At 45.0% G+C, this 49,590-nt stretch carries 37 protein-coding genes; 20 read left to right on the forward strand and 17 right to left on the reverse strand.

The genetic code is table 11. The features are described 5' to 3' along the window. Positions 1 to 286 precede the first annotated feature (286 nt). The 9 genes from QUA74_RS21875 to QUA74_RS21915 all read left to right on the forward strand — a co-directional run bounded on the left by QUA74_RS21875 (position 287) and on the right by QUA74_RS21915 (position 10,307). Entirely contained in the window at positions 287 to 763 is a 477-nt protein-coding gene (locus QUA74_RS21875; RefSeq protein WP_333333429.1) for a Card1-like endonuclease domain-containing protein, read from the forward strand. Next, positions 760 to 2,439: a Cas10/Cmr2 second palm domain-containing protein gene (locus tag QUA74_RS21880; RefSeq protein ID WP_333333431.1), complete on the forward strand. Its 1,680-nt coding sequence runs from the start codon at positions 760 to 762 to the stop codon at positions 2,437 to 2,439. The genes QUA74_RS21875 and QUA74_RS21880 overlap by 4 nt, the downstream gene beginning before the upstream one ends. Further along, positions 2,402 to 3,070 (forward strand): RAMP superfamily CRISPR-associated protein, encoded by a 669-nt coding sequence (locus QUA74_RS21885; protein WP_333333433.1) that lies wholly within the window; start codon positions 2,402 to 2,404, stop codon positions 3,068 to 3,070. Before QUA74_RS21880 ends, QUA74_RS21885 begins: the two co-directional genes overlap by 38 nt. Then, the gene (locus tag QUA74_RS21890) at positions 3,067 to 3,684 is read left to right on the forward strand and encodes a hypothetical protein (protein ID WP_333333435.1); all 618 of its coding nucleotides are present in this window, start codon (positions 3,067 to 3,069) and stop codon (positions 3,682 to 3,684) included. The genes QUA74_RS21885 and QUA74_RS21890 overlap by 4 nt, the downstream gene beginning before the upstream one ends. A gap of 258 nt (positions 3,685 to 3,942) precedes the next feature. Beyond that, positions 3,943 to 4,635, forward strand: coding sequence for a hypothetical protein (locus QUA74_RS21895; protein ID WP_333333437.1), 693 nt, complete (start codon positions 3,943 to 3,945; stop codon positions 4,633 to 4,635). Next, positions 4,635 to 6,122 (forward strand): RAMP superfamily CRISPR-associated protein, encoded by a 1,488-nt coding sequence (locus tag QUA74_RS21900; RefSeq protein WP_333333439.1) that lies wholly within the window; start codon positions 4,635 to 4,637, stop codon positions 6,120 to 6,122. The genes QUA74_RS21895 and QUA74_RS21900 overlap by 1 nt, the downstream gene beginning before the upstream one ends. Continuing rightward, a complete protein-coding gene (gene csx19, locus QUA74_RS21905) occupies positions 6,119 to 6,685 on the forward strand; it encodes a type III-D CRISPR-associated protein Csx19 (RefSeq protein ID WP_333333441.1) in 567 nt (188 codons plus the stop codon). Before QUA74_RS21900 ends, csx19 begins: the two co-directional genes overlap by 4 nt. Positions 6,686 to 6,703: 18 nt before the next feature. Next, positions 6,704 to 8,995 (forward strand): TIGR03986 family type III CRISPR-associated RAMP protein, encoded by a 2,292-nt coding sequence (locus QUA74_RS21910; protein ID WP_333333442.1) that lies wholly within the window; start codon positions 6,704 to 6,706, stop codon positions 8,993 to 8,995. A gap of 112 nt (positions 8,996 to 9,107) precedes the next feature. Further along, the gene (locus QUA74_RS21915) at positions 9,108 to 10,307 is read left to right on the forward strand and encodes a glycosyltransferase (protein WP_333333444.1); all 1,200 of its coding nucleotides are present in this window, start codon (positions 9,108 to 9,110) and stop codon (positions 10,305 to 10,307) included. 293 nt (positions 10,308 to 10,600) lie between these two features. Here QUA74_RS21915 and QUA74_RS21920 read toward each other — a convergent pair whose 3' ends face one another. The 4 genes from QUA74_RS21920 to QUA74_RS21935 all read right to left on the reverse strand — a co-directional run bounded on the left by QUA74_RS21920 (position 10,601) and on the right by QUA74_RS21935 (position 14,851). Further along, the gene (locus tag QUA74_RS21920) at positions 10,601 to 11,509 is read right to left on the reverse strand and encodes a MoxR family ATPase (protein WP_333333446.1); all 909 of its coding nucleotides are present in this window, start codon (positions 11,507 to 11,509) and stop codon (positions 10,601 to 10,603) included. 170 nt (positions 11,510 to 11,679) lie between these two features. After that, a complete protein-coding gene (locus tag QUA74_RS21925; RefSeq protein WP_333333448.1) occupies positions 11,680 to 12,891 on the reverse strand; it encodes a bifunctional riboflavin kinase/FAD synthetase in 1,212 nt (403 codons plus the stop codon). Positions 12,892 to 13,131: 240 nt separating this feature from the next. Next, a complete protein-coding gene (locus QUA74_RS21930) occupies positions 13,132 to 14,034 on the reverse strand; it encodes an MBL fold metallo-hydrolase (protein ID WP_333333450.1) in 903 nt (300 codons plus the stop codon). Positions 14,035 to 14,635: 601 nt separating this feature from the next. Next, positions 14,636 to 14,851, reverse strand: coding sequence for a hypothetical protein (locus tag QUA74_RS21935; RefSeq protein WP_333333452.1), 216 nt, complete (start codon positions 14,849 to 14,851; stop codon positions 14,636 to 14,638). A gap of 301 nt (positions 14,852 to 15,152) precedes the next feature. On the opposite strand from QUA74_RS21935, the gene QUA74_RS21940 reads away from it, so the two are divergent. Then, a complete protein-coding gene (locus QUA74_RS21940) occupies positions 15,153 to 16,106 on the forward strand; it encodes a hypothetical protein (RefSeq protein ID WP_333333454.1) in 954 nt (317 codons plus the stop codon). Here QUA74_RS21940 and QUA74_RS21945 read toward each other — a convergent pair. Continuing rightward, on the reverse strand, positions 16,074 to 16,688 hold the full coding sequence (locus QUA74_RS21945; protein WP_333333456.1) for a hypothetical protein: 615 nt from the start codon (positions 16,686 to 16,688) through the stop codon (positions 16,074 to 16,076). The two genes, QUA74_RS21940 and QUA74_RS21945, sit on opposite strands and share 33 nt — an antisense overlap. 529 nt (positions 16,689 to 17,217) lie before the next feature. Here QUA74_RS21945 and QUA74_RS21950 point away from each other — a divergent pair. After that, positions 17,218 to 18,123 carry an alpha/beta hydrolase gene (locus QUA74_RS21950; protein WP_333333458.1) on the forward strand — a complete coding sequence of 302 codons (906 nt, stop codon included), beginning with the start codon at positions 17,218 to 17,220 and terminating at the stop codon, positions 18,121 to 18,123. Between the two features lie 343 nt (positions 18,124 to 18,466). On the opposite strand, the gene QUA74_RS21955 is transcribed toward QUA74_RS21950, so the two are convergent. Continuing rightward, positions 18,467 to 18,991 (reverse strand): DUF4330 domain-containing protein, encoded by a 525-nt coding sequence (locus tag QUA74_RS21955; protein ID WP_333042459.1) that lies wholly within the window; start codon positions 18,989 to 18,991, stop codon positions 18,467 to 18,469. A 378-nt stretch (positions 18,992 to 19,369) separates the two neighbouring features. Here QUA74_RS21955 and QUA74_RS21960 point away from each other — a divergent pair, with 378 nt between their 5' ends. Next, on the forward strand, positions 19,370 to 20,221 hold the full coding sequence (locus QUA74_RS21960) for a M48 family metallopeptidase (protein ID WP_333333460.1): 852 nt from the start codon (positions 19,370 to 19,372) through the stop codon (positions 20,219 to 20,221). A 201-nt stretch (positions 20,222 to 20,422) separates the two neighbouring features. On the opposite strand, the gene QUA74_RS21965 is transcribed toward QUA74_RS21960, so the two are convergent. From QUA74_RS21965 to rfbF, 5 genes are all read right to left on the reverse strand, one after another. Further along, on the reverse strand, positions 20,423 to 21,193 hold the full coding sequence (locus QUA74_RS21965) for a metallophosphoesterase family protein (RefSeq protein ID WP_333333462.1): 771 nt from the start codon (positions 21,191 to 21,193) through the stop codon (positions 20,423 to 20,425). 331 nt (positions 21,194 to 21,524) lie between these two features. Further along, complete coding sequence (locus QUA74_RS21970) at positions 21,525 to 22,271, reverse strand: DUF1995 family protein (RefSeq protein ID WP_333333464.1); 747 nt, start codon at positions 22,269 to 22,271, stop codon at positions 21,525 to 21,527. A 47-nt stretch (positions 22,272 to 22,318) separates the two neighbouring features. Then, positions 22,319 to 23,050, reverse strand: a complete 732-nt coding sequence (locus QUA74_RS21975; RefSeq protein ID WP_333333465.1) for a cyclase family protein — start codon at positions 23,048 to 23,050, stop codon at positions 22,319 to 22,321. A 170-nt stretch (positions 23,051 to 23,220) separates the two neighbouring features. Further along, positions 23,221 to 24,285 (reverse strand): acyl-CoA dehydrogenase family protein, encoded by a 1,065-nt coding sequence (locus QUA74_RS21980; RefSeq protein WP_333333467.1) that lies wholly within the window; start codon positions 24,283 to 24,285, stop codon positions 23,221 to 23,223. Between the two features lie 181 nt (positions 24,286 to 24,466). After that, positions 24,467 to 25,240, reverse strand: a complete 774-nt coding sequence (gene rfbF / locus QUA74_RS21985) for a glucose-1-phosphate cytidylyltransferase (protein ID WP_333333469.1) — start codon at positions 25,238 to 25,240, stop codon at positions 24,467 to 24,469. A gap of 318 nt (positions 25,241 to 25,558) precedes the next feature. On the opposite strand from rfbF, the gene QUA74_RS21990 reads away from it, so the two are divergent. Both QUA74_RS21990 and QUA74_RS21995 read left to right on the forward strand, forming a co-directional pair. After that, positions 25,559 to 26,098, forward strand: a complete 540-nt coding sequence (locus tag QUA74_RS21990) for an RNase A-like domain-containing protein (RefSeq protein WP_333333471.1) — start codon at positions 25,559 to 25,561, stop codon at positions 26,096 to 26,098. Then, on the forward strand, positions 26,095 to 26,394 hold the full coding sequence (locus tag QUA74_RS21995) for a contact-dependent growth inhibition system immunity protein (protein WP_333333473.1): 300 nt from the start codon (positions 26,095 to 26,097) through the stop codon (positions 26,392 to 26,394). The genes QUA74_RS21990 and QUA74_RS21995 overlap by 4 nt, the downstream gene beginning before the upstream one ends. A gap of 95 nt (positions 26,395 to 26,489) precedes the next feature. On the opposite strand, the gene QUA74_RS22000 is transcribed toward QUA74_RS21995, so the two are convergent. The 3 genes from QUA74_RS22000 to QUA74_RS22010 all read right to left on the reverse strand — a co-directional run bounded on the left by QUA74_RS22000 (position 26,490) and on the right by QUA74_RS22010 (position 34,071). After that, complete coding sequence (locus QUA74_RS22000) at positions 26,490 to 27,818, reverse strand: GH39 family glycosyl hydrolase (protein ID WP_333333475.1); 1,329 nt, start codon at positions 27,816 to 27,818, stop codon at positions 26,490 to 26,492. Between the two features lie 72 nt (positions 27,819 to 27,890). Further along, on the reverse strand, positions 27,891 to 31,397 hold the full coding sequence (locus QUA74_RS22005; RefSeq protein ID WP_333333477.1) for a glycosyltransferase: 3,507 nt from the start codon (positions 31,395 to 31,397) through the stop codon (positions 27,891 to 27,893). A 127-nt stretch (positions 31,398 to 31,524) separates the two neighbouring features. Then, a complete protein-coding gene (locus QUA74_RS22010; RefSeq protein ID WP_333333479.1) occupies positions 31,525 to 34,071 on the reverse strand; it encodes a glycosyltransferase in 2,547 nt (848 codons plus the stop codon). 165 nt (positions 34,072 to 34,236) lie between these two features. On the opposite strand from QUA74_RS22010, the gene QUA74_RS22015 reads away from it, so the two are divergent. The 3 genes from QUA74_RS22015 (at position 34,237) to QUA74_RS22025 (ending at position 43,630) form a co-directional block, all read left to right on the forward strand. Further along, positions 34,237 to 36,555: a tetratricopeptide repeat protein gene (locus QUA74_RS22015; protein ID WP_333333481.1), complete on the forward strand. Its 2,319-nt coding sequence runs from the start codon at positions 34,237 to 34,239 to the stop codon at positions 36,553 to 36,555. Positions 36,556 to 36,745: 190 nt separating this feature from the next. Beyond that, complete coding sequence (locus QUA74_RS22020) at positions 36,746 to 38,038, forward strand: ATP-binding protein (RefSeq protein ID WP_333333483.1); 1,293 nt, start codon at positions 36,746 to 36,748, stop codon at positions 38,036 to 38,038. 396 nt (positions 38,039 to 38,434) lie between these two features. Beyond that, complete coding sequence (locus QUA74_RS22025; RefSeq protein ID WP_333333486.1) at positions 38,435 to 43,630, forward strand: PAS domain S-box protein; 5,196 nt, start codon at positions 38,435 to 38,437, stop codon at positions 43,628 to 43,630. A 140-nt stretch (positions 43,631 to 43,770) separates the two neighbouring features. Here the strand turns inward: QUA74_RS22025 and QUA74_RS22030 are convergent, their stop codons facing one another. Next, complete coding sequence (locus QUA74_RS22030; RefSeq protein WP_333333488.1) at positions 43,771 to 44,334, reverse strand: Uma2 family endonuclease; 564 nt, start codon at positions 44,332 to 44,334, stop codon at positions 43,771 to 43,773. A gap of 164 nt (positions 44,335 to 44,498) precedes the next feature. On the opposite strand from QUA74_RS22030, the gene QUA74_RS22035 reads away from it, so the two are divergent. Then, positions 44,499 to 45,902 (forward strand): lipid-A-disaccharide synthase-related protein, encoded by a 1,404-nt coding sequence (locus QUA74_RS22035; RefSeq protein WP_333333495.1) that lies wholly within the window; start codon positions 44,499 to 44,501, stop codon positions 45,900 to 45,902. Between the two features lie 117 nt (positions 45,903 to 46,019). Here QUA74_RS22035 and QUA74_RS22040 read toward each other — a convergent pair whose 3' ends face one another. Beyond that, entirely contained in the window at positions 46,020 to 46,811 is a 792-nt protein-coding gene (locus tag QUA74_RS22040; RefSeq protein ID WP_333333489.1) for a 2-phosphosulfolactate phosphatase family protein, read from the reverse strand. Positions 46,812 to 46,900: 89 nt separating this feature from the next. Between QUA74_RS22040 and QUA74_RS22045 the strand changes: the two genes are divergently transcribed. Continuing rightward, a complete protein-coding gene (locus tag QUA74_RS22045; RefSeq protein ID WP_333333491.1) occupies positions 46,901 to 47,794 on the forward strand; it encodes an EI24 domain-containing protein in 894 nt (297 codons plus the stop codon). Positions 47,795 to 47,797: 3 nt separating this feature from the next. On the opposite strand, the gene QUA74_RS22050 is transcribed toward QUA74_RS22045, so the two are convergent. After that, positions 47,798 to 48,052: a hypothetical protein gene (locus QUA74_RS22050; RefSeq protein WP_190657915.1), complete on the reverse strand. Its 255-nt coding sequence runs from the start codon at positions 48,050 to 48,052 to the stop codon at positions 47,798 to 47,800. Positions 48,053 to 48,526: 474 nt separating this feature from the next. On the opposite strand from QUA74_RS22050, the gene QUA74_RS22055 reads away from it, so the two are divergent. Then, the gene (locus QUA74_RS22055) at positions 48,527 to 49,258 is read left to right on the forward strand and encodes a DUF7873 family protein (RefSeq protein WP_333333493.1); all 732 of its coding nucleotides are present in this window, start codon (positions 48,527 to 48,529) and stop codon (positions 49,256 to 49,258) included. Positions 49,259 to 49,590: the final 332 nt, after the last annotated feature.

The following is a 49,590-nucleotide window of genomic DNA, read 5'->3' on the forward strand; positions in this document are numbered from 1 at the left end:
TCGCTTCTGTGATTTATTGCGTAAGCGTTGCTTGCCGTAGGCGTCGCATCCCTCTTTAAAAACTGTCCGGAGTATTGTTAAGGATGAAGATCAAAAAAAGCAGTGGGATGATTGGTACGGTATTTTTCGTGAACAAGCGCGTGAAAAAAAGAAAAATGGTGATGGAGATAAGTGGAAAAGCAAAACAGAATTAGCTAAATTATCAATATCTGTCGAAAAATTACCGCCAGAAATTGAGACTGAGTTTAAACGAGAAAACTTGATTGGCTCAGATGGAAAACTATCGTTGCAAGCAGTTAAAGAAAAAGGAGCTTTTACGGAAATAGAACATTTTTGTAAATATCTTGACGGTTTGTGGTTAGAACATTATGTTTTGCAGCAAGTCAAAAATATTGCCGATCGAAACTCTATCAAAGACTACGGACTTAATTTTCAAGTCCCTCTCCTAGGAACTCAACAGGGATTTGAATTTGATGTTGCGTTTACAAGGGGCTATCAACTGTTCGCCATGTCTGTCTCAACAACTAGCAAAAGAGATTTATGTAAAAACAAGCTGTTTGAAGCCTACTTACGAGCGCGACAAATGGGCGGTGATGAAGCAAGAGTTGCTTTAATTTGCTGTACTAACGAACCAGATACTCTCAAAGCAGAGGTAGCAGTGCTAGATGACAAAAAAATTGCTGTGTTTGGACGTGATGACCTAACGGATCTAGCGAGCAAAATTGAAGACTGGATTAAACAAAATGATAAGGATGCAAAATGAGAAAATTTACTGTCACGGTACTAGACACAACAGGAATTCAACCTTACATTTTCGGTAGTAACCGCTTGCGAGAAAACATTGGTGCATCCTATCTCGTATCTCAAGCAACTGACAACTGGGCTAGAGAAGCTTTAAATAAGCTGAAAAAAAATATTAACCGAGAAGTTTACGCCTTCGATCCTGAAAAACCTCAATCGGAGGCAAAACCACGTATCGAAGATGATGGACTAGCTGCTGAATTAGTTTATGCAGGTGGTGGCAATACAGTATTGCTGTTTTCTGAAAAACAATATGCCGTGGAATTCACTAAAATTTTGAGTAAACGAATCTTAGAAGAAGCACCTGGAATCAATCTTGTCGCTGTCCATCAAGAGTTTGATTGGGATAGTCAATCTCTGTATAAAGTAGTCCAAGACTTGATGAAAAATGACCTGGATGTTAAAAAGCGAAGCAGGATACCTTCTGCACCGTTGCTAGGGTTAGGTGTGACAGCAACTTGTCGCTCGACTCAGTTAGTTGCTGTAGATATGAGCGTGCCATTTAAGGATGAAGATGATGAACCTTATCTAATTTCTAGAGAAATTCTGAACAAACGGAAGGCGGTTGAGTTAGCTAATAACCAACTCAAACATAAATTAATCACCTCTACTTCCGAAATTTACGAATTTCCCCTAAGAACTGATTATATGGGGCGTTCTGAAGGAGATTCCAGCTATGTCGGTGTAATTCATGCTGATGGCAATGGTATGGGTAAACGCTTTCAAGAGTTTGGCAAAGATAAGTCTAATCGAGATTACATTATCGCTATGCGCGAACTATCCCGCAGCGTTAATGATGCTGGTATTAATGCGCTCAGAAAAGTGATAGAGATGCTCGCTGCATCAATTATTGATGTAGAGGAGGACGGTAAAATAGTCAAAAAAGTTATGGGTAAGTTTGCTATTGAAGGGAATAACTTGCCCTTTCGTCCTCTAGTCTATGGAGGTGATGATGTCACCTTTGTTTGTGATGGGCGCTTAGGACTTGAACTGGCTGCAATTTATCTTGAAGCACTTGAAGAACAAAAAATTGCAGATGGTAAGCCGATTAAAGCTTGTGCCGGAATTTGTGTTGTCAAAACTCACTATCCCTTTGCTCGCGCTTATCAACTGAGCGAAGATTTGTGTCGAAAAGCTAAAAAGTTTGTTAAAGATGAAAACAAAGGAGACTTTTCAGCTTTGGATTGGCATTTGGCAGCGAGTGGCTTAAGTGGGTCAATTTCTGAAATTCGCGATCGCGAATATAAAGTGCTTGCTGGTAGCTTATCAATGCGACCTGTAAGCTTGAGAAAAGAACAACATAGTGATTGGCGTACTTGGGAAGGCTTCACAAAAGTAGTCAAACACTTCAATGAAGATGAGGAATGGAAAGGTCGTCATAATAAGGTGATTGCTTTAAGAGATGTACTGCGACAAGGGATTGACGCAACTCAGAAGTTTCTCAAAAATTACAGAATCAAGGATGAGCAACTGCCGAGTTTCCCAGAATGTAGCGGTCTGAGTGTAACATTAGCTAAACAGGGTTGGGTACATGAAACTTGTGGTTATTTTGATGCGATTGAAGCGATGGAATTTTATATCTCATTGAGGGAAGAATGCAATGCCGATTTACCAACTGAAAATAGAACTGCGGAGTGATACTACGTTTGGACGGGGAGATGGAGTCGCAGGTTTAATCGACCAAGAAGTCGAACACGATCCCTATGGTTTTCCTTACTTGCGGGGACGTACTCTTAAAGGATTGCTGAGCGAAGAATGCGATAACTTAATCGCTGTTTTATCTAATCATCAACAGGATTGGGAAAAAGTTGCTTGTAAACTATTCGGGACGCTTGGTAGCACTCTGGGAACAATAGGTGCAGTTCACGTAGGTGATGCTTGTTTGCCCGATGACTTACGTCAAGCTGTTGCTTTCCAGATTGAGGACGAAACTTTAACAAAAACAGAGGTACTTGATTCGCTGACAGCTATTCGTCGTCAGACTGCAATAGACGCACAATCCGGTACACCAGATGAAGGTAGTTTGCGTTCATTGCGTGTAGTTTTGCGCGAGCTTTATTTTACGGCTGATTTGATTTTCGAGAAGATGCCAAGTAATGAAATGTTGTCGCTTTTAGCCGTTAGTTCTTTGGCACTCCGACGCTTGGGTAGCGGGCGCAATCGAGGTCGCGGTCGCGTTAGATGTACGCTACACGATTCAGAAGGTAGTGATATTACCCATCAATCTGCGAAGATTTTTGGAACAGAAATTAAGGAGAAAGTTGCATGAAAGCTATTACTTTATCATTGGAAACCCAGCAACCAGTTCTCGCTACTTCATTTCAAGGCGATCCGAACAGCGATGTTTCGTATTCTTACATTCCTGGTAGCATGATTCGCGGTGCAATTATTGGGCGTTATATGAGGCAGCATAATTTATCAGAACTGGATTTAACCAGTCAGGAAATTAAGCGACTTTTCTTTGATGCCCATAGTACCCGTTACTTAAATGCTTATCTTTTGAGTCAAGAAAAGCAACCGCAACGTACTCTTCCTCTGCCTTTATGTTGGTTCAAGGATAAGGATGCAGAACTTAAAGAGAATTCCCCTATAGCTGTCTATGATTTTAGTATTGATAGAGGAGACGATCCAGAAACTCCAAAGGCTGTGGGTGAATACTTCTGGTCAGAAAAAGGGGGAATGATAAATTTATACAAAGAAAAGCGGCGGATTAATATTCATAATTTTCGCGATCGCCAAAAAGGACGTTCTACAGACAATCAAGGTGAAATCTTCCGCTACGATGCCCTAGATGCGGGACAAACCTTTCAATCAGTCATCCTCTGCGAAGATGGAGACGCGATCGCACTTCAGATGTTATTAGTCACCGAACCAAACCTCTAGTTAGGCGGTTCTCAAAGCGCCGGCTACGGACATACCAAAATTATAGACTTAAAAATTCTCGATCGTTGGGATGAAGTAGGAATTCCAGCAGAAGACCGTGAAAATGATGAAATTTTCAGCATTACACTTTTCAGCGACACGCTTTTAAGAAATGAATCTGGTCAGCCTGTAGCCGATCCAATATTAATTAAACACGCTGTCGAGGAAGTATTAAATATCTCATTACCTGAACCTAGCAATATTTTTGCTAGTAGCACTTTGATTGGTGGATTTAACCGTAAATGGGGATTGCCTTTACCTCAAGTACCAGCATTAGCGGCGGGAACTGCGATCGTTTTTGAAGGTTTTGAGATTGATGAAGCACAAATTCAACAACTAGAATATCGGGGAATTGGAGAGAGAAGAGAAGACGGTTTTGGACGAGTTGCTGTCAACTGGTTAAAAAAAGAAAAGTTTTTAGTCAGTTTACCTAAGTCATCTAGTAGCTCTAGCTTACCTTGCTTAAAAAAAGAAGGTTCGCATCTTTTAGCTGAACAGATGGCACAAAGATTGTTAGAACAAAAGCTTGAACAATATCTTCAAACAAGGGTGGGACGTTTAAGCTTGGATGAGGGCATCAGTAACAGCCAACTGTCACGATTACAATCTGTTGCACGACAAGCACTTCCTAACGGGGATTGTAGTTTAGTTATTTCGCTGCTAAATAACTTACCATCGAATGCCAGGAATCAATTTGAACGCACAAAAATTGGTAATAAATCGTTCAGAAAACAGCTTGACGAGTGGTTAGAGAATCCGACAGATTGGATTGAGGGCATAACAGAAGTAAAAATTGCTGATGTTGAGCGCAATTTTAATGACGATCGCGCCAAAGAAGATAAGCTAGCCCAAAAGTACACGCTGCGGCTGATTATGGCAGTGGCAAAGAAGGCAACTAAGGAGAAAAAATAATGAGTCAAGAACGCCTAAACCGCAATCAGCATCCGATCGCCAAACGTATCATTGTACGGGGTACGTTAATCTTAGATACGCCGACTTGCTTGGGAAGCGGTGACGCTGATAGTCCAACGGATATCGCATTGCTGAGAGATACTGTGAGTGACTGCGGGCTGTTAATTGGTTCATCCATTGCAGGTGCTCTGCGTAACTACTTGCGGGAGTACCAAGACGGATATGGTGTAGAGGAACAAAATGGCGATCGGGCTACTCGCTTATTTGGTGGTACTCGTCGCGATCCTGATGGCGAACAAAGTCCATTAATTATCAATGATGCTATTAGCAGCACTATTCCCACTGTGGAATTAAGAGATGGTGTAGAAATTGAAGCCATAACTGGCACGGCAAAACCCGGTCATAAATACGATTTGGAACTGTTAGCGGCAGGAACCAAATTTCCACTTTCCTTTGAATTACTGGTAGAGAAGGATAAAAAGTCTGTAGAACAGCAAGCATTAATTAATTGTTTAGCATTAGCCTTACAAGGCTTAGAAAAGGCTGAAATCGGCATTGGCATGAAAAAGCGGCGCGGTTTTGGTCGCTGTCATGTCAAAGAGTGGCAAGTTTGGAACTTTAACCTCGAAGATCCGGGCGATCGCACTGCCTGGTTAAATTTTGAACATTGGCGCACAGATTTATTGCCCGATCGCACAACTTATCCGTCAATTGCGACAGCGCTGGGAGTATCATTAGAGAATGAGAGCGATCGGCGCGATCGCTTCGTCATCCACGCTCAATTCCAATTAGTCGGTTCTCTCCTCATCCGTTCCGGTCAAGATTCTACGGGACGAGCTCCCGATGTCGTACACTTGAAATCTCATCAACCAGATTCACCTAATCCAGAACCAGTATTATCCGGTACGAGTTTAGCAGGAGTATTGCGCCATCGAGCCGAGCGAATTGTTAACACGCTCGGCGGTAGTTCCACACTTGTGAAGGAGTTATTTGGTTTTGTTGAGGGGAAGGAAGCACAATCAAGCCGATTAGTTGTTCGCGAGAAAGTCATTAAAAATGCCACTGAATTAGTACAAACTAGAATTGCGATCGATCGCTTTACCGGAGGTGCATATCACGGCGCACTATTTGAGGAACAACCTATATTTGGTGGCGATAAAACCCTTGTCACTGTTGAGCTAGAGTTACGCAAGCCCGAAAAGTATGAAATAGGATTGCTGTTACTATTGTTGAAAGATTTGTGGACAAGCGATTTACCTGTAGGAGGTGAAAGCAGTATTGGCAGAGGACGTTTAAAAGGAATTAAGGCAGACTTAATCTGGCATCATCCAGACAATCCGCAACAATGGACAATTTATGAAGCAAATGATGAGTTAAAAATTATCGATTCAATCAACCCAACTCAGTCGGAAAAGTCAGTTAGAGATAAACTCGAAGGATTTGTTAAAGAATTGTGGGCACATTTAGGAAAGGAGGTAGAGGTATGAAGAATGCGATCGATTGTTCGGGAGAAGTTAAACAATTTGCGGATGACGATGCTTTGCATATTTGGCTAGAGGAGCAAGCCAAGTCTTATCAGCTACCTTATTTGTTAGCTCATGCTGAGGATGGGGTAATTTGGGGCAGTTTTGATAATGGAATGTTGATAACGGCTGAAAAGGTATTTCACAAACCGGATTTTAATGTTGATTTTCCCAAGCTGCGGTTATTGACATTGCAACAATGTCGTGTATTTGGTGAAAATGGTGAAGTCTTTCTTTGGCAGAGTGGAGGGAAGTGGAAAGGGCGTTTCATCGCTCAGTCAGAACAGGATAAAATTATAGAAAGCCAAATTCTTTATGGAACGCAGGGAAAAGAGAGAGAAGGCTTTACCTTACTTTCTGATGGTTCTCAAGGACTCAGACACGCTGTGCCCTTAACAAGTATTACTTTTGATGGAAAAAACCGTCCAGTGCGTCTTGTAGTACATCATTATATTACTCACGATGATACAGGTGTAGCTCGGATATATCTCAGCCGTCTTGTTGATTTAAAGACTCACAAAAACTAGGAATATTGAGGATTTAGTATGGCTCCGAAACATTTGAGACAAATCCCAGAAAATCGGCAGGCGATCGCCCCATACAATTTTATCGAACTACCAGATCGAGTTGTAGAAGTGACTGAAGATTATCTGCCCAACAGTAACTGTTACGAACCAAAACGTCACACGGGCAAAATATACTGTACTTTAACTACTTCATCACCTCTATACATTCGCTGCGGATTAACGACAGAAGAATTTAAACAGGAAACGGAAGCTAAAGATTTGCCCGACTTTTTCTATACCAATCCTACTGCGAAAGTCCAAAAGCCTGTAATTCCTGGTAGTAGCTTGCGCGGAATGCTAAGAACGCTTGTTGAAATTATTAGCTTTAGCAAGATAGAGCGAGTATCGGATCGGCAACATTTTTTCTTTCGGGCAGTTGCCACTACTGAAAATGATGATTCTTTAGCTCAAGCATACAAGCAACATATAAATCCTCAAAATGTCAAAGCGGGTTATCTCAAAAAAGAAGGCGATCGCTGGTTTGTTTGTCCTGCAAAATCTCTCAAAGGTGTTACATTTGCTTGGGTTAAAGAGGAAGATTTATCAACTGCTGATTTTCCTAGACTAATCAGCATGGATGAGCTTGGATATTTACCTCAGTACATCCCAGTTAGCTTTAGGGATATCAATAAAAATAAGACTAACCGTTTTTTTGCAGAGGATGTTAGCCCGCCTCATACTCATCCAATGAATAACGGGATGTTAGTCACCAGCGGTAATATGAAACAAAGTGATGACTCATCTAAGAAAACGACCCGCCGCAATCATTGTATAGTATTTCAGCAGAGTCCAAGTCTGAAGAGATTAGAAATTGACCCGATTGCTATTCAGCATTACTGCGATGCGCTAACTGACTTTCAAAAGTTGAATCCGTTTGATAGTAATTTAGGTGTTTTACAAGATAGCAGACCTATCTTTTACTGTCAGCCACAAAATGGGAAAATTGTGACTTTATTTGGTCAAAGTCCTAATTTTCGCATTCCATATTCTCCTAAAAATGATGGAAAAGCTGCTTCAGCAGTAGATTTTATTCCTGACGGTTTAGGCAAGTCGGATAAAATAGACTTAGCTGATGCTATCTTTGGATTTATCAAAGATAAGCAACCTGGAGAAAAACCAGCAAAAACTCGTTCTGGGAGAGTATTCATCAGTGATGGGATTTGTGACAACGCTACCTCTGATATATGGTTAAGTAAAAACACAATCACACCCAAAATTCTCGCCAGTCCTAAACCAACTACTTTTCAACACTACTTAGTTCAAAGCAGTCATGCTAAAAATGCTTTGAAACACTATGCTAGTAAGCCCGAAGAAGATACTGCGCTCCGGGGACATAAACTTTACTGGCATCAAGGCTCATCTCCGGCAATTCAACATGACAATCCTGATGATGTCTCTGATACGCAAAAAACACAAATTCAGCCAATAAAGCCAGGAGTTGATTTTCAATTTACTATTTATTTTGAAAATTTGACTGATGTAGAACTTGGGGCGTTATTATGGGTGCTTGATATTGCTAAAAATGAAAAATATCGCCTGTCATTAGGCATGGGTAAACCCTTGGGAATGGGAGCGGTGAAGATTGAGTCTAAATTGTATCTCAGCAAGCGTAACATACGATACAGCGGCTTATTCGACGGTCTTAAGTGGGCACTTGGCGAAGACTTTGAAGAGAACCCTGATTATCAAAGAGATTTTGAAAATTACGTGCAGGTAAATATTAGGCAAACTGGTAATTTCAGAGATATTGAACGGATTCAAATGCTCTTGGCGATGCTGAGTTGGCAAGATAGTCCTTCAGCAAATAAAACACGTTACATGGAAATTGAACGCCAACAACAACCATTGGACGGCGATCCGAACGAGTATAAAACTCGGCGCGTACTACCTACACCATTGGAGGTAATAGAGAAGCCCGGAGGCTCGCGCCCTGTGCGACGAGCTTCAACACCTCCCCCAAACCAGGAAGCAGCCCGTATCACTACTTCACCTCCTGTCAAACTTCCTCAATCTGAGCAAGCCAATACATTCTGTAAAGGTCAAATTGTAGAAGCTAAAGTTTTAGAAATGGTGACCAAAGTTATAGACAGTAAAAAAACTAAAACTACGATAGCCTATGAGGTAAATGGCTCCAAGCTTGGGAAGACAGAAGAAATTTATAAAAAGTCGGTTCCGTTCGCTCTTGGTGATGTTGTAAAACTCAGAATTACAGAGGTAAGAAATGACGTTATCAAAAAATATGAGCGTCTGGAACAGCACGATCGCGAGTAACGATCCCCGCCGATCGCCCCTACCGCACCCATCCCACCAAAAGCGATCGCCCTTCACTTCCCCATAAGGCTAAACTAATCTCAGCTTTCCCCTAAAAAATTCTCCCCGATTAATGAACATCGCCTATCTAGTCAACCAATACCCCAAAGTCAGCCACAGCTTCGTCCGCAGAGAACTCCTAGCAGTCGAAACCTGCGGCCTCAAAGTCGGGCGTTACTCCATCCGATCGTGCGAGTCCGAACTCGTAGACGGCGCAGACAAACAAGAACAAGAACTGACCAAAGTCATCCTCGGAGTTGGGGCACAAGGCCTAGCGTGGGGTTTGCTCCGCGTTGCCGCAACTAGGCCCCTTCGATTCCTCGAAGCTGTGCGGTTAATGTTCAAAGTTGGCTGGCACTCGGAACGGGGGATTTTGCTGCATCTAGCTTATTTAGCAGAAGCTTGCATTCTTTTAAATTGGTTTGCAGAATCCGGTACAGCACACGTTCACGCTCATTTCGGGACAAATTCGACAACAGTTGCAATGCTGTGCCGCGTGCTTGGCGGCCCGACTTACAGTTTCACGGTTCACGGCCCTGAAGAATTTGATAAAGCCACACTTCTTTCCTTAGACGAAAAAATTAAACGATCGACCTTTGTAGCAGCGGTTAGTTCCTTCGGTAAAAGTCAGCTTTTTCGGTGGTGCGATCGCACTTTTTGGTCAAAAATTCACGTCATACACTGCGGCGTAGATGCTGCATTTTTAGCTGCACCTTACGTCCCTGTACCCGCAGCGCCCCGCTTAGCTTGTGTTGGGCGGCTCAGCGAACAAAAAGGTCATTTGTTATTGCTAGAAGCTGCTAAATTGCTAGCAGTTCAAGGATTAGAGTTTAAGTTGGTACTGGTAGGAGACGGGCCGCTGCGATCGGATATTGAAAAGCAGATTCTGCAACTCGGCCTGCAAAACCATATAGAAATTACCGGCTGGGCCAGTGGCGATCGAGTTCAGCAAGAGATTTTAGCTTCACGGGCAATGGTATTGCCGAGTTTTGCTGAAGGTTTGCCCGTCGTAATTATGGAAGCCCTCGCTCTTAATCGGCCCGTAATTAGCACTTATGTTGCTGGCATCCCGGAGCTCGTAGAACCCGGTGTTTGCGGTTGGTTAGTTCCTCCCGGTTCCGCAGAAGCATTAGCCGTGGCGATGCGCGCGGTATTGGAAGCACCTTTAGAAAAGCTAGAACAAATGGGGAAAACAGGAGCAGAGCGGGTTGCTCAACAACACAATGTTGATTTAGAGGCAAAAAAATTAGTGGGGCTGTTTGAGAGCGCTTGAGAATGGTGCAAAACCTATGGATTAACTGACATATTGCACCATTATTAATCAATACGGTTCAGATAAGAATAATCTGATTTCCTTTCACAAGTCTGGAACTCTCATAAATGCGTGAAATGAAATTCGTCTGAAAGCGCTAACTGAACCGTATTGCATTATTAATAAGTCTTTCAAGGGCGGGCAGGATGCCCACCCCACAAGAAAATTAATTGTTCCTTTAATTAAGCTGTAATTATTTGTGGAACAGGCATCTTGCCTGTTCCTTTAATTAAAGTAACCTACTTACAAACTTTTTAAGGAATAGGAACCGATCGCAATAATCGATCGACAATTGCCTTAGCCCTCCTTCCGCCCGCCGGAATCAAACGGTGAGACAGTACGTGCGGCGCCACATACTTAACATCATCATCAGTAGCAAAATCCCGGCCCTCCATAAATGCCAAAGCCTGGGACGCCCGGTGCAAAGCCACCGCACCCCGGGGACTCACCCCCAGAGTAATCTCCTCATCCTCCCGCGTCGATCGCACCAAATCTACAATATACTGTTTCAAAGACGCTTCTACCTTCACACCAGCGCACAAACGGCGCAATTCCTGCACTTCTTCCAAAGAAATACAAGGCTGCAAATCTTCCACTGCAAAACTATCAGAAAGCCGTTCCAACATTTGCAACTCTTCCAACGCAGCGGGATAGCCTAATGTCAAAGACAAAGTAAACCGATCCATTTGCGCTTCCGGTAGCGGAAAAGTTCCTTGATATTCGATCGGGTTCTGAGTCGCAATCACAAAAAACGGCGTCGGCACATTTCGAGAAACTCCATCTACTGTCACTTGCTTTTCTTCCATCACTTCCAGCAAAGCTGACTGAGTTCGCGGCGTCGCCCGATTGATTTCATCAGCAAGCAAAACATTAGCAAAAACTGGCCCTGGCAAAAACTCAAACTCTCCGCTGCGCGGATTCCAAATATTAGTACCGGTGACATCCGTCGGTAACAAATCGGGAGTGCACTGAATCCGCTGAAACTTGCCATCGATCGATCGCGCCAAAGACTTCGCCAGCAGCGTTTTTCCCACACCCGGCACATCTTCAAGCAGCGCGTGTCCGCCCGAAAGCACCGCTACCAATACCAAGCGAATAGCATCGGCTTTGCCAACAATAGTCTTGCCTAAATTTTGTTTGAGCCGTTCAATATGTTGTCTCATATCCCTGATTTCTAATTGTTAATTGCTAGTTGCTAATTGTTGATCAAACATCAAATTGCCCAAATCTTGAGTCTTTGCCTTGTGGACTTCGGATTTGTACAACTAGAATTTAGTCTGACTCATCTTGCACCATTTTTAAAACCGATCGCCGGTTCTAGATCACATAATTATTAGACTTTAGCAGTTAAGAGGCTTCTAGCAATATCGCAATCTGCCTGAATTTGAGTTTTGAGAGCATCCAGAGAAGCGAATTTTTGTTCGGGCCGCAAAAACTCTACCAAACTCGCGCTCAAGGTTTGACCGTACAAATCCCCAGACCAATCTAACAGGTGAACTTCCACAGTGGGTTGTTGACCGTCTACCGTCGGGCGACAGCCAACATTCATCACCCCATTGACAAAAGATAAATTTGATGCTGCGCCGGGAATTAGAGATTTGGGATTTTCCTGCTGATAGGAAGAACTTCCATCTTTCATCTTTTCCCATCCATGCTTTACCGAGACTCGCACCGCATACACGCCAAAACAGGGCAAAAATTTTTCCGGCGGCAGTTCGATATTGGCAGTAGGAAATCCGATCGTCCTGCCCAGCCGCTGTCCCCCAACCACAGTCCCGACTAAACTGTAAGGTCGCCCCAGCAACTGATTCGCTCTTGTGAGGTCGCCGGATGCCAGACCTTCGCGGATGGCAGAACTGCTGATCCGATCGCCCTCACCGCAATTGTGCAGGGGTACAAGAGCAACATCAATACCGTAACCCGAGGCGATCGACTGCAAATCCACCGCCGTTCCAGCGCGTCCCCGTCCAAACCGAAAATCAACTCCCACACTAATTCGACTCGCTTTTAGTTGCCGCACCAGAATTTCCTCGACAAACTCAGAAGCAGTCAAAGCCGCCAATTCTCGATCAAACGGCAGCAGCACAAGTTGCTCGACGCCCATTGCTGCAAGCAATTCTACCTTTTCTGCCAGAGGTGTCAGCAGTTTTTTCGGTTGACCCGTAAAAAATTCTTGCGGGTGCGGATCGAATGTCACCACAGTGCCGTAAAATTTATCGACCCCATCAGAATCGATCCCAGAGAGGCTGTTGCCGTCGGCCCTAGGGCCTATCAAACCCTCGAAATTATGGCTGTCGGCTCTATCCGGCGGTGCTGCTGAGTCGTTGTAGCAGGTCGCCCGAGGTTCGCTTTCCAAATTTTCATCTGTGTCAGCGTTTGAGCGCAAGTTTTGCCCCGACGCAAAAACCGTCGCAGAATTTTGCCCAGGCGATCGATTTAAAATTGGCTGCACGACTTGTCGATGCCCTAGGTGCAAACCATCAAAGTTTCCCAAGGCAACAGAAGTTGGAGTCAGAGCAGCGGTACAAGAAGAAGTTACCCACACGCTTAAGATTTTGACATACTTAGCCAGATTGCGATCGCCAGTCGATGTTAGATTTTAGATTTTAGATTTTAGAATTGACTCCACAGATAAATCTGGAAGCTTGAACTTTGGTCTAAACTTTTTGGTTTTCCCCGACAGAAGTACGTGGCACGGTATCCGTCTTTGAGTGAGGTGAGCCCTCGCTTAAATGTCAGATTTCACTGATCAAGATTTCAGAACCATCTGGCAATCTCGAATCCATCAGACATGAACTTGAGGCGCTTGCACCGACGCTTCAGACAAATCGTTATCAGGAGGCAGCAACTGTAACGACAAACCTTCCCGCGCCATCAAACTATTCGGGAACCTTTGAGCCACTTGTTCTCCCACCTTGTCTAAAAACTCGTCATTGTGCAGGGGGTCGTGGTGAAAAATCACCAACTTTTTGACATTAGCAGCCTTTGCCACCTTCACCGCTTCCTGCCAAGTCGAATGTCCCCAGCCGACCTTGCTGCTCTTCTCGGCATAATACTCCTCATCGGTATAAGTAGCGTCGTAGATCAGCACCTCAGCATCCTGAGCCAAATGCAGCACATTTTCGTCTAAACGATCAGGAAAATGTTCGGTATCAGTCACGTAAGCAGCCGAATACCCCCGCCAGTTGACGCGGTAGCCTATAGCTTCCCCCGGATGGTTCAACAAAGCAGTTTCCACCTTAATCTCTCCGAGTTCCAGCGGTTGGCCCACTTCTATATCGTTAAATTTCAGGTCTGCCCCCATAACTTGCAGGGGCACCGGAAAATTGGGGTGCAACATCTGGTCGTGGAGGCGCTGCTGGATAGTAGCCTTATTAGGAGCAATAGCCCCATAGATGTGAAAGCAGTTCCCAGGAATAAAAGCTGGGACAAAAAATGGGAATCCTTGAATGTGATCCCAGTGAGAGTGAGTAAAAAACATATGAGCTTTTACGGGCATCTGGGACAGGAGAGTTTGTCCCAAAACCCGCAATCCAGTACCGCCATCGAAAATTAGGCGACTGTCACCCACTCGCATTTCTACACAGGGCGTGTTGCCCCCGTAACGTACTGTTTCTGCCCCGGGAGACGCTATGCTACCTCTAACGCCCCAGAAGTGAACCGTGAATTGGTTTTGCATACTAGACATGGGTTTTCTTGCAAGATTGTTCCGGCGAGTTATGGGTAAGGTGTTTACAATTACTAAGGGCTTTACCATCAAACCCAAGTTCTTTGACGGTCGAGTTCCCCACTTGTTGGAAGTACCAAGAGTCTCGCTCATCGCGAGAATGCAAAACTTTTGGGCTTGACAACTGAGCAATAAATTACAAGGTAGACTCATCAAGTCTCGATCGTAACTATTCTTTTCTTCTCTTCACTAGCCTAACCTCCGCAGACACACTTTGGGGCAGCAGTGCTGTCTGAGTTTGGTCAAAAGCCGCTGTTTTTCCAGCCTCCGCACTTGCCGAACACGAGGATCGCGCGATCGGTTGTTTGCCTTGCTGCTTTACGGGTTGAAACGCGGATGATGGCTTTCCTGCTATCTAGTCCGGTCGATCAACCATAATATGCTAGGTGGCGGGGCAGTTTGACGCCGATATCTGGCTGATATTGCCGATCGGGCGTGAACGCGCCTCTACAAGAATGACGGTTAATTTACCCGACTTGAGATGCTCCCGCCATCGAACCCCTGCCCATGAGCATCCGGGACTCCTTTTTAGCAGAACCCGGTTTAATTAACTCAACTCCCATTAATTCAAAAATCTTAGCAGTTTAGGAATGCTCCTGCTATTAATCATCCGCCAAGACTGTCTGGATTCTGGGCCAGCCAAGAGGCTGCGGTTCGTCCAGCTAGCGGTCAAGCTGAACCCAGCCTCATCTGACACCGGGGTAGCAGCGACATTCCCAGCCAGCCGGCAAAAGGCTAAATTTTCGTCGTGCATTTCTTGGCGGATGAATTGAATCACTTAAAATTCCCCTATTTTCTGAAATTAAAAAATTTCGGTTTTTTGCCATCAGCTTAACTTCGATCGACCTTCTGTCTCAAGAGTGATGCAAAAATATTTGTTGTTAACCTGTGGTGCTTTTCTCAAAAATCTTCAATAGCCATATTTTTGGTAATGATTTCTCGGAATTCGGCGCCGTTGCGGTACTCGCCAGGGGTTTAAATTTCCGGTATCATAGAGTCTACGACTCTTGTTTACCGAGAATCTAAATCAGTGCTAAAAACGCCTGGATAACTTTAAGTTATTTTTCAAAAAAGTCAGTATGAATCAAGTTAGAAAAACTACCACCAAGCTGAATCGATCGCCTGTGAAAGTACCCGATCGCACTTTGCAACTCGAATCGCTCCCCTTGAGCGAATTGTCCTTAGAAATGACTCAGGGCCAAGCTTTGAGGGAATTTAGTTCGGACGATCGCCCGCCGGGAACCCCAGCAGCCACAAGCCGAACTGGCAAAACAAGACGCCGGAGGGTAGATGGCAAGAGCGAGGGGGCCCGATCGCCTGTGTATTCTACTGCTCTTCTCAAGTGGCTGCTAGAGCGTTTGACTAGAGCAAAAGGTTGGCTGGCAGTTGTCACCCTGGCAGGAGTTTGGGGGTTGTGGAACAGTGAGTTACTGTTTTCCACAGGCCTGGGGATAGCAGCGATGATGCTGGTTTACCGAGGGCAGTCGTGGGACTGGCAATTGCTGCGATCGAAAGGCGAGCAATTTTGGCAGGGCCCGAACCGCCGATTTGTTTTAGCGGTGGGTACGGGTGGCATTGCTACCTTGGGCGCTTACATGAGTTTGGCGATTTGGGCGGACTCCGAAAGCCACTGGATGGCTTTGAGCGTGATTTTGCAGAATTTGGGCATGATCGCGATTGCAGGGCTGTTGTTGCGCCAAGGGTTGAGTCTGGGGGCAGCAAAAGATGAAGTGGCGCTCGATCGCATCTTGGCGGATTTGACTGATGCTGACCCCGTGAAGCGTTTGATTGCTGTGCGGCAAATGACCGATTTGGTGAATCAGGGTGGGTTTGGCCCTGTGAGCTCTGTCAAAAGTTCGTTAGCGGAGCCCTCGAAGAGGATCGCCCGTTCCCGCGCTGCCGAGTGCTTTCGCCTGATGCTGAGTCGGGAACCAGAAGCTTTAGTCCGCAATGCCCTTCTCGAAGGTTTGCAGACTTGGGATGCTACTTATGGTATGGCTTTAAAATCCCAACATCAAGTCATCGACTATTAGCTGACCGTCAAAAGCGTAAAAAGTAATTTTATGAATATTCGGAGCTTTTACGCGCAGGGGAGCCTTAGGGGCGATGGGAGAATTAGACCCGACCAGATTGGGCGCCGGCATTTCATCCTGAACAATTGGGTTGCCGTCAATGTCACAAGCAGATAAAACAGTTCGTCGCGAACTGGTGACAAGTCCTGACACCCAGCGAACTGGATACTTAAAAGTTACTTCTATCAGTCCGCTTTTGGGGGCCCCCATTAACACTGTTGCCCCAGAACCCGTGAAAAATGCTGGGTTTGAAGGTTGGATGGCGACGGCATTGCTAAAAGTCACCCCCCAATGTGCAAACTGGTGTTCTACTACTTCAAAGCATTTCAAGTCTTCTAAAGCTACGCGGACGATCGCCGGTACCGTGGCGCGCGATCGCACCTCAGACGCTGCGCCTGAGCGTTCTGGAATGGCAACAAAAGACTTTTTGCCGTTTAAATCCATGCTTCGACAGGCTGTATCAAATTCTGCAAACCCGTCAGATTGAAGACTTTTCGCATCAACCATAAAACCCTCGCGATCCCGTTTCCTGAGCAGTTGCATTTTAGTAGACCTCCCTGAGATTAGTTGTTTCTTGTGTTTGGGAATTGATAACGGCGGTGCTCGTGATTGCCAAACCTGCAATTAGGAATCGAAACCCCATCGCCCGCCCTCCAACAAAGACTTTCGACCTCAAAAGCCACTGCTCCGCAAAATATCGTGATTAATGATTCGTGATTGGCGAGCGTCGGCCAACCTGCCGCCTGCCTGAAAGCGAGTTCTAATAATCCTGCTTTCCGAGCGCCTGCTTTCGGGGTTGGCGAACAGACTCTATTTTGGTGAGGGGTCTTACCCATCATTTTGCTATTATCTCCGATCGGCGGTAGTTTGCAAGGGTAAGAATAACTACACAGCCGAATTGCCCAAATCGCAAAACTTACTTGCTGTCTGTAGTTTCACGCTTAACCTGTACTAAAATAGATTTAAATCATTACTCAATCTTTACAAAAACGCCACCAGCTTTGCAAGTTTTTTAAACAAAGACGGGGCGACGGAAAAGAATCTAAAATATAACAGCGATTGAGGTTAGTTTATGCTTGTACCCCTCGGCTTCGGTCAGCGATCAATAGTTACTTCTCTCGGCAGAATGGTCTACTACACTGCTGAAAAAATGCCTTGGATGGGGTTGCCGACCTCAACTTCGGAAAGTAAACCAAACTTAGTATTTTTTCACGGTTTTGGCGGCGGGTCGAGTGCCTACGAATGGTCGAAAGTTTATCCGGCTTTTGCGGCAGAATATCGAATTTTAGCACCTGATTTAATCGGTTGGGGGCGATCGGAACATCCGGCAAGAAATTATCAGGTGGAAGATTATATCACAACGTTGATCGAATTTCTCGAAAAAACTTGCGGCAGTCCGACAGAGGTGATTGCTTCTTCGCTAACAGGGGCGATCGCGATTCGAGCTGCGATCGCGCGGCCGGATCTCTTCAAATCCCTGATTTTGACCATACCCAGCGGTTTGTCGGACTTCGGACAAGATTACGGCACCAGTTTCTTCGCTAAGCTAGTGGGTACGCCGATTTTAGATCGCTTGCTATACAGTACCGGAATCGCCACAGACGGCGGCATCCGTAGCTTCCTAGAACAGCGCCAATTTGCCGATTCCCGCCGCGTTTACCAAGAAATTGTTGATGCTTACCTCGCATCTGCTTTGGAACCAAATGCAGAATATGCCGCCCTGTCTTTTGTGCGGGGAGATTTGTGCTTTGATTTGTCGCTGTACATTACTCAGCTAACAACACCGACAGCGATTATTTGGGGAGAAAAATCGCAGTTTACCGGACCCGATATCGGCCAGCGGTTGGCCAACCTCAACCCCGAAGCAATCAAAGTTTTTCAACCTCTGGAAAACGTAGGTTTGACTCCGCAGTTAGAAATTCCCGCTGTCACGATTGGCTTAATTCGGCAATACTTAAAATTGCTTTCGGAAGGGTGAAGAAGTTCGGCAACGAATTTTTTAACGGATGCCAACGGATGTCACGGATAGAGGTTCCAGGTTCGAGGGAAGAAGGAAGATTAATTCCCCACTACCCATAGATGTCAACTTAATCCTAAAGACCTCTGTATCTCTCGTTTATATCCAAGTCTAGATCCCCCTAAATCCCCCTTAATAAGGGGAGTAGGGGTTGACTTTGACAATACTCTTGTCCCCCCCTTTCTTAAGGGGCTAGGGGGTATCTAGACTCTGCTAGAAGCGAGATTTATCATGAATTTTAGTCTGAATTTGACACCAATGACCACTGACAACTGTCAACTGTCAACTGACAACTGACTACTAATTATTCTTTGACTCGCACGTCGATAACGCTGGCGTTGAAAATGTACTTGTTGCCTTCAAGCTCTAACGTAGTGCCAATTTTGACTTTCGTATTACCTAAAACCGGCCCATTTTCAGTAAGTTGACCTTTTCCCTCTAAGGTAAACATCATATTTTTGCTGAAGGCTTCTTCTTCTCTGGGATCGGGGAGAGCTTTCAGAGTGCCGTTGGGCTGAGGAACTGCTAGGGTTCTGGTGAGAGTTTTGACAGATTTGATGGTAATCTGACCGGAGGGTTGATTGCGGATCACCACATTGATTTTATCACCTGGTTTGAACAAATCTTGAACGTTTGTTCCTTTGAGACCGATCGCAATTGCATCAATCTCTACAGGTTTGACACTGGTGCCGACTTGGGCGACGGAACCGCCAGAAGTGCCGGGAAAGAAGAAGATTCCGACTGCAACTAGCAGTACGATCAGAGCGGCAGCTACGTCTAGAATGCTGAGTTTGCCGAACAGTCGGCCTTGAGAATCCAAAATTTTCATAATCGCCTATTATACTGATAGCGACAGGAGTATGTTTACAAGCTCAGGACTTACGCAGACATCGATGAAAAACAGATGCTGCTATTGCTGAGCTACCGCTGGCAATGACATACTTTATTGATGTGTAAGTCCTGAAGCTAAAAGATATTACCACAACGATCGCCCAAAATCCGCATGACTTGGGCACTTAAAGCATAAGGCAGAAGGCAGTTGAGGGCGGTTGGTTGCCTAGTTGCCGATCGCCCAGAAGCTGGTGGGGCGGTTAAAAATTGACAAAAAGCTAGAATAGCAACTAAGCAGCCTCAAATTACGTCTGCCTATTTAGTGACTTTTCGAGTTTTTCCTACAATTTTATCTAACTTCTGGCACCTATCACTCATGTTAAAAAGTTTTTGGTTGACTTGCCGGCGTACTTGTGGCCGGGGGATTTATCTGTTTCTGTCCCTGATTGTGGCTGCGGGTATCTGGGTGGTTTCCCCGGAACCGACTCAAGCATTTTCTTTGCCTGAACTGATTTTTCGAGGCATTCAAGTTATTCAATTGTCGAATATGTCCGATCGGCAAGAGGTGACTATTGGCCGACAAATTAATCAGCAGTTAACGAACAGCCAGTTTAAGATTGACCGCGATCGGGACACTACAGAATATATCAACCGTATCGGTCAACGACTCGCTCAAGAAAGCACTCGCCCTAATATTCCTTATACTTTTCAAGTGATTGACGACGACGCGATTAATGCTTTTGCAACTATGGGCGGTTTTGTTTATGTGAATAAAGGTTTGATGGCAGCGGCGGACAATGAGGCAGAATTGGCAAGTGTGATCGCCCACGAAATCGCTCACATTAATGCTCGCCACGCGATTCAACAAATGCGTCAAATGGCCATAGCTTCAGGTGTAGCTTCGGCGACTGGTCTCGATCGATCTCAGGCGGTTCAGATTGGGGTGGAACTGGCTTTGCGTCGCCCTCACAGCCGCCAAGCTGAGTATGAGGCGGATCAGTTGGGATTGCAAACTATGGGGCGAGCGGGCTACGCTCAATCTGGGATGGTTGATTTTATGAAAAAGTTGCTCAACAAGCCTTCTCCTCCGAGCATTTTGAGCACTCACCCGGCTACTGGCGATCGCATTGCTGCTATCTCGCAGGCTATAGATCCGGATCTTGCTAGTGGTGAAGGTTTGGATAATGAGGATTACAGGCTAGAAATCCGCAGGCTTTTGGGATCATAGCAATTTTAAATCCGTCAGGCGCTCTCTTGTGCTATCTTCTCTTTTCTTACTTCGCGATCTAGCGCTAACGCGCCACTTCGCTAACGCGTCTTCGCGGTTCCTTAAAAAATCAATCTAGTTCGTAGGGTGCGTCAGCGATCGGGTCAATTTGGATTTAATCGCTCAAACTTAAACTGACGCACCCTACAACTACAAATTGATTTAACACTGCTGTGGAACAACAGGGTCGATCGCAAATTCCGAGGGTGCAATCGGCTGCGGCTTCAATTGCCTGACAACTTCGTCAAACGGCAAAATTCGGACTTGATTGTTAAATACATTTACTTGATAAACTCTGCGGTAGCTGAGGTCAAGTCCTGTCAGCCAGCCGCTTTTGGGATGATAAGCACCCGTGTCAATATCCAACCACCCTTCGCCCCTGACTAATTCGCCGGGCCTGACCCCATGAAAGGTAAAGGTGATCGTGTGACCGGTGATAATTAATTTATTGGGAAAATAGGGTTTCGATATGGTGTGAAATTCCTTGCGAATCCAACAGAGTTGTTCCCTCGACTGCTTGTCAATTGGCATATGGGGGTGTACGCCGGCGTGAACCAGCCAGATGTCCCCTAAGTCCCGGTACGTGGGGAGCGATTGCAGCCACTCTAAGTGTTTGTACGGCATCATCCCTGTATCTCTGTAGCTCGCTACTGTCGCATCGCCGCCGCTGTAAAGCCAACATTGCCACGCTCGCATATCCATCGGCACCGCCGACAAAGCCTCCAGCATGAGTTGTTCGTGGTTGCCCAGCAGAGTTTGGTAGGGGCTTTGCTGGACAAAATCTAATACCTGAGCGCTTTTGGGACCACGATCGATTAAGTCTCCCAAAAAATAGACGCGATCGTCCAAGCCGGGGGCAAGTGCCTCTAGCAGGGTCATTAACCCGTCGTAATGCCCGTGTACGTCCCCGATAACAATGCGCCGGTGCTCCATTGTGTTTATCCGCTTCCCTGACTCAAAACCCCCATCTCTAGCTTATAGCATTTGATTTTGCTGCTATTTGCCTCCCCTCTTTTACGGTGGAGGGGTGTCACCCATTATACTGCTTTGTATAAATGTCGTGTAAAGCTCGCCAATATCTGTTTGCGTAGCTACTGATACAAACACAGGCAAGCTGTTAATTGTGCTTCTGCAACTGCTGTTACTGAGGCAAAGTTTTGAGTTATTTCACGGTGAGCCGGGTGCGTCAGGGATTAGCGGATGGATTAAGTCGAAAATCATCCTAGCTGACGCACCCTAAAATACGATCGAGCCTTAACTATTGTCACTGAGTCAAAGCTTTGAGGAATGTCTGGAGCTCTGCCAAAAAACCTTTCTTTTTTACGGGTTTTCCAGGTGCGGTGGAGTCAGGATCTGGGCTTGGGAGAGAAGCGGCTAAAATCCGCTCTAAATCGTCTCCGACTGGTTTTTGGGGGGTTTCAGAAATTAGTTGGTATTCGTTGTTTGTTTCCAGCCAGACTTGCCAGGATTGGGGGTAGCAGCGGAATAAAGCCGCAGAGTCTAGCGGTCTGACGTAGTAGCAGGATTCGATTTTGCTGAGGAATCGATCGCGCAATTGGCGGCCCGCATAGCCTATACCTATGGTGGCAACATCTTCCAGGCGCGGATTGAGTAGAATTACTGGGCGACCGGCCGCAGCTATGTAAAGTTTTTCGACTTGGGCCACTTCTACAGCCGCCGGGTTCACTAGCAGGAACAGTTCGTCTTCCGGTGCTATTTTCTCTTCAACAGCCGTGCGACTGCTGCCCAAATCAGTGACTTTAAACGGTGTTTCTCCCCAGTCACGGCGCGCGAGGGCGGCCGCACCGGTGTCTGGAAAAAAGACTTTTACTCCGGGGTAGATTTCCTCAAATTCTGGGAGAAATTGTTCGGTGATAGACTGTGCTTGCAGGGCGATTTCTGGAAATACTAATTCGACTTGCAGTAGAGTTTGGCCGTCCGAGAGGGCGGCGGCGGTTGCCATGCGGGATTGGGCGATCGCCTGGTTGAGATCTTTGGGCAGTTGTGTCATTAATCTGATGGTTTTTACTTGACTTTTTTCAATCTAATTTTACCGCATCAAGCAACAAAAGCTAACACTGACACAGGCGAGCCGGAACCTCCCAAAAGATGCAATATTCCGATTACTAAAGTGATGTTAATCGCAGGTAACAAGTCGAGATTTGCTAGATTTTCCAGGACTATTCGCTGCTTTTCTAATACCAATTTGTTAACCGCAAAACTTTCATCTCGCCCGGTATCTACTCCGTGGGTGTCGGTTCCAATTCCGGCGATAGAGCGTTCTTCTAGCAAAAATTGAGTTGCTGCTTTGCCAAATCCGGGAAAGTGGCAAATTCCGCGATCATCTCGGTTAAAAAATGCTTCCTCGTCATCCCATTTTTCTTGCCAGCCAGTATACAATAAAACTAGATTTCCCGGTTCTATAAGTTTGTGCTGTCCTTCCCAAGTCAATATATCATCAATGGTTAAAGTGTAGTCGGGATTGGCAAGACTTTGCTCTCGGATGTCGATCGCAATTGCAGGGGAAACTAGCGACTGCGGGCCATAACTATCAATGCTGGCGCCTGCTGCATAAAAGCTGTTGGGTGCGTTGATGTGAGTGCCGCTGTGTTCTCCCATTGAGAATTTTCGCAGGAAATACCCGTCTGTTTCTATTTGAGCTACTGTTGCAATTTCTGTGGCTGGATCTCCGGGCCAGATGGGAATATTTGGGTGGATTGAATGGGTTAAGTCAACAATTTGGCTGTAGGCGATCGTTTTGAGATTATTTAAGTTTAATTGGTTTGTCATATCGTTGGCGATTGTTTTTGAAGTATTTAACCGCAGAGGGCGCAGAGTTAGAGAAGAGAGGGATGATTCGGAGCCGAAGCGATTTGATATCATTAGGTAAACTAGATTTATTTTTTATTAAACATGGTTGATTTTTTGACCATCTGCGCTCTCAATCTAAAATCTAAAATCTAAAATTCGAGTAGTCGATCGAGGGTTGCTTCCATCACATCTTTTGTTTGCCCGGAAACAGTATACACCAAAGCTTCTCGATAAATTCTCCCGGCTGGGTGTAGCGCACCGTTAGCAGCACCGCTAGAAACTGCAACCGCAGCGTGCCCGCAACGCACCGCTAAATCAATGGCTTGAGCTCGCAGCGCTAATTGTTCTGCTTTCGAGCTATGTTGAGATTGTGGGAAATTCTGTTTTAGCCGATCGAGCTTTTGCTCTAGTTTTTGGCAAGCCGCCGTTATAAAAGGTGAATTCTTAGCAGTCGCCGCTGCTGCAATTACATCCAATCCCGCTCGAATACAGCCAAAAGTAGCCGGAACAAAATTCAGTATATTTTTGCTGTCGTTTTCCGAAATCCAGCCGACAGGTTTAACTGAAATTATTTCCGATTCATGCAGCAACCACTTATCGAGAGTGGCTGTCACAGTATTAGTCGAGTTCATCGCGATTAACTGCATGATTTCGCTAAAAGCTATTTTACCCGATTCTCGTTCAATATTGGCACAAGGCACTAAACCGAAAACAGCGCGTTCGTCAGGAAGTACCGCCGCTACAATAAACTTTTGAAACAAGCGAAAACCTGTTACCCAAGGAACTTTGCCTGACAATAAATACCCCGCTTTTGTGGGAGTTGCGGTGACGGCCGGATCGCCCGATCGCCTCAAATGCGAAAACCCAATACCCAAGCGTAACTCTTTTTGGGCGATCGCGGGCAAGTATCTGCTTTTTAGCATTTCATTGTCGCTGTTGGCAAGCATAGCAGTTGCGCTGTGGTGCTGAGTTTGTAGGAAAGACAAAGCGCCGGAATATCGAGCCGTCAATTCCTGATATTGGTAAAAAATCTCCGGTGCAATTTCAGCGCCGCCCCATTTTTGGGGAACTCGCAACGCTAAGAGCGATCGATTTTCTAATCCAGCAACTGCTGTTTTCAGCGCTTCCGAGTCGCTGTCGATAATTTCTGCGTGGGGTGCAACGCACTTTTGTAGGTAAGTTTCTGTGCTGCTAAGAATATCTTGAAAATTCATTCTTTATAATTATTTTATAGCAGAGGTAGGGACGGCAGTGCTGTGTCGCTACTTATTTTCTCACATTGTGTACCCTTCTCAATAACAGGCAAGATGCCTGTTCCACAAAGAGTAACTTTATTTTTGAACGGGCATCTTGCCCGTTCAAAAAAGGCTTGTTGAGAAGGCAACAACTAACTCATTACCACACTTTCCAAGGAGCCTTTCCTTCGTCCCAAAGTTCGTTTAAATACTTGTACTCTCGAAAAGTATCCATCGCAAAGAAGAAGCCCTCATGACGGTAAGCCATCAACTGTCCGTCTGCGGCCAAACGCTGCATCGGCTCTTGTTCTAAAATACAATCATCTCCCCCCAAATACTCAAATACCCGGCGGTTAAATATCATATATCCAACACTGATCCAGCCGTCAACTTGAGGTTTTTCAGAAAATTGAACTACGCGGCTATCGCTGTCTACATCCAAAATTCCAAAGCGAGAAATCGGACGAAATGTGGTGACAGTTGCCAGCTTCCCGTGAGACTTGTGAAATTCGAGCAAGGCGTCAATATTGACATCAGCTACTCCATCGCCGTATGTCACCATGAAATTCTCGCGATCGATATATTTTTCGATCCGTTTTACCCGCCCTCCTGTCATGCTTGCCGCGCCAGTTTCAGCCAGGGTAACATTAAAATCTTGTTCGAGATGTTCCTCGTGATAAGTGATGGTATTTTGGCGCCCCAGACAGATAGTAAAGTCATTGTTCATGGCTTCATAATTTAGGAAATATTCTTTGATCATGTTGCCGCGATAGCCCAAGCACACAATAAAGTTTTGGAAACCGAAGTGGGCATAGATCTTCATGATGTGCCAAATAATCGGATGTCCCCCCACCTCAACTAAGGGTTTGGGACGAAACTCTGTTTCTTCTCTGAGACGAGTACCGAGACCACCTGCTAGGATAACTACTTGCATTTTTTTCATTTTTTAAAGATGATCAATTAATTTATCATCAATCATCAGTGATTTCTTCAAAGAATTATTAACTTTTTCTCATACTGAGTGAAGCTTTGTAAACCACAGAAATCACGAACTATTATAAATAATTGTAGGGTGCGCGCGACCGCACCGTGTATTTGAATGCTGCGCGCAATTTCTAACTAACAGTAGGGTGGGTACTGCGGACAGTATATTTGAATACAGCGCAATTTCTAACTTACTAAGAGTCGATTAAGAAATAGACAAAAGAACAGCAAATACCTATACTAAAGATAAGAAATAGAGTCAACAGCAATGAAAAATAAACTCGATGGCCTAAAAAAGTTTTTAGGTATCCTGTGTGCGATCGCCTCAATAATTATATTATTCCAATCGCCAATATGTGGTGTTTACGCCACGGTTGTTGCACCGGAAGGCTCAACTATACCACCAACCACCCTAGCTTTTGTTCCGAACATACCGGGCGGTGGATTAGATTTTCACGAATCAGCAGGAGGACACACTTTAGAGAGACACGTTGGTAAAACAGAAGCACAACTAGCCCAGCGACTCGCCAGCGAAACGAGAATTTCTGCAGCATCTTCCTTTACTGACCGTTCCGTCGCCGAAGCAGCGATTGCAGAAGCAATGAACAGAAATCAAAGTGCGATCGACTCCTGGGTGAAAAGTCGAGGCAATCGTTATACGATCGACTACAACGCCAACAGAATAATTGGCATTACTATGCGTCGCCGCGCATCCAAAGCAAGTTCAACATCTCGCCTGAGAATCGTCCTCCAGCGTAGCGCCAAATTACCTCCCGGATACTTTATTCTCACAGCCTATCCCCAATGATCAATCAATTTCCTCATTTAACCCAATTTTTCAGTTCCTACTTTCACCAAGACTGGCCGTTAGAAGCTGACACTCCCAGCGATGTAGTGAACAACTACCGCAGCAGCGAACCGCCCGCAAGTGTTGAAGCTGCATCGCAAGAGATCAGCCAACTGCTAGAAATGCCGATCGCCCCAGCCGATTTAGAAGCATTCATCCTTGATGAATTAGGGTGTTACTACGACCCACAATCCGAAAATCAAACAGTCCGAGAGTGGTTGGAATCGGTGCAAAAATCTTTGAATAATCCCAGCTAAAATCTATATATTTGTAAGAAAACGGCTATATATTTGTAAGGACACGGCACGGTCGTGTCCCTACAAGTTGTTCACCATTCAATAGGATGGCTAGCTCACTTGCTAACCGTCACTAAGTAGCCTTCGTGAACGTTGAAATTAGGGATAACATAAGCCAAGCTGCCGCTACCCACCGACAAACTTTCTTCTTTAACGGTGACAAGCTTTTGCACTGCTCCTTCTTGATTGTTGGGAATTTTTTCTAATTTTAGAGTTATTTTCTGACCTCTTTGAATACCTAGCTGCTCCAAATTTCCGAGGTTTAATGTTACCGTTGTTGCTGAGGAAAAATTGGGATCGAAATAACCTAAAAGTATCTGTGCTTTTCCTTCAGAATTTGATTTGCTGGCTAAAGCGACAAGGCGATTGTTATTTGACCAACTCCGCACCCGCGAATTAACTCCCTCAGCATAAGCTTTGTAAGTCCACCAAGCTGCTCTTGGCTCAAAAGTATTAGGCGTGACCATCCCACTCAGCGTATTGTTGAAGCAATTGCTAACTTTATTTGGCCCTTTACTCTCCCAACAAGCTCTGCAAGCACCGTCAGCTTTTGCATACTCTAAGTTATACAAATAACCTAAGATTTCCCCCGGCTGGTACTGCGCTAAATTCCCAACAATTTCGTTGACGTAAATTTTTTGCAATTTCAGTTCCTTGTAAGAGGGACTTTGCTGAAAATTACGTTTAGCATCAATTACATGGTCGTCAACAAATAAGATCATGGTATCGTTGAGTTCGTGCCATGAGAGGAAGTTTACTTCAAGTTGGTTCGCTTTGCAGTAATCCAAAAAAGCGGCGAGATATTCTTTGTTGTACTTGGTAATGCTCGGCCCGCCAATCATTGCTGACGGCCCCAATTCTTCTCGCAAAATTTTGTAAGCTCTTTTGTAGGTTTCAAAGAATTGTTCTCTGCTTCCATTCCAAAACGGATGTTTTAAATCGGGCTCATTCCATACATCCCAAATAATTTTTTTGCCTTTATTTTGCTGGGCTAACTGTCGGATGAAGGCTTCCCATGCGGGGTAGTTTTGATAGGGCCAGCCATTGGGATTGCTACCGTAGCCCCACAAGTCGCTAACTACTAACTGAAACTCGGCTCCGGTGGCGATTACTCGATCGTAAATATCGAGTCTCCCTGCCCGCCAAAGTTTGGGCTGCAAGGGTTTGATCGAGCTATCCGGCGGTTTTGCAGTGTCGATTCCGTGCAGGATGCCACTCATGGAAATTGTATCGGTGGCTGGCTGTCCAAAATCTACTGTAACGTTTGATCGCAGTTGGGCGATCGCTCTTGGCTGTCCCAAATAGGCTATTAACAGAACAGTGACAAGAGCCAAACCAATTGGCAGCAGTTTATTAATACGTGGGAACTTGAATGTAAATTGCATATCTTTTCTTTGGTTGATGTTTTGTGGAATTGGCCGCTTGCCCGTTCCTAAGAATGCTGCAAGAACTCAGTTTTAACGAACAGATGAAAACACTTCAAAACCCTGTATTGATTCTAGCACTTGTTGCCACGAGCGGGAGTTGATCAGCTCGTTGGTATCGAACGGAACTCCTTTTTCTGCTGCAAAAATACCAAAATTTTTCACCCAATCAAAGATAGTTTCTGTGGTAAAATAAGGCGTGCAGGCCCAAGCAGATTGCAAATTACTCGCCATCTCGGACATATCTCCCCGATTGTAAGCATCCCAAGCTTTCCACACTAAATAATAGTATTTCACCAAGCTATCCACTTGCTGTACCTGCTTTTGGAGTTTCGGACTAATAGATAAACTGTCGCTCTCATCGTCACTTACAAATGCCTGTTCAATTATTTCTCCATACTCCCGAAGCATGCGTTCTTCTTTGAATAGTTCTTGGGCTCGCGCTTTGCACGCTTGTCCTGCAAGTCTGCGCGATTCGGGATTTTCTGCCCATATTTCCACCGTTTGTACCAACTCTTTTACTGTTCCTTCTGGGTCGATTGTAGGATCGGGGAGCAATTTTCCCGTATCTCCCAATTCTTCAGGAATCCCGCTGACTGCTGTGGCAATTACGGGCAATCCTTTTGCCATTGCTTCCATAATTGCTAGCGGCATTCCCTCAGCTTGGGAAGATAAAATAAAGATATCGCTAGCGTCGAGCCAATCGGCAATATCCCAGCGCTGTCCTAAGAATTTAACCTGTTCTTCTACTCCCAATTTGCTCACAGTTGCTCTTAATTCAGGTTCCATATTGTCGTGAGTAGTAGACCCCGGCCCTGCCCAAACAAAGTAAATTTTGGGCCAAATTGGACGATTTTTTAATTGGGCGATCGCCTGCAATTGATACTGATATCCTTTAATTGGAGTCAATCTCGCCGCCGTAAAACAAACGACAGCATTTTCGGGGATTCCTTGTTCTTGACGCAGGCGTTGGCGAGTGGAAAGATTTGGTGGCTCAAAATAACTATTTGGCCTGCCGTAATAGATTACTTTCCCCCGTTCTAGACGTGCTTTAAATAGACTTTGGAACAAGTTTAAATTCTCGTGGGAAACTGCTACGGCGGCTTTCGCTACCATGTACTGGTAGGCAACTGCATCGAAATAGGGAATTTGATCCCCGCGATCGAAGGTTTCATAATTGCGATTGATATAACCCAGACTGATTATGTACGGTATATTTTGCTCGATCGCAACTTGTTTGGCGGCAAAGTTAGCCATCGGCCAGCCGTCACTAAATATAATTAAATCCGGTCGAGCCTGGGCGTAAATCTTTTGAGCATCTTCCAAATTGTAAGCTATTCGCAAAAATTCTTTCATTGTGTCGAACTCTAGCCAAATATGTTCGATACCTAGCTGTTTTTGTTCGGTAATTAAAGGATTAGAAGCTTGACTTTGAACGCTGGTAACTCGGTAGCCATCGGCAGCTAATTTACACATCAGCGAGTGGTTAAACTGAGCCAATCCGCCGACTCCTGAGTCTTCTGTGTACAGGAGTACGTGCTTTGTTGGCTGCCGAGAAGTCAAACTGGGAGCCGATTGAAACTGATAAGGATTGTTCGCTGCGATCGCCACTATGTCTTGCCATTCCTGTAAATTGGTTAAGGCATAGGCATCAAAGTTGTAGCCGTACTGTTCCGAAACCCCCTTAAAAGTCTCCAGCCAATTAAAAACAGTTTCAGTGCCTGTTAAATGAGTGTAATACAGAGATTTTTCTAGACTTTCGACCATTTCTGGCAAATATCCGTCGCGGTACATCCGCCATGCTATCCATACTAAACACTTGTAGCGTTCCACACGTTTCAAGTCGCGGATGTGCTGAGGCAAATCTGGCCGGGCGAAAAATTGCTCCATCAAAATTTCCGTATTTTTCATTAATTTGGAGCCGTTAGACATGATATTGCTGTCGTGCTGACGATAGCAGGTTAATATCTCTTTTAACCAAACTGACTTGCAGCCTTTTAAAGCTAAACGTAGCACAAAATCTAAATCTTCGGTTGGCGGCAAGCGATGATCGAAACCGCCCAAGCGTTCCCACCACTCTCGCCGCAGCATCATGGCGCTGGGACGCACTGATTTGTACAAAACAAAGGCTTCTAAATCTAATTTTGGTGCTTCTTCCCAAGGCTTTACTCCATATATGCCTTCGTCATTTTTGTCAACAATAACCCAACCTGTTTGCACCAAATCCAAGGTGGGGTCAGCGTCAAAGCAAGCTACTTGTTTTTCTAGTTTTTCTGGTAAGAAGAAGTCGTCAGCATCTAGAAAAGCTAAAAATTCCCCTTTTGCTAACTTGCAAGCACTATTTCGAGCAATTGCTGCTCCTTGGTTATCTTGATAGATGTATTGAATTAAATCGAGGTAAGGTGATAAAACTTGGCGAGTGTTGTCAGTAGAACCGTCGTCTACGACGATAATTTCCCAGTTTTGATAAGTCTGGCCCAGAACACTCTCTACGGATTTGACAATGTAGCTATCGCTGTTGTAAACCGGGATGATGACACTGACGCGCACTTTTTTGGGAGGAATGATACTAGCCATTAACTGTTTCCATTCGGGTATTTTTCTGAGAGCCATGCCATCAATTGGGCAGCCGTAGGTGTTAGAAATTCCCATAAGGCGCTTTACCCAATCTATTATAGTTAGCGTCAGTGAGGACGAGGTGTAATCTAAAGATTTTTGCAAATACTCCGTCATTTCTGCCGGATAGCCGCTGTAGTAAAGTTGCCACGCCATCCATGTCAGAGCTTCATAAAAAGCCTGCTTTTCTAATTGGCGGATGTCCTCTGGCAAGTCGGCTCTACTGAAGAAATTTTGCTTTAATTTAATACAAAGGTTGGCCTGTTTCAGCGCTCTCTGGATGGACACATTTTGCCCGTGCTGGCGGTAGCATACTGTCACTTGAGGCAACCAAGCAGCTTCGCAACCAGATAGTGCTAAACGCAAGATTAAGTCGGCATCATCTACTGAATCATACTGAGAATCAAAGCCACCGACTCGTTCCAGCCACTGCCGCGAAAACATCATCGCGCTGGGAAGTAGGGGCATATAAACAATCCAGATTTTTAAGTCTAGCTGAGGCAAGTATTCCCAGGGTGTGACATCGAAAATACTTTCGCCTTGCTCTTTAACCATTCGCCAGCCACTATTAACAATTCCTAGTGATGGCTGAGCGTTAAATAACGCAACTTGTCCAGCTAACTTATCGGACAAGAAAAAGTCATCTTGATCTAAAAAAGCAATTAATTCACATTGGGATTCCTGAATTCCTCGGTTTCTAGCGGCAGCTACTCCTTGGTTTTCCTGATAAACATAGCGAATTTTGTCAAAATAAGGCTGCAATGCTTGGCGGGTGTCGTCGGTTGAGCCGTCGTCTACGACGATAATTTCCCAGTTTTTATAGGTTTGGCTGATGACGCTTTCTACCGCTTGCACGATGTAGCGATCGCCATTATATGCTGGAATAATTACACTTACTCGCGGTGTCGGATTTGCTATTGACATGAATTTTATCGGTGATAAGGAAGGGTTCGGGAACGGATTCTGAAACGGAGGTAACGGAGGTCAGGCAGAAGGCCGATGCAATTCTACTGCTGACAGCCATCCGAATTTAAAATAAAAATCTGGTATTTTAGCGTGCAGAAAATACAGATTCAATCCCCTGTACTTCCTCGACTAATTGTTGCCATTCTACTGAATTAATTAGAGAATATGTATCTAAATTATGCCCTTTAGCTGACGAAAAAGTGCCAAAATATTCTACCCAGTTTAATAGCGTTTCTGTAGTCAAAAAAGGTGTGTACTTCAAAGATTCTTGAAGCGACTTCTGCATTCCGCTTAGATCTTCTTGACAGTAAGCCTGCCAAGCATTCCATACTAAAGAGCTGTAGTTGACCAAGCTTTCTATTTTCGCCATTGACCTCTGCACCTTGTTTTGAGTAACAAATGGATCTGTTTGGCGATCATCGCAAACTAAAGCTTTTTCGATCGCCTCAATCGACTCTGCCAACATCCGTTCCTCTTTAAACACTTGCTCCGCCCGCTGCTTGCAAGCTTGACCGATGTGATGCCGTAATTCTGGATTCATCGCCCAAGCTTCTACAGTTTTCGCCAATTCCCTCGCGGTTCCCTCTGGATCGGTAGTCGGATCGGGCAACAATTTCCCAGTATCGCCAAGCCCTTCAGGAATGCCGCCCACAGCCGTTGCAACTACCGGCAATCCCTTAGCCATCGCTTCCATGACTGCCAGAGAAGGCGCTGCATCTGCCAGAGAAGTCAAAATGAATATGTCGCTAGCATCCAGCCAATCTAGGATATCCCAGCGCTGTCCGATCGCCTTCACGCGATCGCTCACCCCTAACTCTTTAATAGTTTCCCTCAATTCTATTTCTACATTGTCAGCGCTTCCCTCACCAGTTCCTGCCCACACAAAATACAGTTTAGACCACACAGGAGACTGCTGCAACTGCTTGATTGCTTCGATCTGATATCGATGCCCTTTAATCGAGGCCAATCGAGCAGATGTGAAACAGACAATCGCATCTTCAGGAATTTCTATTTCTTGTCGCAGGCGTTGACGAACCGCAGCATTAGGAGGTGCAAAATATTCAGGAGAACGCCCCAAGTAAATCACTTGTCCTCGCTCTTTTGGCAACTTGAAATGTTGGCACAATAAATTCAAATGGTCGTAAGCCCCAACAATCAAGGCTCTAGCTTGCAGGCAGTGGTAGAGCACTCCTTCTACATAAGGCACTACATCCCCGCAGGCAAAAGTTGCGTGTTCTGGCATAACTAACCCGATCACCATCATGTATGGTATTCCCATTTCAATAACTACCTGTTTAGCAGCAAAATTGGAAAATGGCCAACCATCGCTAAAAATAATCATATCCGGTTGATTACTAGCAAAAAGCTCTCGTGCATCCTGAGTATTTCTTAACACCCGCTGTAAATCTTTATGCCCGCTAAAATCCAGCCACAAGTGTTCTATACCTAACTCTCGTTCTCGCTTAAGCAAGGGGCTAGAATGTTTGGTTTGCACGCAGGTGACTCGATAGCCTAATAGGGCTAACTGACAAAGAATGGCATGATTGTACTGCGCTAATCCTCCCACGCCCGGATCGTCCGTATTGTAAAGTAGAATGTGCGCTTGCGCTTCTGAAGGTGTGGGAATAGAACTCGGTTGAGATTGGGGTGGATTAGTCATCACCATCTGAATTATCTCTTGCCATTCTGCTAACTTACTCAGCGAATAAGCGTCAAAATTTTCACCATATTCTTCCGAAGCCATCTGAAAACTTTCTAGCCAATTCAAAACTGTTTTTGTGGGCGAGAAAGGCGTATATTGCAATGACTCTTCTAAAGACTGTGCCATCTCTGCTAGATGACCGTCGCGATACATCCGCCATGCCAGCCACTTTAAGCATTGATAGCGTTCCGGGTTTTTTAACTGCCGGATTGACAGAGGCAAATGGGGTCGAGCGAAGAATTTTTTCATCACAATTTCTATATTCTTCATTACGCGAAAACCGCTTGACATGAGATTAGAATTGTGCTGGCGATAACAGGTAAGTGTCTCTTCTAACCAAACTGTTTTGCACCCCTTTAAAGCTAAACGCAAGGCAAAGTCTAAATCTTCTGCTAGTGGAAACTGAGAATCGAAACCGCCCAATTTTTCCCACCACTTTTGGCGCAGCATCATCGCACTCGGTCGCACGCATTTATATAGAATAAAGCTTTCTAAATCTAATTTAGACGCTTGCTGCCAAGGCTTGACAGCAGAAATCTCTCGCCCGGTTTCATCGACTAGGAGCCAACCTGTTTGCACCATGTCTAATCCGGGGTCAGCGTCAAAACAAGCTAGTTGTTTTTCTAGCTTGGATGGTAGGAAATAGTCATCGGCATCTAGAAATGCCAAAAACTCGCCTTGCGCTAGCTGACAAGCGAGATTTCGGGCAACTCCTACTCCTTGATTTTCATGATAAATGTAGCGAATTCTGTCAAGATAAGGCTGCAATACTTGCTGCGTGTTATCTGTCGAACCGTCGTCTACAACTATAATCTCCAAATTAGTAAAAGTTTGACCTAGGGCGCTTTCTACCGCTTGTACGATGTAGCGATCGCCATTATATGCTGGTATAATTACGCTGATTAGCGGTGTTCGATTGACTGTTGACATTATATTATTTAGCTCGCTGTTAACCTATTATTGTCTAGTTTATATTAATGTCGCGAACATTCAGCACTATTCTCAGCTCGCTAGCTCTACTTACAGAAACTTGAAATTTGGCAATTTGTAGCATATAATCTTACAGGGAATGATTACTCAAAAGGAAAATAAAAAATGAATTCAGAAACAGTGCAAGTAAATTTCCAGCAGCAAGCAGAAATTTATTTGGCTACAGGGAACTTCGATCGGGCGATCGCACTTTGCCAACAAGTTTTGGCATCTGAACCCAATTCTGCAGAGACTTGCAAGACATTGGGGAAAGCGCTGCAAGCTCAGGGTAAACTAGAAGACGCAAGGTATTGGTATAAAGTTGCGATCGCCCTGCAACCCGATTTTGCCGAAGCTTTTGCTAACCTCGGCACTCTTTGCGCTACATTGGAACAGTGGCAAGAGGCGATCGGCTGTTATCAAAAAGCTATCTCTATCCAACCGGACTTTGCAGGATTTTACCGTAATTTGAGCCGGATATTTACCCAAGTTGGTCAAGCTGAGGAAGCGACAGACTGTTGGTATCAAGCACTCATCGTGGAACCAATAGAAAGAGCGGAAGAATATCTTGATTTGGGTAATACATTGCTTGCCCAAAATAAGCTCAAAAAAGCGCTAGTTTGTTACCACCGCACCATTTTTTTAAACCCGAGCTTTTGCGAAGCTTATTGTAAGATAGCCGAAGCTGCTAGCGAGCTGAAACAGTGGGACGAAGCTATTGTTCACTACCGCAAAGCTATTCAACTCCAGCCGGATATTTCGGAGTTTCATTACCAATTAGGCAATGTTTTGCAAGCCAAGGAACTCTGGCGCGAAGCGGAGGCAGCCTACCGGGAAAGTATTGAGTTAAATCCCAATTCTTTTTGGTCATACTACAACTTAGGCAGCGTTATGCTCAAGTTAGAAAAATGGCAAGAAGCCGCGAGATGTTATCGCACAAGTGTTGAAATAAATCCGAATTTTTCTGGAGCTTACTACAGCATTGGTGCAGCTTGCGATCGATTAGAACAATGGTCAGAATCCGCCGCAGCTTACCAGCGCGCTACTGAATTAGATCCGAATTTTTCCTCAGCTTTTCACCAGTTAGGGGATGCTCTTGTTAAACTAGAAAAATGGTCGGAAGCTGAGGCTGCATACGAACGGGCGATCGCACTCCATTCAGATTTATTTTGGTCTCATTATAACTTAGCTTTGACTTTAGTTAAGCTTCAGAAATTTTCTCCAGCAACATTCGCTTATCGGCGGGCTATCGCACTCAATCCAGAATTCTCTTGGACTTACCACAATTTAGGAGAAGTGCTGTTAAAAACTCAACAGTGGAAAGCTGCCGCTACAGCTTATCAACGTGCTATTGAACTTAATCCCCGTATTTCTTGGTCTTATTACAATTTAGGCGATGCTTTGATTGAAAGTCACGAATGGAATGAGGCTGTTTCCGCCTACCTTGGTGCGCTTAAAATCGAGCCGTCTCTACCGGAAATTTACATGAAGTTAGGTAAGGCTCTCATTAAAAGAACTCCGGTAGATTCAGATGTAGCAACTAGCTACTATCACCACGAAATGCAGCCGCTGCACGCTCCTGAATTTTACTGCGAAATCGCCCAAAAGTTTGCTGAGAGCGATCGGCTTAACGAAGCGATCATGTTGTACTTGATGGTATTAGAGATTAGACCAAAAGATCCCGAAACATCCCAAAAATTAGAGGAGATTTTAGAAAAACAGCGTCAAACAGAGGAATCGAGTATATTATTAGAGTTAGAAGCTAAGGATATTCGCGATCGCTACATTGCCCGAGTTGCCAAAGGCAAGACTTTTGCAGATGTCGGTGGCTGGTGGGGAACTGTCAGCGAAAAAGTATCTGTAGCTAGCAAATACGGTGCAGTTTCTCTGACAATGATTGATGCCATGCCGGCATCCATGCACTGGTGGCAAGATTTTCGCGATCGCATGACAAGTTTAAATATTGCTAATTATCACTGTATCAATCAAGATATCACTCAGATTCAGCTTGCAGATATTGGCGAGCCTTACGATGTAGTTCACTGTGCAGGAGTTTTGTACCATCACCCCCATCCGTTGCAGATTTTAGTGGCTTTGCGTCAGATAACTCGCGAGCATTTAGTTTTCACTTCCGCTATTACCCAAGAAGTGATAGAAAATGAGTTGGGACGCTATCAAATTCCAGCTTCGGGAGTAATGTTTATTCCCGCTTTGGATGACGCAGAACGAGCTATTTTAACAGCTTATTGGCAGCTATACATCAACAATAACCCACTTATAGGGATAACTGAAAAAGCAGTTTTTGACATGAACAATTTTGCTGCGTGCTGGTGGCTGCCTACAGCTACTGCTTTAGAAGCTATGTGCAAAGTCGCGGGATTTAAAGTTTTAGACAAAGGATTGGCTTGGGACAATAATGTTCTGACTCTGCTGCTGGGGATTTGAGGGTTTGTAAACGAACAATAACAGGACTTGCTTGTGCACAAACTGCTAAACACCCGGTTTATGAGCAGATTTCTCGTTTTTTTTCTCATATTCCTACTCAAAACCGCGTGTTTTTCGTAAATCCTAAATAAAATAGAATAGATAGCTGCAAACATCTTTTGTGAATAAAACAGGAACTGGGTAATAATCAATGAACAATCACCAACCTGGGACGCCGTTAGGAAACATTTTAGTAGTAGACGATACACCAGAAAACCTGCGTCTGTTGTCTACGATGTTGACTCAGAGGGGGTACACCCCCCGCTGCGTGATTAACGGAAAAATGGCTCTGAGAGCCTGCAATTCTAATCCACCAGATTTGATTTTGCTCGATATAATGATGCCGGAAATGAACGGCTACGAAGTTTGTCAGCACTTGAAATTAGAACCTAAAAGTCGCGAAATACCAGTAATTTTTATCAGCGCTAAAGATGAAGTTTTCGACAAAGTAAACGCATTTGCTGTGGGAGGTGTTGACTATATCAGCAAGCCATTTCAGTTTGAAGAAGTGCTCGCCCGCATCGAAAGTCACCTCAGCCTTCGGAATTTACAAAAGCAGCTAAAAGAACAAAATGTGCTGCTGCAAGAAGAAATCACCAGCCGCTTAGCTGTAGAAAAAACACTTCAGGAAAAAAACCACATCCTGCAACAAGAAATCCGCACCCGTCGCGCGGTGGAAAAAGCTCTGCAAGAGCAAAATTTGGTACTCCAACAAGAGATATCGCACCGCCAGCGCGCCGAATCGGCTTTATTAAAATCTAACCAAGAATTAGCACGTTCAAATGCAGAACTAGAACAATTTGCTTATGTGGCTTCTCATGACTTGCAAGCGCCTTTAGCAACCATTGCCAGTTACGCTCAACTTTTAGAAAAACGCTACAAAGACCAACTCGACAGCCAAGGTAGTAAGTTTATCGGCAATATCGTTCAGGGCTGCACGAGAATGCAAAATTTAATTGACGATTTACTCGAATATTCACGAGTTGGCCGGAGTCGGAAACCTTTTACACTGACAGATTGCAATCACGCAGTCGAGCAAGCACTCGCGAACCTGCAAGGGGCGATCGGCGAGACTCAGGCCATTGTCACCTACAGCGAATTACCAGCGGTAATGGGGGATATTTCTCAACTCGTACAGCTATTTCAAAATTTAGTCAGCAATGCGATTAAATATCGCCACGATGCACCGCCTGTGGTTCATATTACCGCTTGCAAACAGGAGAAAAACTGGTTCATTTCTGTCTCAGATAATGGAATTGGGATTGCTCCCCAGCATCAAAAACGTATCTTTCAAATTTTTCAGCGCTTGCATACTCAAAGAGAATATTCGGGGACAGGTATTGGTTTAGCAATTTGTCAAAAGATTGTGGAACTTCACGGCGGATGTATCTGGGTGGAATCAGAACCGGAGCAGGGTTCAACTTTTTACTTTACTCTGGCTTAATTGAGGCATCCTTTCGACAGAAGGTAGAAGCTAGAAGGCAGCGAAAGCTATATTAAATCTTATATTTAAAGACAGAAGGTAGAAGTTAATACTATTTTAGATTTGAGATTACAGAATTGAATAATTGGGAAGAACTGTGACTATTGGGGTTGGGAACACGAGCCTACAGTTGCATTCTTTTTTTAAAAGGGTATAATTTGCAGGTTAGAATCAAAATTGTTTCGCGTTGACACTCTAGTTAGTGCGTGATATAATTATAAGTCTTAAAGACAATTTTTGTAGCGCTCGCTCACACCGCAATCTGACCCCCAATGTATGTGTAGGTGGTGAATAACGGTCCCGGAAATCAAAGGTGAAAGTTAAGTTAGTTTAACATTTTTTTGATTGATAAATATTATGAAAGCAGTTTTTAACTTAGCTTTGCCTCCTATCTGCTTTAAAGTTCTGTTAGTAGAAGACAACCCTCAGGAAGCTGAGCTTATTGAAGATTTGCTGTCAGAAATTGGCGGCGCGCAGCGTATAGTGCTGACGAAAGTAGAGCGCCTTAGCGAAGCGCAGCAGCGATTGAATCAAGAAACTTTTGACATAATTTTATTAGACCTTTCACTGCCAGATAGTCTGGGAATCGAGACGGTGGCTCGGGTACAAGAGTACGGGGTAAATGTGCCGATCGTAGTTCTGACCGCCCAAAACGACGAAGAACTTGCCCTGCGGTTGATTTCGGTCGGCGTACAGGATTATTTGGTAAAGAGAAAAATCGACAGCGAACTGTTAATTCGATCGCTCCGTTACGCCATAGAACGCCAGAACAGTCAAGATGCTTTGCGAAAAAGTGAAGAAAAATATCGCTCGGTGGTGGAAAATTCCCTGATTGGCATTGCCATCATCGCTCCAATTATTGACAGCGAAATTCCTCAAAATTGCAATTGGATAGAAGTTAACGATGCGCTGTGCAATTTGCTCGGCTATGAGGGCTACGAACTCGTGCAAAAGAATTGGCTAGAGTTGACTCATCCAGAGGATTTGGATGCCAATTTTGAAAAAATTTCTCAGATGTTAGCAGGTAGGATCGACGGTTACATCTTAGACAAAAGGTGGCTCAGAAAAGACGGCGAAATAGTTTACACGCGAGTTTCCCTGCGCTGCATCCGCCGCCGGGACGGGTCTATCGACCGGATCATCGAAGTAGTGTTGGACGTGAGCGATCGCTACCGCTACGAAGCCAAACTGAAAGCGTCAGAAGAATTTTTAAACCACACCATAAATGCTACGCCAGACCCAATTTTTGTCAAAGACGAGCAACACCGCTGGATGATATTAAATGATGCTTTTTGTCAGTTGGTCGGCAAATCGCGGCAAGAACTGATCGGCAAATCAGATTATGACTTTTTTCCCCAATCAGAAGCTGCTGTTTTTTGGACAAAAGATGAAGAAGTATTGACAACGGGTGTCTGCTTGGAAACTGAAGAAAAATTCACAGACACCGCCGGGAAAGAACACATCATTTCTACCAAAAAAAGTGTTTTTACAATAGCAGACGGCAGTAAAGTAATAGTGGGTACAATTAGAGATTTTACCGAATACAGACAGCAACAAAAAGCCCTGGAACAAAGCGAAGCTCGCTTTCAAAAATTGGTAGCTAACCTGCCGGGAACAATTTATCAATTACGAATGTCAGCAACTGGAAAAATGTCTTTCCCCTACATCTCTTCAGGCAGCAGGCAACTCTACGAATTAGAGGCAGAAGCAATCGAGCAAAATGCGGACCTGATTTTCAGCGGAATTCATTCAGACGACCTCTTAGATTTAAAAGCATCCATCGCAATTTCAGCCACTACGCTGGAACCTTGGCAGCAGCAGTGGCGACAGACTTTGCCATCTGGAAAAGTTAAGTGGCTGCAAGGAGCTGCGAGGCCAGAAAGGCTCAATAATGAGACCAAACCTGGGAGCGAAGGCGATATTCTCTGGGACGGTTTAGTGATGGATATCACTGAATTAAAGCAGGCACAAACAGAGCGCGATCGCTTTTTTACGATTTCCTTAGACTTGCTTTGTATTGTCGGTTTTGACGGCTATTTTAGACGATTAAACCCGGCTTGGTCTAATGCCCTGGGCTACAGTAGTGCTGAACTTTTTGCCAAGCCGATGATCCAATTTGTTCATCCAGACGATCGAAAATCCACCGCAGCCGAAGGGGCAAAACTAATAGCCGGTACCTCCAGTATCTCCTTTGAAAACCGCTATATCTGCAAAGACGGTTCTTACAAATACCTGCTGTGGACGGCATCGCCATTTAGCGAAGAAGGTTTAATCTACTCAGTCGGTCACGATATTACATCTCGTAAACAAGCAGAGTCCAAACTTCAGCGACAAGCAGTAGCAATGGCCGCTGCTTATGACGGTATAGCCATTTTCAATAAAAATAAAGAATGTATTTATTCAAACGACGCTTACCTCAAAATGTACGGATTGGCTAGCACTAGCCAACTGTATGGGAAGAAATGGGAAATGCTCTACAGCAAAGCAGAAAGTGTTTTTTTGGAACTACAAATAATGCCGATGCTCCTGCAAAAAGGGTACTGCAATATAGAAGTGAGCGGTCAGCACCGCGACGGTACTAAGTTCCCTCAAGAATTGTCGCTGACAAGGCTTGTCGGTGGCGAAATCATTTCTATAGTCCGCGATATCACTAATAGAAAACAGGTAGAATCAGCACTGCGAGCGAGCCAGCGTCGCTACCAAACTTTAGCAGAAGCATCGCCAGTTTGTATATTCCACACCGACACGTTGGGAAAGTGCCTTTATGTGAATCAGCGGTGGAGCGAAATCACGGGATTAAACGCAGAATTAGCCGCCCAAAATGGCTGGATGAATGCCCTACATCCCGATGATGCGGAGCGGGTAAAAAATGAATGGCATCAAGCAATTATTGAGAAAATTCCTTTTAAATCAGAATACCGCTTTCAGCGTCCAGACGGTCGGGTAATTTGGGTAATAGGTCAGGCAATTGCCGAAATCGGAGACAAGCAGGAAATTAAAGGCTATATCGGCACTCTTACTGATATTAGCGATCGCAAACAAGCAGAATTAGATTTGCTGCGAGTTACTCAAGCGGTTGAAAGCACCAGTGATGCGATCGGCATTGCTGACTTGACAGGGCGATCGATATACCACAATCAAGCCTTTGTTCAACAGTACGGCTACACCGCAGAAGAACTAAACACAGCAGGCGGATTAACAGCAATTTACCCCCAAACTAAAGTGCTGCGAGAAATGTTTAAAACGATCCGTAAAGGCAAATCTTGGCAAGGCGAACTCAAAATTAACACTAGAAGCAACGAACTGGTAACAACTTTATTTCGCGCCGACGGCATTAAAGATGAAACTGGTCATTTAATCGGGTTAGTGGGAGTAATTACCGACATCACCGAACGCAAACAAGCGGAGATGGCCCTGCAGCAGCAATTAAGGCGAGAACGGCTAGTAGTTGCCATGCTCGATCGCATTCGCTCCTCCCTAAATTTAGAAGAAGTCCTGACAACTGCTGTCGAAGAAGTACGGCATTTTTTGCAAACAGACCGCACAGTTATTTACCGTTTTAATCCCGACTGGAGCGGCTTTGTCGTTGTGGAATCCGTGGCAAAAGATAGAATTTCGCTGCGAAATTTTAACAACATTGATGGCTGTTTTAGAGAGAAATTTGTTGATATTTATCAGCAAGGCTTTATTAGATCTATGGAAGATATTTACCGGGAAAATTTGACGGAATGCCACATGAAATTTCTCGAAGGATTTGAAGTAAAAGCTAACTTAATAGTGCCGATTTTAAAAGCGCGAGAAAGCATTTCCCAGACCGAACAGACCGCAGAAAATCAACTCTGGGGACTGCTGATCGCCCAGGATTGCAGCGGCCCCCGTCCCTGGGATTCCTCAGAAATAGAATCCCTCCGGCAATTGTGCGTGCAATTGGCGATCGCAATCCAGCAATCGACGCTATTTCAACAAGCACAAACGGAAATTGTCGAGCGCAAACTTGCAGAATCCGCCCTCCAACAAGCCAAAGAAGCCGCAGAAAGCGCCAACCGCGCCAAAAGCGAATTTCTCGCCAACATGAGCCACGAACTACGCACGCCTTTAAACGGCGTTTTAGGTTACACTCAAATCCTTAAAACCGACAAAGACTTAAGCTCAGATCACCAAGAAAGTCTCAGCAATATTCAACAGTGCGGTCAACACCTACTGATGTTAATCGACGATGTTTTAGACCTTTCCAAAATCGAAGCTAGAAAAATGGAACTCTACCCGGAAGAGTTAAATTTTCTAAATTTCACGAAAAACATTGCCGATCTCTTTCAGATGCGGGCCTCTCAAAAAGAAATTTTCTTCAATTACGAACAAGTATCTCCCCTGCCTAGCTGCGTTCGTGTCGATCCAAAAAGATTGCGCCAAATTCTCATAAATTTACTCAGCAATGCCGTTAAATTTACTAACAGCGGGGGTGTGACTTTCAAAGTCGGCTATGTCGGCACAGGGGCCTGGAGTCGAGGGCAAGGAGAAAATTATGAGCTCTCGACTTTGAGTTCGGAACTGAAAGAAAATTATATGCGCTTCGCTCACAATGCGATCGCAGCCAAACACGCTTTAAAAATCCGCTTTCAAGTCGAGGATACCGGCACTGGAATAGAAGGAAGCAAGTTAGAAGAAATATTTTTGCCATTCCACCAAGTAGGAGGCAATACATTTGTTGAAGGTACAGGTCTCGGACTCTCGATTAGCCAGAAATTAGCGAAACTAATGGGTACCGAAATTCGCGTCCACAGCACTTTGGGAAAAGGCAGCACTTTTTGGGTGGATTTAGAAGTGCCAGCAGCTAAACGGTACTTGGAGGTGTCTCCTTTGCAGGAAAAACGCTGGCTTGTAGGTTTTGTCGGCCACAAGCGGAAAGTGCTAATCGTGGATAACAATCAACAGAATCGCGATTTGTTGTGCAGGCTGCTGGGGCGTTTGGGATTTGAAGTGGCAGCAGTCCAAAACGGTCAAGAATGCCTCTGCAAAACAGTTGAATTTCAACCGGATGTGGTTTTAATCGACTTGCGGATGCCTGTAATGGATGGCTTAGAAACTGCAAGAAAACTGCGGCAGTTGCCGGAATTAAAAGATGTCGTCTTAATCGCTATGTCAGCTAGCGTTTTCAAGGCTACGCAGCAAGATAGCATCCTCGCAGGGTGCGATGCTTTTCTTCCCAAGCCAATCGAAGCAAATCACTTTTTGGAACAGTTACGCGTGCACTTGGGACTAGAATGGATTTACGGGGAATCTTCGGAAAACAAAAAGCATAAAACTCCCAGTTTGTCACCAGAATCTGATTTTCCTGCTTATTCTTCTCTGTTACCTGCGGCTTCTGAGTCGGTAGCAAAACTTTTGAAACTCGCAGCTATGGGCGACATTGAAGAAATTTTTGAGGAGAGTGCTAAGCTGGAGAGTTTAGAGCCTAATTTAGTGCCGTTTGTCTCGAAGCTGCGCCAACTTGCTAAGGGATTTCAGCTCAAACAAATTCGGAATACTTTAAAGCAATATATCGATGGTCAGTAGTCAGTAGTCATTAGTTATTGGTTCCCATGCCCTAGGCCCTAGGCCCTATGCCCTATGCCCTATGCCCTAGGCCCTATACAAGTCGGGTACCTCATCTTTCTGAGAAAGGCTATACTCTTCTACTCTAATATTATGTTGTTTCACTCTAATAGCCAACCAAATAAATCTCCTACTGTCAGTTGCAATTCCCTGGCAAAAGATGGCATGGGCAATAACTGTTCCGGTTCGTCAAATACCTCCGTTGATTGAGTCGGCCGATATACAAAAACCGATTGCTCCTGTGGATCGATTAACCAACCCATTTGAGTTCCGTGTTTGAGACAATGTAAAATATTTTTAGTAACTTTAGTTTGGTTTTGGTCGGGGGAGAGGATTTCAATTGTCCAATCCGGGGCGATCGCAAACACATTTGCCACACCACCATTTTCTTTACGGGGAATGCGCTCCCCAGTGAATACAGTCACGTCTGGAACGATCGCTCGACCGCCAAAAATGCACCGTAGTTCTGGAAATGCTCGCGCTACCTTTTGAGGTTTGAGAGTAGCATTAGCAGCACTTGTCAACTCGCCTTGAATGACACTATGTTCTCCTTGAGGCATCGGTTTTTGAATGATTGCACCGTCAATGTACTCGCTGGCTGGTTTGGTTTCTGGCAACTTAAGAAACTCTTGGAGTGTCAAAGATTTTGGCAGGATTTGTACCATCCGATTTAACCTCTAAAATAGGAGTTTCATCTGCTATTTTACCAAAAAGTCCCCGCCTCGTGCGATCGTGGCTCCACTTACTTCAACATCCGGCTATACCACCTTGCATCCTGTGGCTAATCTTGCTTCTATATATTCAGAGACAGTTTTTGAGAGATTTGGGATTGAAAATACTTTGCCTCAGTAACGGCCACGGAGAAGACGCGATCGCCCTTCGCATCTTGCAGGAACTACAACAGCACCCGCACCCGCCAGAAGTAGCCGTGTTTCCGCTAGTGGGCGAAGGGCAAGCTTTCGCTCAACTAGAAAACGCCCGCATCATAGGCCCGGTGCAGCGGATGCCTTCGGGTGGCTTTATTTACATGGACGGAAGGGAATTTTTGCGCGATGTCAAAGGCGGTCTGATTCAGTTGACCATAGCTCAGTTTAAAGCCATCCGCGCTTGGGTGCGATCGCAACAACAGTCGGGGAATCAAGAGGGCGTTATTTTAGCCTGCGGGGATATTGTACCGCTGCTGTTTGCTTGGCTCAGCGGCGCGACCTACGCCTTTGTGGGTACGGCAAAGTCCGAATATTATTTGCGGGACGAGGACGGGCCTCTGGCTCGCAAATCCAGGGTCTTTGGTTGGTGGGGTTGCCCGCGATCGGTTTATTTGCCTTGGGAGCGCTGGTTGATGACTCGATCGCGCTGTCGCGCCGTTTTTGCCAGGGACGCGCTAACCGCCGAGACTTTACAAAAGCTGGGAATTCCCGCTTACAATCTCGGAAACCCGATGATGGACGGACTCCAACCGGAAAACCCAGCCGGTTTTTACGGCCCTGACGCAGAGTTTCGGGAAAGGTCGCGATCGCTCGTCATCACCTTACTCCCCGGTTCTAGAGCGCCGGAAGCTTATGCTAATTGGCTGCTAATAGTAGAGGCTGTAGCCGGAATTTTGTCGCTGTTTGCCGATCGCAAATTGTTATTTTTCGGAGCCATTTCTCCTCAGTTAAATTTAGAAGCTTTGCGACCTAGTTTAGAATTTTTCGGCTGGCGACAAGAAGGCGAAACTAGAACGCAGCGGCGAGAAGGAAGTATTTTGCGACCTCCTGTTTCTAGCGCTCAAGAAATTCAGAAAGAATCTCCTAATTTGCTATTACCGCTGACATTTGTGCAGAGAAACGCCACGATGATTTTGACTCAGCAAAGTTTTAACGATTGTTTGTACGAAGCGGATTTAGCCATAGCAATGGCAGGAACAGCTACAGAACAATTTGTAGGTTTAGGAAAACCCGCGATCGCCATTCCCGGAAACGGCCCCCAATTTACTCCCGCTTTTGCAGAAGCTCAAAGTCGCCTGTTAGGCCCGTCATTAATTTTAGTCAAACATCCCGCCGAAGTTGCCGCTGCCGTGCAGTCTTTGCTCCGCGACCCCGACAGGTTGCAGCTAATTGCTGAAAATGGCTTGCGGCGCATGGGAGAACCCGGTGCAGCAGCCAGAATTGCCGAGTGTTTAATTCAGCGCTTCGGCGGTGAATCCAGCAATTCTCAATTGCCTGCAATAGACCAGGGACAAAACAATGTTTAGTCCCTACCGAGTATGTTTAATTCTACTTACTAAAAAAAATATTGTTCACTAACTACCTACTAATTTCCGTAAGGTGCGCCTAGGCGCACCTTACTAATACTGCACTCGCAGAAAAATTTAATTCGCCGTTTTTTCCGAAGATTGATCCCAGAAATTAGCTTGAGGAATTTTAAAATCAGACTTAACCAAAACTCCCGGTTCTCGCTGCACCGGCAGCACATCTAAAGTATCCGTTTGGGCGCAATATTTTAAATCTTCAATAACCCCTAAACCGAGGAGGCGCTGGCCGTGACTGGCACGTTCCAACAATTCATGTAACCGATCTTGCCACTGGAGATAAAGAGCAATAGCCCCAAATACTTCATCGTTACCAGCAAAATCGCTCGCAGGAATACCGCTTTCTGCTAGCAGACTTTGGGCGATCGCACCAGCACAAACCGTATCTTCCAACGAATAACTCCCTTCCCAACCCGAACCCACAATCCAAATAGTTTCCGGCTGTTTACTTAACAAAAATTGCACCACAGATTTGCGGTTAATCAAAGCCGCCGTTAACACAGTGGCAGCAGCTTGCACTCGCTCCAGAGCCCGAGTACCGTTAGTTGTGCTGATAAAAATTCGCTTCCCAGTCACCTTTTCTGGCGTGCAGTCGAAGGGGGAATTCCCCATGTCAAATCCGTCAACTTTGCCACCGCCGCGCTCTCCGGCGCGAATCCGCTTATCTGCAGGCCATTTTTCGCTCTCGGCCATTAGCTTATCTAAGTCGCTGAAAACTTGGACAGCTTCCGCCCCATTATTCAGGGCCGTTGCCATTGTCGTAGTCGCCCGCAGCACATCAACTGCGATCGCGCAAGCCGGCATTTTGTCGGCTGGCGTAAGTTCCGGGGTATGGTAAATAAAAAGCTTCACTTTTGGGCTACCTGCGATAAATCCTCATCAGCAATAATAATGGAAAGTGGATAATAGAAAATAGAGTCGAGTCCTCAAAAGCAGAAAATATGTCAAAACAGCTCAATTCAAACCCCGCCCACGCCGCCATTACCGCACCAATTGGACTTTTGGCAGGTTTCACCTATCCTTTGCGAGCTTTCACGCTGATTTTGCAAACTCCCAAGCTATGGACTTATGTATTAGTTCCCGTGGTGCTAAATTTTATAATTGGTATTGGTCTTTATTTAAGTTTGCTATTTCCCAGTTTGGCAGGGATAGACGTTTTAGTTGCCGATTTGTCCGTCCGATTTAACGATCTAATTGCGAGTTTTCCCGCTTGGCTGAGCTTTCTCGGCGTGTTAACAGTCGCTTTCGGCTGGTTGCTGCGCGTACTCCTAGTGTCAGGACTTTTGCTGATAATTGGATTTTTGTTAGTGCAGTTTGGCGTGATTTTAGGTTCGCCCTGGTACGGCCAACTTTCCGAACAATTGGAACTCCTGCGGAACGGTCAATTGCCCGCAGAAGCACCAATGAATTTGGCAAGTAGTTTTGGCGATATTCAAAGAGCGATCGCCTTTGAACTGCGAAAATTACAAATTTTGTTGAGCGTCGGTATACCGCTGCTGCTGCTAAATTTTCTTCCTGGTGTCGGCTCTATTCTTAGCAGTTTGGGGGGCGTAGCTTTGGGCGCGACTATTGTCTGTTTGGACTTTTTAGATGCACCTTTGGAGAGGCGCAGGCGACCTTTTCAGGAGAAGTTGGAGATAATTTGGGCGAGTTTGCCGGCCAGCGGGAGTTTTGGTGTGGTTTGTTTGGGTTTGGTGAGCATTCCGCTGTTGAATCTGTTGGCGATTCCGCTGTGCGTGACGGCGGGAACTTTGTTTTTTTGCGATCGCATTTGGCCGGCCCGCTTTGCCCCAGAAGAAACAAAGAGCGATCGAGAAACTAACATTACCAATTAAAAACTAGGAAGATGCTTCTTCCTTCGGCTGACTCTGGGAGTTAAGACCCAAAAACGGGCTTAACAACAGCCAGCTAATGAAGAAAAAGGATGCTGTAAATAGCTGCACAATATCGATCGCCGACAAATATCCGTCAGATAATAGTGCAATAGTTCTATCTGTCAGCCCGAATATCCAAGAGAGAATCCCAAACAGCCAAATGCCTTTTTGGAGCATGGGCAAAAATGCTGAAACTTCGGAGTTTTGCGACTTGTTCATTGATTTAGCCCTTGTTTGCGAAAAGTCTGATTAACCGGGGCACCCCAAGGGCTTAAGGATTTTTGGTGTCTCCTCGGATTCCCTTTGTTATCTATATGTTAAGAAATATTTCTCCATATGACAACGCGCCTTGGGAGGGATTTCCGCATCTATCTCAAGAGGTAGTTGGATCGCTGACAAAGAGTTATATTTGCTACACTTTGGCAGCGACGCTAGAGATTTTGCCGATTTTTTGAGAGATAAATTGCTGGGCACGGATAGCGGCGGGTTCTCTTGGCACCGCGCCTACAAAAAAACATTGTAATTTATATTGAATTATGTAATACTACAAACTGAACAAGTCTGGTTAAAGAACGCTCGTGAGGTTTGTACTGAGGACTGAAGTCCTCAAAGCCCTAAAAGCCACAGGACAAACAATTTGATTATCAAAATCAACCCAGCTTAATAGGAGTTCAGCGTCAATAAAATCGAACAATGGCACGCTTAAATCAGATTATTGCGATCGAAAAAGGCATCAAAAGCCGATCCGTCCAAGAACTCGCAGAAGCTCAAAAAGCACTCCAGAAGCCCGCTGTGCTTTCTGGAATCTCCCGTACTTACCACCCCAAAGACGAAGAAGGCGAACAACTGCCGCCAGAGTCCCAAAAAGTTGAAGTCAAAGCAGAAGAGATTATCCGCAAAACGACTGAAGTTTTGACCAAACTCTTTGACGTAACCGCAACCAAAGATTGGACAAATTGTAGCGCCCGTGCTGACGTAACTGTAGACGGAAACGTGCTTTTGAGCCAAGTTCTCGTCAGCTATTTGCTATTCATTGAAAAGCAGTTAGCCGATTTGCAAGCATTTATCAAAAAACTTTCCGTCTTAGATGCTTCCGAGACTTGGAACTTCGATGCTTCGGAAGACTGCTGGGCAACTGAACCGGTGCAAACTCTCAAGACTTTTAAAACTCCGCGCAATCACGTTAAAGCTGAAGCTACCGAACACCATCCGGCTCAAGTCGATGTTTATTACCAAGATATTACGATCGGCTATTGGCGGACTGTAAAGTTTTCTAGAGCTTTGCCAGCGCGCCGGATCAATGAGTTGCTGCAAAGGGTGGAAATCTTGCAGCAAGCTGTTATGTTCGCCCGCGAAGAAGCTAACAATTATGAAGTTGAGGAACAGAGAGTAGGAGAGCGAATTTTTCAGTTTATTTTCCGCTGATTGCTTGCTTTTTTGATAGTTATGGTTCAAGATCTAAACAGAGTACAAGCTCAAACTCAAACTTCAACTTAAACCGTACAAATGTGATAGTGCAGGTTCGACTCCTGTCCCTTATACCCAAAATATGGGGGTAGCCCAATTGGCAGAGGCAGCATTGCGTACAAATTCAACAGCAACTTATTAATCTAAACTCAGCATTTACCGCCGATCGCTCAAACGAATGTCAGGAAAATCACATCATCGAGGTTGCTGGCTCATATTAGACCTCTTGCAAAAAAAATCTATGCTATAATAGAAGGTTTTCAATTTAATCCCCCTAGAGCTAACTCATA

It is taken from the genome of Microcoleus sp. LAD1_D3, assembly GCF_036702135.1.
GTDB lineage: Bacteria > Cyanobacteriota > Cyanobacteriia > Cyanobacteriales > Microcoleaceae > Microcoleus.

What these genes read in the sequence shown, in the direction of transcription:
- QUA74_RS21885 (WP_333333433.1), top strand. Translation starts at nt 2,402, where the DNA reads ATGCCGATTTACCAACTGAAAATAGAACTGCGGAGTGATACTACGTTT.
- csx19 (WP_333333441.1), top strand. Translation starts at nt 6,119, where the DNA reads ATGAAGAATGCGATCGATTGTTCGGGAGAAGTTAAACAATTTGCGGAT.
- QUA74_RS22010 (WP_333333479.1), bottom strand. Translation starts at nt 34,071, where the DNA reads ATGTCAACAGTCAATCGAACACCGCTAATCAGCGTAATTATACCAGCA.
- QUA74_RS21900 (WP_333333439.1), top strand. Translation starts at nt 4,635, where the DNA reads ATGAGTCAAGAACGCCTAAACCGCAATCAGCATCCGATCGCCAAACGT.
- QUA74_RS21950 (WP_333333458.1), top strand. Translation starts at nt 17,218, where the DNA reads ATGCTTGTACCCCTCGGCTTCGGTCAGCGATCAATAGTTACTTCTCTC.
- QUA74_RS22000 (WP_333333475.1), bottom strand. Translation starts at nt 27,818, where the DNA reads ATGCAATTTACATTCAAGTTCCCACGTATTAATAAACTGCTGCCAATT.
- QUA74_RS22020 (WP_333333483.1), top strand. Translation starts at nt 36,746, where the DNA reads ATGAACAATCACCAACCTGGGACGCCGTTAGGAAACATTTTAGTAGTA.
- QUA74_RS21980 (WP_333333467.1), bottom strand. Translation starts at nt 24,285, where the DNA reads ATGAATTTTCAAGATATTCTTAGCAGCACAGAAACTTACCTACAAAAG.
- rfbF (WP_333333469.1), bottom strand. Translation starts at nt 25,240, where the DNA reads ATGCAAGTAGTTATCCTAGCAGGTGGTCTCGGTACTCGTCTCAGAGAA.
- QUA74_RS22025 (WP_333333486.1), top strand. Translation starts at nt 38,435, where the DNA reads ATGAAAGCAGTTTTTAACTTAGCTTTGCCTCCTATCTGCTTTAAAGTT.
- QUA74_RS22050 (WP_190657915.1), bottom strand. Translation starts at nt 48,052, where the DNA reads ATGAACAAGTCGCAAAACTCCGAAGTTTCAGCATTTTTGCCCATGCTC.
- QUA74_RS21970 (WP_333333464.1), bottom strand. Translation starts at nt 22,271, where the DNA reads ATGACACAACTGCCCAAAGATCTCAACCAGGCGATCGCCCAATCCCGC.
- QUA74_RS21910 (WP_333333442.1), top strand. Translation starts at nt 6,704, where the DNA reads ATGGCTCCGAAACATTTGAGACAAATCCCAGAAAATCGGCAGGCGATC.
- QUA74_RS22045 (WP_333333491.1), top strand. Translation starts at nt 46,901, where the DNA reads ATGTCAAAACAGCTCAATTCAAACCCCGCCCACGCCGCCATTACCGCA.
- QUA74_RS21975 (WP_333333465.1), bottom strand. Translation starts at nt 23,050, where the DNA reads ATGACAAACCAATTAAACTTAAATAATCTCAAAACGATCGCCTACAGC.
- QUA74_RS21945 (WP_333333456.1), bottom strand. Translation starts at nt 16,688, where the DNA reads ATGCAACTGCTCAGGAAACGGGATCGCGAGGGTTTTATGGTTGATGCG.
- QUA74_RS21880 (WP_333333431.1), top strand. Translation starts at nt 760, where the DNA reads ATGAGAAAATTTACTGTCACGGTACTAGACACAACAGGAATTCAACCT.
- QUA74_RS21920 (WP_333333446.1), bottom strand. Translation starts at nt 11,509, where the DNA reads ATGAGACAACATATTGAACGGCTCAAACAAAATTTAGGCAAGACTATT.
- QUA74_RS22055 (WP_333333493.1), top strand. Translation starts at nt 48,527, where the DNA reads ATGGCACGCTTAAATCAGATTATTGCGATCGAAAAAGGCATCAAAAGC.
- QUA74_RS21915 (WP_333333444.1), top strand. Translation starts at nt 9,108, where the DNA reads ATGAACATCGCCTATCTAGTCAACCAATACCCCAAAGTCAGCCACAGC.
- QUA74_RS21960 (WP_333333460.1), top strand. Translation starts at nt 19,370, where the DNA reads ATGTTAAAAAGTTTTTGGTTGACTTGCCGGCGTACTTGTGGCCGGGGG.
- QUA74_RS21890 (WP_333333435.1), top strand. Translation starts at nt 3,067, where the DNA reads ATGAAAGCTATTACTTTATCATTGGAAACCCAGCAACCAGTTCTCGCT.
- QUA74_RS22015 (WP_333333481.1), top strand. Translation starts at nt 34,237, where the DNA reads ATGAATTCAGAAACAGTGCAAGTAAATTTCCAGCAGCAAGCAGAAATT.
- QUA74_RS21995 (WP_333333473.1), top strand. Translation starts at nt 26,095, where the DNA reads ATGATCAATCAATTTCCTCATTTAACCCAATTTTTCAGTTCCTACTTT.
- QUA74_RS21955 (WP_333042459.1), bottom strand. Translation starts at nt 18,991, where the DNA reads ATGAAAATTTTGGATTCTCAAGGCCGACTGTTCGGCAAACTCAGCATT.
- QUA74_RS22030 (WP_333333488.1), bottom strand. Translation starts at nt 44,334, where the DNA reads ATGGTACAAATCCTGCCAAAATCTTTGACACTCCAAGAGTTTCTTAAG.
- QUA74_RS21930 (WP_333333450.1), bottom strand. Translation starts at nt 14,034, where the DNA reads ATGTCTAGTATGCAAAACCAATTCACGGTTCACTTCTGGGGCGTTAGA.
- QUA74_RS21940 (WP_333333454.1), top strand. Translation starts at nt 15,153, where the DNA reads ATGAATCAAGTTAGAAAAACTACCACCAAGCTGAATCGATCGCCTGTG.
- QUA74_RS22005 (WP_333333477.1), bottom strand. Translation starts at nt 31,397, where the DNA reads ATGTCAATAGCAAATCCGACACCGCGAGTAAGTGTAATTATTCCAGCA.
- QUA74_RS21990 (WP_333333471.1), top strand. Translation starts at nt 25,559, where the DNA reads ATGAAAAATAAACTCGATGGCCTAAAAAAGTTTTTAGGTATCCTGTGT.
- QUA74_RS21965 (WP_333333462.1), bottom strand. Translation starts at nt 21,193, where the DNA reads ATGGAGCACCGGCGCATTGTTATCGGGGACGTACACGGGCATTACGAC.